Genomic DNA, 49,401 nt, shown 5'->3' on the forward strand with positions numbered 1-49,401 from the left:
TGTCCGTTTCACACCTTGTCCCATCGGGTTCTCCATTTATTGGGGGGAAAGGTGTAAACCATATTCAGGACGGGACAGAGTCGATAAAAAAGCCCGCCGGTGCGAACCGGCGGGCTTTTTGTTTTCTGGTGTTCGGGAAGATCAGACCCCGACGTGGAACGCCTGCTTGAGGTTGCGGATAAACTCTGCATCCCGGCAGAGGGTCTTGCCCGGGCTGTCGGAGATCTTGGCAACCGGGCCGCCATTGCACTCGATCAGCTTGAAGACGATGTTCATCGGGCTGACACCGGGCAGATCGCAGGTGATCTTGGTGCCGATGCCGAAGCTGGTATTGATGCGGCCACGGAAGTGACGGAACAGCTGCACCGCCTTGTCGAGGTTGAGCCCGTCGGAGAAGACCAGGGTCTTGTCGGTAGGATCGATGCCGAGACGCTGATAGTGGCTGATCGCCTTCTCGCCCCACACCACGGGATCGCCGGAGTCGTGACGCAAGCCCTGATAGCTGCTGGCTAGCTCGAAGTCGAAGTCCCGCAGGAAGGCATCCATGGTAATACAGTCGGTCAGGGCGATGCCGAGATGGTCGGTAAACTCGTCCAGCCAGCTGGTGAGGGCGGCGCGTTGGCTATGCTCCAGCGGGAAGCCGAGCTGCTGGTGCGCCTGGAACCACTCATGGGCCTGGGTGCCGACCGCGGGCAGCTTGTACTTCTGGGCCAGCATATAGTTGCTGGTGCCGCGAAATGCCGGCAGCCGCTCCTTGAGGCGACCCACTACCGCATCCTGCACCGCGTGGGAGAAGCGGCGGCGGGTGCCGAAGTCGATGAGGTTGAACTCGCTCATCTCGTCGCTGCTCAGCTCCTTCTCCAGCTTGTCGATCTTCTGATCGAGCCGCTCCAGCGCGTGGCTGACGCCGAACTGGGGGTAGCGGAAGCGGTTGCGCATCTCGCTGATGATGGCGAGCACCGGGATCTCCCACAGGATCACATCCTGCCAGGGGCCCTCGACCCGCACATTGATGCGGCCATCCTGCTCGAACACCTTGAGCAGCGAGGCGTCGAGCGGCTTGCGGCGCAGGTGGTCGAGGTAGTCAGGAGTGAAGAAGGGACGCTCGGCCAGAAAATCGAGCTCTGGCCTGGTCAGTCGCAGCGAACCGGCGAGGCGCAGTTGCTCCTCGATCTGCCCCATCATGGGCAGCAGATCCTCTTCATTGCGGCTGTGAAACTCGGCCACCACCTCGGCATCCGGATAGCGATGGAACACCGCCTGCTGCATATGCAGCTTGTAGGCGTCGGTGTCGAGCAGGCTGGTGAGGATTGGGGGCATATCAGGCTCCTCGCAGACTGGTGAGCACGATGGAGCTCCCCTGCCGCATATGTAACGTGCAGGCGTCGGTGTCGAGCAGGCTGGTAAGAATTGGTGGCATATCAGGCGTCCAGCAGGCGTTGTACATCGATCAGGGTCTGGGCCAGTTCGGCGCCAGCCTCGATCATCTGGGTGTGGGCGCTGGCAACCGTCGCGGGGGCGATGCCACGGCAGGCATCGAGATGGACGATTACCCGGAAACCGGCGCGGCGAAGTTGCAGCACGCTGGTTTTGACACAGTAGTCGGTGGCGAGGCCGCCGACCAGTACGGTATCGACCTTGCGGGCTTGCAGGAATTCGATGAGTCCGGTGCTGCGCCGTTCAGCCAGGTCGTGGAAGCAGGTGCCGTAGGGATGCAGATCCGGCTCGACCCCCTTCCAGACGAAGAAGTCATAGTCGATGGGGGCGGGCAGGCCGTCGAGCAGCTCGAAGCCCTTGCTGCCCGGTACGCAGTGAACCGGCCAGGTGAGGTCGGCGTTGGGCAGATCCAGCGGCAGCAGCATGCCTGCGGGGTCAGAAACGGCCCAGTCGGCATTGGCAGGGTGAGAGTCTTTGCTGCCGATCCGCAGCGTGGCGAGGGTGGCCTGAGCGTTTAGCGCAGCCACAATATCATCACCGCCCGCAACGGGCAGTTCGTTCGGGCAGAGGGGGGTAAAGCCCTTCTGCGCATCAATATCCAGGCTGGCGACGGTTCCCATGATTGGCTCCTGCACATACTATTCGTGTGATATTATCTACCAAACATTAATGGAAGGCGAGCAGGGCGATCGGCATGCTGAGAATGAGTCTGGATATGGTGGTGCTGCGGTTGCATGAGGAGCGGCTCGAGCTACTGCTCGAGACCCGCGATCGCCCCCCCTTTGCCCACTGCTGGCAACTGCCGGCGCTGCGCATCGACGAGACCCAGGATCGGGATCTGGATGCCGCCCAGCGCCGTCTGCTGGCGGAGTGGGGGCTCGGTCACTGCTACAGCGAGCAGGTCTGCACCCTCGGCAATCTGGAGCGGGATCCCCGCGGCTGGTCCACGACCCTGGTCTATCTCTGTCTGGTCGATCCGGAAGTGGAAGCGATCCACGGTTGCTGGCATCCGCTCGCCAACCTGCCGGGGCTGAGCCTCGCCTTCGACCATGTTCAGCTCATCGCCAAGGGGTTGGAGCGGCTGCGGATCAAGAGCCGCTACAGCACCCTGCCGCTGCAACTGCTGGGGCCCGAGTTCACCCTCTCCGAGGTGCAGCGCGCCTTCGAAATCATCCTGCAAACACCCATGAATACGGCGGCATTTCGCAAGCGGATCCATCGCGCCGACATTCTGGTTGATACCGGCCGCAAGCGCACCGGCAAACAGCGCCCCGCCATCCTCTACCGGCTGGAGAGCCCCTGCTGCGTGATGTTCGATCAGGTGATGCACGGAGCGGAAGCATGAGTGAGACCGGTGTGCACAAGGTGCTGGTGAGTGCCTGCCTGCTGGGTCAGCCGGTGCGCTACGATGGTCAATGCAAGGGGATCGTCAGCGACTGGCTGAGTGAGCTGGGTGCCGAGGGGCGGGTGCTGGCCTTCTGCCCCGAAGTGGCGGGCGGTTTGCCGACCCCGCGCCCTCCTGCAGAGCAGCAGGGTGAGCGGGTAGTGACGGCGAGCGGGCTGGATGTGACTGCCGAGTTCGACCGTGGCGCCGAGCTGGCGCTGGAAATCTGTCAGACGCAGGGCATTCGCTTCGCGCTGCTGAAAGAGGGGAGCCCCTCATGTGGCAGCGGCCGTATCTATAACGGCCGCTTTGAGGGGGTCTCTGTGGCGGGCGAGGGCAAGACCACCGCCCTGCTGCGCCGCCACGGGATTGCTGTCTTTTCCGAAAATCAGTTGGCCGAGTTAGCTTCTGCGCTCTCTTTGGATTCCTCCCCGGATTTGGCGGCAACCGGCAGCGGCACCTGACCGCTCTGCCACCCCTCCAGCACCTCGTCTTTCTCCTGCCAGCGCTGGTTTAGCCACTCCTGAAAACCGCGTTTGAACTGCTTGTCGTTGAAGTAATCCCCAATCAGCGCCTCATCCACCGGCAGCTCTTCAATCCGCACCTGAATGCGTTTTACCCGCCCCATCAGGAAGTCCTTGAACGGGGTCTCGGCGTTTTCCGGATAGCGGATGGTGACGTTGATCAGGCTGTCGAACTGCTCCCCCATGGCGGCCAACGTAAAGGCCAGCCCCGCCGCCTTGGGCGGCATCAGATGGCGGTAGCGGGAGCGTGATGCGTCCCGTTTCTGCTCGGTGAAGCGGGTTCCTTCCACGAAGTTGATGACGGTAGTGGGGATGTGGCGAAACTTCTCGCAGGCGTTGCGGGTGGTCTCGATATCCTTGCCGCGCAGGTGCGGGTTCTTCAGCAAAAACTCCCGTGAGTAGCGACGCATAAAGGGCATATCGAGCCCCCAGCAGGCGAGCCCCAGCAGCGGGATGTAGATGAGCTCGTGCTTCATGAAGAACTTGGGCACCGGCAGCCTATCCCGGAACAGGTGGCCGAGCACCACGATATCGGTCCAGCTCATATGGTTGCTGATGATGAGATACCAGCCATCCTTGCGCAGCTTGGTATTGTCCTCCACCTGCCAGCCAATACGGGTGGTGAGGCGGATCACCAGCGCATTGCAGGCCAGCCACAGTCTCATGAAGCGGTTGTTGAGCCGGCTGCAGGCACGGCCAAAGGCCGGGATCGGCAGCAACAGTTTGGCCAGCGACACCAGCAGGATCAGACTGGCACACAAGGCGGTGAAAAGGATGGTCAGGCCCGCGCTGATGATCAGCACCAGCGGGCCGGGAAGCAGGGATAGCATGAATGTTTACTGCGCCTTGGTTGCCAGTAGTTGGCTCAGGGTCTGGTCCTTTTCGTGCCAGATCCCGTTCAACCACTGTTGAAACTCTTGTTGGAACTCGGGGTCATTGAAGTAATCCCCCACCAGCTTGCGGTCGATCGGCAAATAGCGGACCTGAACCTTGATTTGCCCGACCCGGCCACACATGAAGTCCCAGTAGCTGGGGATGCCGTCCGGATAGGCGATGGTGACATCCACCAGTTGATGCAACTGGTCACCCATGGCTGCCAGGGTAAAGGCGATGCCGCCTGCTCTCGGGTGGAGCAGGTGACGATAGGGCGAACCCTGCTTCTGATGTTTGCCCTTGGTGAAGCGGGTGCCTTCGACGAAGTTCATCACACTCACTGGAATGTGGCGGAACCTGGCACAGGCTTTACGGGTTGTTTCTATATCTTTTCCCTTCAGATGGGGATGCTTTTCCAGAAATTTCCTGGAATATCGCCGCATGAAGGGGAAGTCGAGCGCCCACCATGCCAGACCGAGAAAAGGTACCCAAATCAGCTCTTTCTTGAGGAAAAACTTCAGGAAGGGGATTTTTTGGTTAAAAACCCGCTGCAGTACCAGTATGTCGACCCAGGATTGATGGTTGGCAATCACCATATACCACTCATTCCGGTGCCCTTTGTCCACTCCGACCACCTCGAAAGGGGTTTTGATGATGGTTTTCTGGATCTGATTGTTGAAACCGATCCAGCAGCTGGCACAGCCATCGAGCAGCCAGTTGCAGAGGGTGCGCCACCCCTTGAGGGGGAGCAGGAGCTTGAGCAGACCCAGCGAGAAGATGGGGACAAACCAGAAGAGGGTGTTGAAAAAATAGAGCAGGGTGGAGAGGCTGCCGCGCAGTCGCTCTGTCAGCTTGTTGGGCATGAGTCGGGTCCGTCTTGCTGTCGATAAAGGGCCATCAAGTGGTCAGATCTGTGGCCATAATATCAGCCGATTGCCCGTGAGACCATTCAGAGCCGTTACGGGGTTGGACTTACCCTTTCCCTTCTGTCAGCTGCTGCGCAATCGCGACAGCAGCCTGTCCATGGCGCGATAACCGAGCGCCTCGATAAGATGCTCCTTGCCGATGGCGGGTTGCCCGGCCAGATCGGCGATGGTGCGTGACACCCGCAGGATGCGATGCCAGGCCCGGATGCTGAGCCCCAGCTTCTGGATGGCGTTCTCCAAAAATTCGGCATCTTGTGGTGATAGTCGGCAAATATCCTCAATCTCGCGGCTATCCAGCAGGTTGTTGAGCTTGCCGTTGCGACTCAGCATGCGCTCTCTCGCCACCAGTACCCGATCGCGGATCTGCTGGCTCGACTCTCCCCGTTCCGCCTTGCCGGTCAGGCTCCCCTTGGGCAGCAGCGGCACCTCCACTGTCAGGTCGAAGCGGTCGAGAAAGGGGCCGGAGAGCTTGCCGAGGTAGCGCAGGATCTGATCCGGGCTGGAGCGGGTTTGGCCATCGCCATAGTGGCCACAGGGGCTGGGATTCATGGCGCCCACCAGCTGGAAGCGGGCGGGGAAATCCACCTGACGTGCGGCCCGGCTGATGGTGATGTGGCCCGTCTCCAGCGGCTCGCGCAGGGAGTCGAGCACCTTGCGCTCGAACTCGGGCAGCTCGTCGAGAAACAGCACTCCGTTGTGGGCCAGCGATATTTCGCCGGGTCTTGGGTGGCTGCCGCCTCCCACCAGCGCCACCGCCGAGGCACTGTGGTGCGGCGTGCGATAGGGTCTGTGGTGCCAGTGACCGGCGCGCGGGGTGAGGCCACCGATGGAGTGGATGGCGGCGGTCTGCTGCGCCTCCTGCTCGCTCAGCGGCGGCAAGATGCCGGGAAGGCGGCTCGCCAGCATACTCTTGCCAGTGCCGGGCGGGCCGATGAACAGCAGGTTGTGGCTGCCGGCGGCGGCGATCTCCAGCGCCCGCTTGGCCTGAGACTGACCGATCACATCCTGCAGATCCGGTACATCGGGCAGGCTCTCCGCGTTTTGGGGATCCGGCAGCGGCAGTTCGTACTGGCCCGCCAGCCAGGCGGTGACGGCCAGCAGCTGATGGGCGGTGCGCACCTCGGCATCCTGAATGAGGGAGGCTTCGGGGCCGTTCTCTCGCGGTACCAGCAGGGTGCGCCCCGCATCCCGGCAGGCGAGTACGGCAGGCAGTACCCCGAGTACGGGACGAATTTCGCCTGTCAGGGCCAACTCCCCTAAAAATTCGTGATCGAGCAGATATTTTGCAGGTATCTGCTTGGAAGCGGCAAGAATACCGATGGCGATGGCCAGATCAAAACGGCCCCCCTCCTTGGGCAGATCGGCGGGGGCCAGATTGACGGTGGTATACTGCTCTTGGTAGAGAACTAAAGGCGGTGCCATGACCATTGCATACTCATACATAAGATTCAGTACAGCCGCTCAACAAGAGGGTGACAGCCTAAACAGGCAGATTGCAGCCAGTCGAGACTGGTGCAAGCAGCGTGGGATCGAGCTATCAGATAAGACATACAGGGATCTCGGTGTCAGTGCATATCGAGATAAGAAGCGGGTGGATCTTGCTGCCATGCTGCAAGCGGTGGAGCTTGGCACTATCAAGGCTGGTGATTACATCATCCTTGAAAACCTCGACCGCTTGAGCCGTCAGGGCATCGACAAGACACAAGAGATCATCAAATCAATCCTTCGCCACGGTGTGAACATCGTATCTCTTCAAGATGGCTTAGAGCTGGATAGTTCCAGCGTAAATGACTTGGTATCGGTCATTAGGATCGCACTCAGTGCAGATCTAGCACACAAGGAAAGTGTCAAGAAATCCGAACGGGTGAGTGCTGCAAAGCAGGCTCAGCGGGAGCAAGCAAAGCAGGGTAAGGCAATCAACAAGCGGTTGCCTTACTGGCTTGAGAGAAATGATGACGGTTACCAGTTCAATGATGGCGTTGATGCTGTCAGTTTGATGATCCAGCTTCGGACAGATGGCCTAGGGTTCCATAAGATTGCCATGGCCCTAAATGCTTCTGAATTCAAACCACGCTGGGCTGACCATTGGTCTGATACTACGATCCGGAACATCCTCAGTAGTCCCGCCCTTTATGGTCGTTACCAGTTCAGAGATGGTGACGGAGTTGATGATTACTATCCGGCGCTGGTCTCCTATACAGAGTTTAAAGCCTTCCAGAGCACGTACACGGCCTCAGCTGGTGGACAGGAACACCATAACCATCTGTTCGGTCTGGTGCGCTGTGGGGCCTGTGGTGGGGCTATGAGCAAGAAGGTGAGTAAGCGCAAGGTTGCTGGAGAATGGAAACGTTATAAGGGATGGATTTGCACTAAAACGCTGTCCGGTGCATGTGCTCAGAAATCGCCAATGATGGATCTGGATACATTGGTCATTAAGGCTGTGAAGCGTTTAAAGGTATCCGACTCCAAGAAGATCAGCCGTGAGGCAAACCAACTGGATCAGGAGATTGATACCAAGAAGGCACGATTGGACGAGATTACACAGGCTCTGGTGTCTGGTAATGGTTCGGTCAGTGTCCTGAGTGCTGCTGCAAGCACCGTGGAGAGAGAGTTAAAGGCTCTGCTGGCTCAGCGTAAGGATTCTGTCAGGACGTCTCATAGTGAGATTCAGACACTCTATGGCCTACGTGATGACCCTAAGTTGTTCAACGTTGCATTGAGGCGGGTAGTTGACCGGATAACGGTATCACATAAGGGATCGTCTACTTGGCATGTAGCCATCCACCAGCGAAACGGGCACCTGATTTCGGTTGCTGCATTCCGCAAAAGTCAGCGGAGTCCTTGGCAATATCTCTTTGGCAATACTGCGGAGATTGCGGCGATTGGATCGAAGAGTGGATTGGAAGAATGGGAGGTTGAGTCATATTGAATGACTAAGGTTCAGAACTATTGATATGTTATTGACAAAGTTGTTTCAATAGTTCTGGAGCCTTGTCAAACCATGACCATTTATTATGGTCGCGTATATTCATCAAAATTTAAAAGTGGTTTCAAAGAGATTTCAAGTATCTACTAATCCAGTTTTCTTGACGAACTAATCTTGTTTTAAGTGCTGTATCTTCATCTATTTCAACTATTGGTTGATAACCATGGCATTTATAAGTGAATGGAGAGAAATTATAGTAATTAAAACCTTCTTTTCGGATTGTTTTATTTTGCATGTTCTCTAAGTATTCACAATAAAAAACCCCATTGCTCGTTAGCACGAATAGTTTTGGCCATGTTCTGTACACTTCGGCAGCATAAAAAAATCTAGGTTTGCTCATGGTAACACTCATCTTAGTTTGTTATTTTATAATAACCGCCACATTCGCGAAAGTATGTTCGATGTACATCATGCGAAGTCACATTAGTTTTCGCTAAGATTGATTTCATGTCTCTTTCAGCCTTTTTGTTTATTTGCATTACAGCGTAGTCAGACATGTCATGAAAGTATTTTAGATGGTCTATCCAGCCCTGCCGATCACTGTAATCGAGCGTGGATGCACCATAGGTAAATGCAATGCATCGTTGAGCCTGTGCAATGGGGACATTCTTCGCATTTTTGCGACGTTGCATTTCAGACTTTTCTGATATCTGAGAGGTGTCAAATTGACTGGCATCGAGAGCCGATACTACAGGAAAGACGGTGGGAACATTCGCGATTACATTCGAAGAAAGTAAAAATACGAGGGAGGGAAGAATTATTTTTTTTATCATGTTTAATCCAAAAAAATAAAAATGCGATAGTACTACTATTATCAAAAGTGATATAAAAGTCAATGGATATTGCAACACATGATAAGAACTAAAGTGAAACAATTATCTTATCGAAATTCAAATAGGTACATATTAAGTTCATCTTATTTTTAGGCTAATGCTAATCGCCTTGATGTACCGGTACAGGGTAGCCACTCCCACGCCTGCCGCCTTCGCTGCATCTTCCTTGCTCACGCCCTTCTCAATGAGCCCCAGTGCTTTCTCACACTTCGCCACGGTCTCCGGCGACTGCTTACGCCCAGTGAACTTGCCCGCCGCCTTAGCCTTCTCTATGCCCTCTGCTGCGCGTCTACGCCGATCCTCGTAGTCCTTCCGTGCGGTGGTTGCCAGTATCTCCAACAGCATGTTGTTCACATGGTGAAGGATGTCAGATACCAATCCGGTGTTGCTGGTTAGCACCAGATGACTTGTTGGCAGGTCGATGGACACTAGATGGATTTTCTTGTCTTCAATGGTGCGCTTGAGGGTTCGCCAGTCTTCCGCAGTGAGACGGGTCAGACGGTCGATTTGTTCGACTAACAGAACGTCCCCAGCTTCAGCCTGTTCAAGTAGACGGCTTAGCTCTGGTCGGTTGAGGGTTGCACCAGATACGTTCTCGATGAAGGTTGCCGTGATGGTATGGCCCACGCTGGTAGCAAACTGGTTGATGGCTTCCAGTGCGCGGGATGCGTCTTGCTGGTCGGTTGATGCTCTCAGGTAGGCAAGGATCTTCATTGTCTCTCACATAGGTTTTATCTTATGAGGTAAATGATAATCCTATCACATGGGTATCATCAATAGTCTAATGATAGATTGCTATCACATGACTGGTGGCTCTCGTTTGGGGATAGTCTAATGATAGGGTGTGTGTGCCCTTGGATCTGGGCAATCGCTAGGTATCGTTTAAGTTTTGGTATGCAGTAGAGATTACTTCTGGTCAATAGATGAGCAGGCTTGCTGTCTGGGAGTTGCTGGGCCTCTGTCCCAACTAGGATCGATTACGTGGTCTGCATTTGGTCTAGACCGATTCGGGATTGATTCCTAAGTGGGGGTCGAATGCCCCCCCGTTGAGTTGATTAGTGTGTTAACCGTTTGAATCTAGTCTGTAGGCGAAATGTACGTGGATAGGAATTTTTCTACGGCGGAATGCGGCTCTCAGGCCGATCCATGGTTTGCAAGTATTGAGGCCAGCGACTTTGCTGCACAGGTGCGGACATCATCTAGGCTAAGGTCATTGAACCGACTATCAACTATCCCATCAAACGATTTGTAGGCATCAATCGCCTTGGCTCGTGGGCTAATGCTCTCGGTGTACTGCCCTCGTGACTTGGCAAGCATTAAGTAATCTGCGGCATCTTCTACCGTCAGGCCGCATTTGAATGCAGTCATACAGATCTTGAATGCGCCATTGTGTCGATTACCTGCACCCAATCCGGCAATGATTGCATCAACGGCCTTGTCGCAATATGCCCGAGCTCTGTGCTCGTTGTATGAGCCACTCTGAGAGGCTATACGGCGCTGCTCCATCAATCGCTGCTCGTTCGCTGCTATCGCATCAAACTCTGCTTGCCATCGCTTCAGAGACAACGTAGACGGCTTAGGATTGAACGTGGCATCAGGATCGTAAGAGAGGTAGGTCAGGCGGTTGAAGTTACAGGTGCTGCCATCGGTATTATCTGCTGGGATCCCTACTTTTATGAATTCCTTCACCATCTTCTTATACATGAACTTATAGTGCTCGTTATTCTGAATACGATAGTCGGTCATGACACCCACTTTCAGACCTCCAGATGGACTAATAAAGGTGAATGCGATGTATTTGTGCAGTGGACTATTCATAACCAGATGGCGTAGCTCTTCAGCCGTAGATATTGTTATGCCGTCTACATCGATAACCATAATCCCGTTGTGAGCCATTGCCTTGTCTTGGGCGAACCCTCCATGCAAATCTTCATATGCTCCCATCAGCATTGCAGGGAGGTTGTCTTTGATTACGTCTGCTTCCTTCTTGCGGTCTTCTGCTTTGAGTTGACGAATGGATTCGATACGGGTATCCAAGCCAAGGCCACCAGCACGAATGCAGTTGATGATGGTTTCAAGTGAGTGGATGAGCATTGGCTCAAGGCCACGATGGGTTTTCTTCAAGGTGACTTTCATAGTGTCTTGTCTTAACTTATTGTTATTAAATTGAAATATAGAAATCGTGAAAAACTTGAGGGAGTTTTATTTGCTTAAGGTCTTTAGCAAATGGTTTTCCCTCAGAAACTTCACGTTTTTGGTAGTAGGTGGATGGTTAGATACCTAGCATGGATAGGTTATTGACCTGCTGCTTGATGGTCTTCGTCTTGGCATCAGCAATGGTTTTCTTGGTGTGCCCAGTTGCATGACAGAATGCTTCAGTGGTGTGCCCTGCCCCAGTGATTACCTTTTCCCGAACCCTGAATCGGTTGTGCTCTGCACTGCTCAACGGCACATCCCATCCAACACGAGGGTCAGGTAACGTCCAAGTACCATGGTCATCAACCACAAACCCAGTCAGGAACCGGAACAGGTTTAACCTCATTCGCTTCTGCTCATCGGTGTGCCATTCCCATTCGCGACTTGCAGGCATCAACTGTTCCCAGAAGGCACCGGCCACCTGTTCGAGCACTTCACTACTGATCCGTGTACTGGTGAGCTGCTTCTTGAACTCGGCTACTACAGCGGTGGTGGTGTCTCTCATCGTGATATCCCGAACGGTGACCATCATCCATTTCCTGCCCCGAGCATTAACCTTTGAGTAGACCTGCCAGCAATCACCACGGACACCAGTGTTTTGTATGGCTACCCACTCTCGATGCCACTCGATTGCCGATTCTAGAGGCCCCTCAAACTTCGCAGGGTCATGTGTAGCGGTCAAACTCACGATTAACGGGTGATCGGACTGCTCAATACTGTACGGCAATCCATGTTCTTCTATTGCTCTCAGGAGTGCCTTCCGAGAGATGTTCTTCAGTGCTTTGAGCTCTTCGACTTCAGTTAGCTCCAGAGCCTCGCACCTATACCCGTAGCTGTTCAGCTGGTGGATTATCTGTACACCAAATCGTCCACGGGGACTGCGCTCAGCTAGCAGGCTGTAGAGGTTTGCCTTGCCCCGATACTCGGGATCTTGCCATTTGCACTTGTCAGCTAAGACGCTCTCAGAATGCGAGATCGTTCTTCTACCGCTCTCGTGGACGTGGATCAGTTGGTCGCCTTCAATCACTAGTTGATCGGTGCCTTCACCTGCAATCAACCAGTGAGTTGCCTGTTTGCGTGCTCGTCCTTGTTGCTGGAAGACCAGCCCCGCATCACACTGAGTGGAAATAACATGGAAGTCGTCATTGAAGTTGATACCTTCGGCAAGACAGTTAGTAGCAATAACTACCTGATACCCACCAGCAACAACAGATGAGTGCTCAATCATCTTTTCGTAGGCAATCATCGCGGGGCTACCATCCTTAGAAATCGTCTCGCTGGTCATCACGATGGCCGTAATACCCTTGTCCTCTAGATGGCGGCAAATTGCATTCGACTTTTCAGTAGAGTTGACGAATACCAAAGCGGGTTTATCTTCGCTAGAAATTGCACCAACAATGGTTGCAACAATGTATCTGGTGTTCTGGGCAATCACACTATTAGTCTCAATCTGAACGACGTTCAGATTTCGTTTAAACGAGCCTTCGATAGTAGTAATAGTGGTCGGTCTTACGGGCAGAAGGTCAACATTACACGTTGCTGAGTACAAGTAGACGGGAATGTTATTGGATGCTTCTTTGATAGTTTCAATCAATGCTTCAACGGGTGCCCGAAATCCACCTGAGTAGAGAATCTGACATTCGTCTACGTGCATCTCTCTAATACGTTTCAGGTCGAGTTTGTCCAGCTTCTCTATCTGCTCAAAAGTTAGATTATATCTACCATCACGTCGTGCAGACGCTCGCTCTTGCTGTAGGATTGCCTTGACGGGGAACACCACGGCACCGTTGTTATTGTTGGCGCTTGTGGTCATGTGGTAGGTCTTGCCGACGCCAGTTGCAGCCTGAATGAGGTGTATGCCAGTCTCTTTGGGGAGGTGGTCTGCTACGTCACTTAATCGCTGACCTTCTGCCAGTTTTATTATTTTCTCTAATGCCATTAATCATTGCTCTATTCTCCATAATAAAGTTGCTCACAAGTTGATAGGATTTACTTAGCTACTTTGATTAGCTGCCCAAGTCGTTCATTGATTGCACCATTCGATGGGGTTCGGATGGCGTGTTTAACTCTGAAGTGATTTAACTTTTGCTTTGTTGTACTCAGTGCAATCGCGGCAAGAGTAGTTCCGTATTTCTCGATAAGGGATTTGGTGTGAAGTTCTTCTCTATTCATATGATACCTTAATAGTTGATAATACTGGTGGTATAAATCACAGGCAAAAAGAAGGCTGCTAAAAAATAGCAGCCAGCTTTTCGAGCAATCTGTATGACACCAGATAAGACAATCTTACCATAGATAACGGGGTTATAAACTTGACTTATTAAAAAAGTTGTGGGCATCGTCCACTGTAAACCGTCAGTTTGTTACTATAATACTTATAGAGGAAGAGTGACGTTTTTACTATAGAGAGTCCCTATCCCTTCGGGATATGTGGATTATTTTTTTGTATAAAAAATTTTAAATAAAAAATAATAATATATTTTATTTATTTTTTGATTTGCATAAATCACATGCTTTCCCACTAAAGTAAGTTAACTGTGATGTGTTTGCTCGGGAACTCGAAATTGCCGTTGAGCAGGGCGCTGCGGACCCGATCCCGCGACTCCTTCACCGAGGTTTCCGGCAGGCCGACCATGTTGAAGGCGGGCAGGCCGTTGGAGAGGTGCACTTCCACTGTAACTTGCGGGGCCGCGATCCCGAGGCTGGCACGGCTATAAACCACAGCTAATGACATAAATCCCGTCCTTGAGTTGATATATGTTCTGACTAACTGCTTGTTTTTGGTTTTTTATTCCAGAGTTCCGGCTGGGGAATAGCCAAAATCAGTGGGTTGTCACAGAAAAAAGGCTTGCCCAATAAAAATCACCGTGCTAGTTCTAATAGCCATTCGCGGTAGAAACCGCCCCAATTTCACAGGATTTCCGGTTGTAACTATGAACATGGTCTCCCGTTTCGTCAGCATTATTGTGGTCCTAGTGGTGATTATTATCTCACCGCTCGGGGCTCGTTTAGCTGCACGGAACAAGGGATAGACCCACCACCGGACAGAACGAAACAAGCGACCCCCGAGCCTCACAGCTCGGGGGTTTTTTTTCGACCAAAGGACAGGATTTTCCACATGAACGGCGCGCAGTTTTTGGTACAGGCTCTCAAGAAACAGGGTGTGACCCAGGTGTTTGGTTACCCTGGCGGGGCCATCATGCCGGTCTACGATGCTCTGTATGACGGTGGTCTGGCCCATCAGCTCTGCCGCCACGAGCAGGGTGCCGCCATGGCCGCGGTCGGTTATGCTCGCGCCTCCGGTCAGGTGGGGGTCTGCATCGCCACCTCCGGCCCCGGCGCTACCAATCTGGTGACCGGTCTGGCGGAGGCGCTGCTCGATTCGGTGCCGCTGGTGGCCATCAGCGGTCAGGTGCCCTGTTCCGCTATCGGTACCGATGCGTTTCAGGAGGTCGACGTGCTCGGCATGTCCCTCTCCTGCACCAAGCACTCCTTCATGGTGACCGATGCCGCCGATCTGGGGCGCGTGCTGGCAGAAGCTTTCGCCATCGCCACCGAAGGGCGCCCCGGCCCTGTGCTGATCGATCTCCCCAAGGATGTGCAACTGGCCGCGGTGCCTGCCCAGAGCCCGCTGTTTGCAGTGGAAGAGCCGGAGGTGCTCAACCCCTCGGATCTGGCCGCGGCCCGCACCCTGCTGGCTGCCGCCGAGCGTCCGGTGCTTTACGTCGGTGGCGGAGTGGGCATGGCCAATGCCGAGCAGCAGTTGCGCGACTTTGCTGCCGCAACCGGCATGCCAGCAGTCACCACCCTCAAGGGGATCGGCGCGCTCGACCCCGATAGCCCCGTTTATCTGGGCATGCTCGGCATGCACGGCACCAAGGCGGCCAACTATGCGGTGCAGCAGTGCGACTTGCTGCTGGTGGTGGGTGCCCGTTTCGATGATAGGGTGACCGGCAAGCTGGAGGAGTTTGCCCCCGAGGCCAAGGTGATCCATCTCGATGTGGATGCCGCCGAGTTTGGCAAGCGCCGCGCCGCCGAGGTGGGTATCACCACGGATCTCAAACAGGTGCTGCCGCGCCTCGCCATGACTCTCGACATCGCCCCCTGGCGTGAACACTGCGCCGCCATGGCCCGCGAATATGCGTTTCGCTACGACCACCCGGGTCAGGCCATCTATGCCCCGGCGCTGCTCAAACAGCTATCTGCCAAGTTGCCGGAGAGCAGCGTGGTCGCCTGCGACGTGGGTCAGCACCAGATGTGGGTCGCCCAACACATGCGCTTCACCAGCCCGCGCAACCACCTCTCCAGCGCCGGTCTCGGCACCATGGGCTTTGGTCTGCCCGCCGCCATCGGCGCCAGGATGTCGCGCCCGGAGGATGAAGTGGTGCTGGTAAGCGGTGACGGCTCTTTCATGATGAACGTGCAGGAACTCGGCACCATCCGCCGGGCCCAACTCAAGGTGAAGATGGTGTTGCTGGACAACCAGCGCCTCGGCATGGTGCGCCAGTGGCAGGAGCTGTTCTTCGACGGCCGCTACAGCGAGACCATCCTCTCCGATAACCCCGATTTCGTCGCCCTGGCTGCCGCTTTCGGCATTCCGGGTGAGACCATCACATGCAAGGAGCAGATAGCCGGTGCCCTCGATCGCCTGCTGGCAAGCGAGAGTGCCTACCTGCTGCATGTGGCTATTTCAGAGGAAGAAAACGTCTGGCCCCTGGTTCCGCCGGGAGTCGCCAACCACCAGATGATGGAGCAACGCCCATGAACCCGCACACCCTTGCCCAGCCAGCATTTGCACAGCACACCCTGCATATCCATGCCCAGCCCAGACCGGAAGTGATGGAGCGGGTGCTGCGGGTGGTGCGTCACCGCGGCTTCAATCTCTGCGCCCTCACTATGGAGACGAGAGCTGAGCAGGATTGCCAACAGCTGCGGATCACGGTTACTGTCGAGTCGGTGCGTCCCATCCAGCAGTTGTGGAGCCAGCTGGTGAAGCTGGTGGACGTCTCCCGGGTCGATGCACTGGAACAGCAACCCCGGATCAGAGCTTAAGGAGCCAAGCCAATGTCACAGCCTTCCCAATCCGCCACTCACCCCCAATACATCTGGTTCAACGGCAAACTGGTGCCCTGGCAGGATGCCCAGGTGCACGTGATGAGCCACGCCCTGCACTACGGCTCCTCGGTGTTCGAGGGGGTACGCGCCTACGATACCCCCAAAGGCACCTGCATTTTCCGTCTGCAGGAGCACACCCGCCGCCTGTTCGACTCCGCCAAAATCTACTGGATGGACGTTCCCTACAGCGAGGCCGACGTGAATGAAGCCTGCCGCACCGTGGTGCGCGAGAACGGCCTGAAGAGCGGCTACCTGCGCCCGCTGGCCTTTGTCGGCAACGTGGGGCTGGGGCTGCATCCGCCGCTGGATGCCAAGGCCGACCTGATGGTGGCTGCTCTGCCATGGGGCGCCTATCTCGGCGAAGAGGGGCTGAAAAACGGGGTGGATGTGTGCGTCACCTCATGGAACCGGCTCGCTCCCAACACCATTCCCACCGGCGCCAAGGCGGGCGGTAACTATTTGTCCTCCCAGCTGATCAGCCGCGAGGCCAAGCGCAACGGCTTCGCCGAGGGGTTGGCGCTGGATGTGAACGGCTACCTGAGCGAAGGGGCGGGGGAGAACCTGTTTCTGGTGAAGAACGGCGTGCTGTTTACCCCGCCCGCTACCGCCGCCATCCTGCCCGGGATCACCCGCGACACCATCATGACGCTGGCCCGCGATCTCGGTTACGAGGTGCGCGAGCAGGCGCTGCCCCGCGAGGCGCTCTATGTGGCGGACGAGATCTTTATGACCGGCACCGCTGCCGAGGTGACCCCGGTGCGCTCCGTCGATCGGATGAAGGTGGGCGCTGGCAGCCGTGGCCCGGTGACAGAGCAACTGCAGAATGCCTTCTTCGGTCTGTTCAACGGCCAGACCGAGGACAAGTGGGGTTGGCTGACGCCCGTCAACGACTGATGAGAGAGGGGAGGCGCTGTGCCTCCCCGAGTCGCTTCCGGTGAGGGCTCTGCGCGGTGCCCTCACCAGGATCGATTCCCGATCCGAGAGTCACTTTTTCATTTTCAAAGATAATGAGCCCGCTGGGCATTCAGGGAGTAGAGACATGCCGAAGTTGAGATCCGCCACCACCACCCACGGACGTAACATGGCCGGGGCCCGCGCCCTGTGGCGTGCCACCGGAATGACCGATCAGGATTTCGGCAAGCCCATCATCGCCGTGGTCAACTCCTTCACCCAGTTCGTGCCGGGCCACGTCCACCTCAAGGATCTGGGCCAGCTGGTGGCGCGCGAGATCGAGGCCGCAGGCGGCGTTGCCAAGGAGTTCAACACCATCGCCGTGGATGACGGCATCGCCATGGGCCACGGCGGCATGCTCTACTCCCTGCCCTCCCGCGAGCTGATTGCTGATTCGGTGGAGTATATGGTCAACGCCCACTGCGCCGACGCCATGGTCTGTATCTCCAACTGCGACAAGATCACCCCGGGGATGCTGATGGCCGCCCTGCGCATCAATATCCCGGTGATCTTCGTCTCCGGCGGCCCGATGGAAGCGGGCAAGACCAAGCTCTCCGACCAGATCATCAAACTGGATCTGGTGGACGCCATGATCCAGGGCGCCGATCCCAAGGTATCGGACGCCCAGAGCGAACAGGTGGAGCGCAGTGCCTGCCCCACCTGCGGCTCCTGCTCCGGCATGTTTACCGCCAACTCCATGAACTGTCTGACCGAGGCGCTCGGTCTCTCCCAGCCGGGTAATGGCTCCATGCTGGCGACCCATAGCGACCGCGAGCAGCTGTTCAAGCTGGCGGGTCAGCGCATCGTGACGCTGGCCAAGCGCTGGTATGAACAGGATGACGAGAGCGCCCTGCCGCGCAATATCGCCACCAAGGCGGCGTTCGAGAACGCCATGGCGCTCGATATCGCCATGGGCGGATCCACCAATACCGTGCTGCACCTGCTGGCAGCGGCGCAGGAGGCCGGGGTGGACTTCACCATGGCCGATATCGACCGCATGTCCCGCAAAGTGCCTCAGCTCTGCAAGGTGGCGCCCTCCACCCAGAAATATCATATGGAAGATGTGCACCGTGCCGGTGGCGTGGTCGCCATTCTGGGTCAGCTGGAAAAAGCGGGCCTGGTGCATGGGGATACCCGTACCGTGCTGGGTTGCTCCCTCGTCGAACAGCTCAATGAATATGACGTCAGCCGCCAGCCGAGTCAGGAGGTGGTGGACTTCTACCGCGCCGGGCCGGCCGGGATCCGCACCACCAAGGCGTTCAGTCAGGATTGCCGCTGGCCGGAGCTGGATCTGGACAGAGCCGAAGGGTGCATCCGCTCGCTGGATAATGCCTATAGCCAGGAGGGCGGCCTCGCCGTGCTTTCCGGCAACCTCGCGGTCAACGGCGCCATTGTCAAGACCGCCGGGGTTGATGAGGAGAACCTCACCTTCCGTGGCCCGGCACGGGTGTTCGAGAGTCAGGAGAGCGCGGTGAACGGCATCCTCGACGGTACAGTTAAAGCGGGCGAGGTAGTGGTGATCCGCTACGAAGGGCCGAAAGGCGGCCCGGGCATGCAAGAGATGCTCTACCCCACCACCTATCTGAAATCCATGGGGCTCGGCAAGGCGTGCGCCCTGATCACCGATGGTCGCTTCTCCGGCGGCACCTCGGGTCTCTCCATCGGCCACGTCTCGCCGGAGGCCGCTTCCGGCGGCACCATAGGTCTGGTGGAGGATGGCGACATCATCAGCATCAATATCCCGGCCCGCAGCATGGTGCTGGAGGTGGCCGACAGCGTGCTTGCTACCCGCCGCGTCGCCGTGGAAGCCCGTGGCTGGAAGCCGCTCGATCGTCAGCGTCAGGTCTCCTTTGCCCTGCGCGCCTATGCCATGTTCGCCACCAGCGCTGATAAAGGCGCGGTGCGCGATCGCTCGATGCTGGGGGAATAAATCATGGTTTCTGCGGCGGATTATCTACGCAAGGTGTTGCTCTCTCCCGTCTATGAGGCGGCGCGAGTCACCCCTTTGCAAACCCTGAAGAAACTCTCCGAGCGGCTCGGCAACCACGTCAGCCTGAAGCGGGAGGATCTGCAACCGGTCCACTCCTTCAAGCTGCGCGGCGCCTACCACAAGATCGCCACCCTCACCGAGGAACAGAAGGCGCGCGGCGTTATCGCCGCCTCCGCCGGCAACCACGCCCAGGGGGTCGCCCTGTCGGCCGCCAAGCTCGGCATCAAGGCGATCATCGTGATGCCCAAGACCACGCCGGACATCAAGATCGATGCGGTGCGCCGTCAGGGCGGCAACGTCATGCTGTTTGGCAACAGCTTCGATGAGGCTTATGGCGAGAGTCGCCGCCTCGCCACGCTGGAGGGCTACACCCTGATCCCGCCGTTTGACGACGTCGAGGTGATCGCCGGGCAGGGCACCATCGGCAAGGAGCTGCTGGAGCAGGATACCCACCTCACCCACGTGTTCGTGCCGGTGGGGGGCGGCGGGTTGGCCGCCGGGGTGGCGGTCTATATCAAGCAACTGCTGCCGGATGTGAAGGTGATCGGGGTGGAGGCGGAGGGCTCTGCCTGCCTCAAGGCTGCCATGGCGGCCGGTGAACCGGTCAATCTGGAGCGGGTCTCGCTGTTTGCGGACGGGGTGGCGGTCAAGCGCATCGGCGAGGAGACCTTCCGCCTGTGCAACCAGTATCTGGACGAGGTGGTGACCGTCTCCAACGACCAGATCTGCGCCGCACTGAAAGACATCTTCGACGACTGCCGCGCCATTGCCGAGCCGTCGGGCGCCCTGTCGTTGGCAGGCCTCAAGGCTTACAGCGAGCGGGAGCAGGTGAAAGGGGGGCGGATGGCGGCCATTCTGTCCGGCGCCAACGTCAACTTCCACAGCCTGCGCTACGTGTCGGAGCGCTGCGAGATCGGCGAGAAGCGCGAGGGCATGCTGGCGGTGACCATCCCCGAGCGCAAGGGGGCCTTCCTCGACTTCTGCCGTCAGCTCGGGCCGCGCATGGTGACCGAGTTTAACTACCGCTACGCCGATGCCGAGCAGGCTTCGCTGTTCGTCTCGGTGCGCCTCACCGGCGGTGACGAGGAGCTGGGCCAGATCATCGATCAGCTCGGCGGCAACGGCTATCCGGTGGTCAACATGACCGAGAGCGAGCTGGCCAAGAATCATGTGCGCTATATGATTGGCGGCCGCCCGGCCCGGCCCCTTGGTGAACGTCTCTACAGCTTCAAGTTCCCGGAGCAGCCTGGCGCCCTGATGCGTTTCCTCGAGACCCTCGGCTGTCGCTGGAACATCAGCCTGTTCCACTACCGCAACCACGGTGCCGACTACGGTCGGGTGCTCTGCGCCTTCGAGCTGCCGGACGAGGACGTGGCCGCCTTCCACGACTACCTGCGCGAGATTGGCTACGGCTGGAAAGAGGTGAGCGACGACCCCGCCTACCGGTTATTCCTGGCTAGTTGATGGCGAGATCGCTATGAAGAAGGAGGGAGGCGTTGGCCTCCCTCTGTTTTTAAGCTGCAATTGGGAACTTCTGTCTGAGCCATTGAAATCCATGGGCCAGCGCCATCAGTAGCAGAGTGCCGGGCAGCACCGTTTGCCACAGGAATGCTGGCTCTTGTCCTGTCATCAGGATCTGCAAGGGATTGGCGCCTGCCGGAGGGTGAAGAATATTCAGTCCCTGCATCAGTGCGATAGCCAGCCCGGTTGCCAGAGCCATCTGCATTTCAGCAGGGAGGGGAAGCATGCCGATGACCAGTCCGACGCAGGCCGTCAGCAGGTGACCACCCAGCACGTTTTTGGGGCGCGCCAGCGGACTATCTGGCAGGGAAAACAACAACACACAGCTGGCCCCGAAAGGTGCCATGACTAGCGCGACATGCCAGCTCAGATTGAGCCATCCCAATATGCCGATGGTGAGTGCGGCGCTCACACCTGCCCATAACGGGCCATACCATTTTGTCATCATGCTTTCCTCTTGGTTTGCCAGAACTGATTAGGCACATTAGGTAGACAGATCGGTGTACTTCAAGAGGCAAATCATGAGTGAGAAGCGTCAACAACTGGTGGCGACGGCCTACCGTCTGTTCAACCGTCATGGCTTTCATGCCACCGGCATAGATCGCATCTGGGCCGAGGCGGGGAGTACCAAGCGCACCCTCTATCGCCACTTCCCGACCAAGGATGCCTTGATTGAGGAGGTGCTGCTCGTTCGTGACCGGGAGTTCTTCGCCTTGCTTGACCAGCGGCTGGCCGGTGTGAGCGGACGTGAAGCTCGCCTGCAGGCGCTGTTTGACGGTTTTGCAGAGTGGTTTGGCCGCTCTGATTTCTATGGCTGCAACTTTATCAACGCCAGCGCCGAGTTTGCCGACCCACGCCATCCGGTGCGCAAGCTGGTGATGGCCCACAAGCAGGCGTTATTGGGCTGGGTGATAAACCAGCTCAACTGTTCTCTGGCACAGGCCACCGAGCTTTGCCTGTTGCTGGAGGGGGCGATCGTGATGGCTCACAGCTATCAGCAGCCACTGGCGCTGGAGCAGGCCAGAATGCTGGCAAAGACCATTTTGGCCGACGATGGCGCGATAATGCAGGCCGCTTCACACTCCTGAGATGCTGGTCATTTGAGGCTGCGTTCGGATGGGATACCCTGATCGGCGGAGAGGCCGCCTGACGGCTTCACACAGGGAGAGTGCGCACTCAGGCGCCCATAACGACTTATTGCAGAGGCGAAAATATGAATAAATCCATGCTTGCCGTATTGGTCAGTGGTTTGCTGGCGGCCGGAGCCGTGCAGGCCGCTGCTCAGGATAATACCTGGTATGTCGGTGGCAAGGCCGGTTGGTCCAATTACTATGGCGTTGACCACAACCAGTATGCCGAGTCGATTGCCCAGACGTTGGGTAATACCAGCGAGAACACGGATGATCTGGGTCTGGGTCTGTTCGCCGGTTACCAGCTCAACCCCAACCTGGGGTTCGAGCTGGGTTATGACTGGCTTGGCAAATACGACACCACCTCGGGCACCGGCGCCAATACCCTCAATACCGAAGCCAAGAGCCAGATGATTCAGGCCACCATGAAGATCAGCTTCCCGGCAACGAATGTGCTCGATCTTTATGGCCGGCTCGGCGGTGCCTATGCCTGGACGGATAGCGAGATCAGCTTCGCCAATAGCAGCGAGACCGGTAAAAAGCATGGCGCCGCATTTGTCGGGGCGCTGGGTGCCGAGTACGCCATCGATCGTGACTGGGCCGCCCGTCTGGAGTACCAGTACACTACGCCGCTGGGAGATGCCTCTCTCGATCGCTCAGGCATCGAGCTGGATAACGGCCTGATTTCGTTCGGCATGCTCTATCGTTTCGGTCAGCAAGGGGGTGAGGTTGCTGTGCCGGCGCCAGCTCCGGCAGCCGAGCCTGCCCCGGCTGTGGTGGTGGAGCCCAAGACCTTCAGCCTGAGTTCCGATGTGCTGTTCGAGTTCAACAAGGCGACCCTGAAACCAGCCGCCAGCCAGGCGCTCGATGCCCTGTTCAGCCAGATTGTGGCGGCCAATCCGAAGGATGGCGTCGCGACCGTGGTCGGTTATACCGACCGCATCGGCTCCGACAACTACAACCTGGCCCTCTCCGAGAAGCGGGCCCAGAGCGTGGCCAGCTATCTGGTAGCCAAAGGCTTGTATGCTGACAAGGTACGGGTCGAAGGGCGTGGCAAGGCCAATCCGGTCACTGGCAACAACTGCGCCAGCCGTTCCAAACAGGAGCTGATTGCCTGTCTGGCACCGGATCGTCGGGTTGAAATCCATCTGGAAGGGGTTTCCCAGCCGGCGCAGTGATGCTGCGGCTAGAGATGGGATTCGAGAAGAACGGGAGGCCAGGCCTCCCGTTTTCTATGGTCAGCGTGATCGGATGGTGGTGCAGACCTGATTTGCCAACATCATGAGTTATCGAATCTTTTCCTAATAGGAATAGTTATTATATTTCCAGGAAATTACAGGGTAAAAAAATAGAATTAAACTTTGCGCCTGAAGATCCTTTTGGTTAGAATCTCTGCGTGTTATCAATAGACAGGTAAATATTATGGACTGCGACAGTTGTAGCCGATTGCAAATCGCGATGCGGGTTTACCAGAGCTGAGGCCGAATATTTTATCTTCTCTCTCACTCTGATTGCTCGAATCACAAGCATAGAGTGCAGCATCTATATGAGTCAGCATCGACTCTCACAACCTCTTTATCCCGCCTTCATCAGGGATTCCGGTTGTAAATCTGGATCGTTCCGCTCATCTGCGAGCCATGCGCGCCTCGCGACCCCTGCAATTGAACGCTTCATCATGCATCCCGGTACTGCCCGTCAGGGCCGTCACAGCGTCGGAACCATGCATCCGTGCCGTGGTCGGGAAGGGATCAAGCGTAAAATAACAAGATGGATAATCTCATATTGAAAACTATTTCGTTTTCGATATGGCAGGTTGCACATTAAAATAAATGATGTGATTGATTAATATATTTCGGCGGTGGCAAGGGTCGCGCTGTAATATTTCTATAGGCGTGGTTTTCTCCGATGTTCTTACCCGCCAGATATCACTGATACTATTTCCTGCCCGCATCCAGTTATTTCAAACTGTCGTAATCCTGATTTTCTTTATGGGTGATGCCGCTCTAGTTGCGGGATCACCGGATTGGTCCGCTGATAATGCAGACTCGCGGCCATGCCTGCCAACGACAGTGTGTATCGCTGTCCATGGTTCGTCCGGCCCTCTCTCCACCCCACTCGGAGGATATCGTATGACCGAAGAGCCCAAACCTCGACCCTCGGGGTTCACGTCTCCCCACTCCTGATCCCCCCTGCGGGGACGGGATGCGGTGTTCTGACCCCTGATCTGACCCAACCATGCAGGTTAGCTCGACGGCAGACATTTGTCTGACGAGCCGCCCCGTGCGCGCCAGTTGAGCGTGCCGGCAACGAGTCGGGTTCACAGCTTTCGATATCAGTACTGACGCCTGGCCTGGCCCGCGACAGGGCCCTTCTGCAAGCGAAAATCAGGATTTAAAGTTATGAAGCAACAACATACTGCCAGCCGGCACAAGCAACAGGGGTTCGTCGCCCCGGGCCGTGCCAATGAGAAGCTCTCCTCCCGGGTGCTCGACGAGGCCGACAAGTCCCTCGAATACACCCTCACTGCCGTGCGCGGCAATATCGACGGCCTGACCGCGACCGAGGCGGCCAATCGTCTGGTCCAGTTTGGCCCCAACGAGGTGACCCACGACAAACCGCCTCATCCATTGATCCAGCTGCTGCACGCGTTCAAGAACCCCTTCGTGATGGTGCTGATCGTGCTCGGGCTGGTCAGTTACGTGATGGACGTACTGATGGCTGAGCCCGGCGACGAGGACTGGGTCAAGGTGATCATCCTCGGTGTCATGGTGGGCTTGAGCGGTCTGCTGCGCTTCTGGCAGGAGTACCGTTCCGCCAAGGCGGCCGAGGCGCTCAAGTCGCTGGTGCGCAATACCGCCACCGTACAGCGTCGTCCCTCGCCGGGCGCCACCCCCCAGCGCAAGGAAGTGGCAATGACCGAGCTGGTGGCCGGAGACATAGTGCACTTGCAGGCGGGGGACATGATCCCCGCTGACATCAAGCTGATCGAATCCCGCGATCTCTTTATCAGCCAGGCGGTGCTGACCGGTGAAGCGTTGCCGGTGGAGAAGTACGACACCCTGGGCGCAGTGGCCGAGAAGTCGGCAGACGGCAACAGCACAGGGGACGTGGGGTTGCTCGACCAGCCCAACATCTGCTTCATGGGCACCAATGTGGTGAGCGGTACAGCCAAGGCTGTGGTGGTGGCCACCGGCAGCGACACCTACTTCGGTTCGCTGGCCCGCAACGTGGTGAGCCACAAGCGCATCGAGACCAGTTTCGATCGCGGCGTCAATAGCGTTACCAGGCTGCTGATCCGCTTCATGCTGGTGATGGTGCCCATCGTCTTTATGCTGAGTGGCATCAGCAGTGGTGACTGGATGTCGGCGCTCACCTTCGCGCTGGCGGTGGCGGTAGGGCTCACCCCCGAGATGCTGCCGATGATCGTCTCCGCCAACCTGGCGCGAGGGGCGGTGGCCATGGCCAAGCGCAAGGTGGTGGTCAAACGGCTCAACTCGGTGCAGAACTTCGGTGCCATGGACGTGCTCTGCACCGACAAGACAGGTACCCTGACCCAGGATAAGATCATCCTCGAGCACCACTACGACGTGCGTGGCAACCGGGACGACCGGATCCTGCAGCTGGCCTGGCTCAACAGTTATCATCAGAGCGGCATGAAGAACCTGATGGACATCGCGGTGATCGAGCATGCCGATGTGCTGGGAGCTGGCTGCAAGCCGGCTGGTTACAGCAAGGTGGATGAGTTGCCATTCGACTTCGTGCGCCGCCGGCTATCGGTGATCGTACAGGATGAGCGTGGCCAGCAGCTGATGGTCTCCAAGGGGGCGGTGGAAGAGATGCTGGCCGTCTCCAGCCAGATCGCCGATGGCCAGGAGGTGCGGGATCTGACCGACGCCGATCGCCTTGCCCTGCTGCGCCAGAGCGAGGAGTTCAATGCCGAGGGCTATCGGGTATTGATCGTGGCGACCCGCGAGATCTCGGCAGGCGAGTGCAAGCAGAGCTATCGTACCAGTGATGAGGTCAATCTGGTGGTGCGCGGCTTCCTCACCTTCTTCGATCCGCCCAAGGATTCGGCCGCACCGGCCATCCGTGCGCTGAACGACTATGGTGTGGCGGTCAAGGTGCTGACCGGTGACAATCCCATCATCACCAGCAAGGTGTGTCGTGACGTAGGGCTGGAGCCCGGCTTACCGCTGCTCGGCAAGGATATCGAAGGAATGGATGACGTGGCGCTGTGCGAGGTGGTCAAGCAGACTACCATCTTCGCCAAGCTCACCCCGCTGCAGAAGTCGCGGGTGGTGAAGGCGCTGCAGGCCAACGGCAACACCGTCGGTTTCCTCGGTGATGGCATCAACGATGCGCCGGCGCTGCGGGATGCGGACGTGGGGATCTCGGTGGACAGCGGTGCCGACATCGCCAAAGAGACCGCCGACATCATCCTGCTGGAGAAGAGTCTGATGGTGCTGGAGGAGGGGGTGATCAAGGGGCGCGAGACCTTTGGCAACATCCTCAAGTACCTCAACATGACCGCCAGTTCTAACTTCGGCAACGTCTTCTCGGTGCTGGTGGCTTCCGCCTGGCTGCCATGGGCACCCATGCTGGCGATGCAGATGCTGATCCAGAATCTGGTGTATGACGTCTCCCAGATGCTGCTGCCGTGGGACAAGATGGATCCCGAGTTCCTCAAGCGGCCGCGCAAGTGGGAGGCAAGCAACATCAAGCGCTTCATGCTCTGGCTCGGCCCGACCTCGTCGGTGTTCGATATCAGCACCTACTGCCTGATGTGGTTCGTGTTCGGTGCCGGTGCCCTCTATGCCACCGCCAACGGCAGTATGGATCCGCTGGTTAACGGTCAGGCCATCATGAACTCCGGCTGGTTTATCGAGGGGCTGGTGTCGCAGACGCTGGTGGTACACATGTTGCGTACCCGCAAGATCCCGTTCCTGCAGAGTACCGCTACCCTGCCGGTGCTGCTCTCCACCTCGATCGCCATTTCCATCGGCTGCTACCTGCCCTTCTCGCCTGTGGCTGAGCACTTCGGTTTCATCACTCTGGATGGGCCCAAGTACTTCATGTGGTTGGTGATTACCATGCTGGCCTACATGGGGCTGACCCAGACCGTCAAGACCATCTACATCAAGCGCCACGGCCAATGGTTCTGATGAAGAGCTAGCAAAAAGGTCGGGGTGATCCCGGCGCGACGGAAAAAGAGAGCCAGCCGCGCAAGCGGACTGGCTCTCTCTATTTGGTGTGACCCGACTCCCTTGTTGGCGAGTACCGGTCTGTGGCTCAGAGCTTGAACAGCGGGCGCAGGCGGATGCCGATCAGGCTGCCGGCGAGGGCCATCAGCATCCAGACCCAGCCGTGCAGGCTGCCGGAGGCGGTACCGTCGAAGAAGCCGCCGAGGTTGCAGGCGCTGTACATGGCGCCCATCCCCATCAGCAGGCCGCCGAGGATGGAAGCCAGACTGTTGCCGATCCGCATCGGGGCGAAGTTGCCACCACCGCTGATGCAGCGCGCCAGCATGGCCCCCAGAATGCCGAGCCAGAACATGCCGACCATGGGGTTGATGAAGAGCGGCTGGGCCAGCTTGGGGTTGCCCTCGAACAGGCCGAACAGGGAGGCGCCGCGCAGCGCCATGTCATAGACGGCGCCGGTGATGGTCCAGGCCGAGCCGTGCAGAGCGACCACGGACGAGTTGAGCAGAGCTATGATGATGCCGCCGGTCAGCACGGTGAAGCGGCCATCGCGCCAGAACAGGTTACCGCCGCTGAAGAGGGGCTTGAGTTCGCCGGTACGCTTGAGTTCGCTCTTGCGAAACAGCAGGAACAGCACGGCGACCAGCGCCAGGTTGAGCAGCATGCCGCTCCAGATATTGCCGGTCAAATCCTTGGCCAGCACCACATGGCTGGAGAAGGTGGCCTCCAGCTCGGGGCGGAACTGGTTGCTGATGAGGGTGCCGATTCCGTAGCAGATCAGCACCAGCCAGAAGCGGGGTTGTCCCTCGCCGCAGCAATAAAGAGTGCCGGTGGCACAGACGCCTGCCAGCTGCATGCCGATGCCGAACAGGAAGGCACCGACGATGAAGGGAATGCCGATAGCCATCACGTTGCCCACCATGGCATCGCCAAACAGGGCGTGACTAAAGGAGAGGAAGGTGGTGAACAGCAGAATTTCGATGGTGATGGTGAGCAGGTGAACCCGCACATAGTAACTGTTGCGCTTGGTCAGCATTTCGCGCCAACCGAACACGATGCCGAAGCGGCTGAAGGAGAGGGTGAAGCCAAAGCCGAATCCGATCAGGGCCATCAGGGCCCATTTCATACCAAAGGTGTTGCCAAGCCAGAGTAACGCTCCCCCCGCGATTGCCACGATGGGGAGCGACCATTTTCGAGTCATAGCTGTAATTCCTTATAGCTGGATGGAGAATAGGGAGTGCGGATCCTATTCCCACATTGAGTCCAAGGCTACCGGTTTAACAGGTCAGGGGGCGAGAAAATGGCATATCGCTTCTGATGACTTTGTTAGCTACTGATTTGATTTTGAAGGCTTTATATTGCTCGTTGCAGCAGGACGCTTGCCGTTGCGCAGCCCATCCAGCGTGAAGATCAGCAGCGCGCTCCAGATACAGGCGAAAGTAAGAGCCTTGTCCATTGCCAGCTCCTCGCCGTAGAGAGTGACAGCGAGGATGAACATCAGGCTGGGGCCTATGTACTGGAAGAAGCCCAGGGTGGAGAGCTTGAGCCGTGTCGCGGCGGCGGTGAAGCAGAGCAGGGGGGCTGTGGTGACGGCGCCAGCAGCGATCAGCAGCAGGTTGAGGTGCCAGTCGTTCTGGGTGAGATGGCTGGTGGGGCTGTCGGCAATGCCCCACAGATAGATGGCTGCCGGTGGCAGCATGATCATGGTTTCGATCAGCAGGCCGGTAAGTGCATCGAGGGCCAGTTTTTTGCGCACCAGGCCATAGATGGCGAAGCTCGACGCCAACACCAGTGCAATCCATGGCAGAGAGCCAAAGGCGATAAGCTGGATCGTCACTCCGGCAAAGGCCAGTGCCACCGCCCACCACTGCAGTCGGCGCAGTTTCTCGCTCAGAAACACCATCCCCAGCAGCACGTTGAACAGCGGGTTGATGTAGTAGCCGAGGCTGGCATCCAGCATGTGGCCGTTGTTGATGGCCCAGATGAACAGCAGCCAGTTGCCGCCAACGGTGACCGAGGTAAACGCCAGGGTGAGCAGCACTTTTGGCTGACGCAGCACTGCCTGCACCTTGTGCAACTGGCGGCCTGCCAGGGTGAGCACCATCAGCAGTACGCAGGACCAGATCATCCTGTGGGTCAGGATCTCGGCGGCCGGGACGGCAGAGATGGTCTTGAAATAGATGGGGGCTATGCCCCAAAGGGTATAGGCGCACAGGGCGTAGATGACGCCCTGGCGCTGGATCTGTTGCGGCATGCGGATGACCTTTACTGATGCGTTGGATGCGGGAAAACATCGCAAAAAATCAGTGTAGCGATCCTTTATCGAGGAAAGAAGCGAATAAACGAAGTTTGAGAATACGGTTGGAAGCTGGTCAGCCTTTGCCGCGACGGATCTTGTCGACGTCCATCAACAGCCACAACATCAGGGCGATGGCGGAGATCCATGGGCCCCAGGTCACGTAGGCCTCGCCGTGCCCCAGCACGAAAAACAGCAGGGGCAACCCGATCACCAGAAAAAGTACGCTTCCCAGAAAAAATAGCATTTTTGTCTTTATATTTAATGGTTTGCTTATTTGATGATTATATCGATTGTGCCGCCTGATGGAAGACCAAAATGCAAAAGGGGGGATTTCTCCCCCATTGCTGATGATGATGGCTATTTATACCTTTATTCGAGCTGGATCCAGGTACTTTTCAGCTCGGTGTACTTCTCCAGCGCGTGCAGCGACTTGTCACGACCGTTACCAGACTGCTTGAAGCCACCAAACGGCATGGTCATGTCGCCGCCATCCCAGTTGTTGACGAATACGGTGCCAGCACGCAGGGCGCGGGAACCCTTCACCGCCTTGTTGAGATCCGCGGTCCAGATCGCTGCTGCCAGCCCGTAGTCGGTGTCGTTGCCCAGTGCAATGGCCTCTTCGAGCGTGTCGAAACCGGTCACTGCCAGCACAGGGCCGAAAATCTCCTCGCGGAAGATCCGCATCTCGGGTGTCACCTCGTCGAAGATGGTGGGCTCGATATAGAAGCCGCCGCTCTCAAGATTGGTGCGTTTGCCTCCCAGCAGTAGCTTGGCTCCCTCCTGCTTGCCAATCTCGACATAGCGCAGCACCTGCTCCATCTGGATGTTATCCACCATGGCGCCGATGCGGGTCGCAGGGTCGAGCGGGTTGGCCGAGATCCACTCGCGGGCATGGGCCAGCAGTCGCTCCATAAATTGCGGCTTGATGCTGTTTTGCACCAGCAGGCGAGAGGCGGCGGTACACACCTCGCCCTGGTTGTAGAAGATGGCGCCAGCGGCGCTCTTGGCCGCGGTATCCAGGTCCAGCGCATCCGCCAGTATGATGTTGGGGCTCTTGCCGCCGCACTCCATAAAGGCGCGCTTGAGGTTGGACTTGCCGGAACACTCCACCAGGTGCTTGCCGATTTTGGTGGATCCGGTGAAGGTGATGCAATCCACATCCATGTGCATGGCCAGCGCCTCGCCCACGGTATGGCCAAAGCCCGGCAGCACGTTGAACACGCCGTCAGGAATGCCTGCCTCCTTGGCCAGACCTGCGATACGCAAGGCGGTCAGGGGGGACTTTTCGGAAGGTTTGAGAATGACCGAGTTGCCGGTAGCGAGCGCCGGCCCCAGCTTCCAGCAGGCCATCACCAGCGGGAAGTTCCACGGCACGATGGCGGCAACGACCCCGAGCGGTTCCCGGGTCACCAGCGCCAGGGCGGATTCCTCGACCGGCGCGACCTGATCGTAGATCTTGTCGATCGCTTCGGCGTTCCAGGCGATGCAGTTGGCGGCGGCAGGGGCATCGTAGCCCATGGCATCGCCGATGGGTTTGCCCATGTCCAGCGACTCCAGCAGTGCCAGCTCCACCTTGTTGAGACGCATCAGTTCGGCGAAGCGCTGCATGATCAGCTTGCGCTGTTTCGGCGGCAGGCCGCTCCAGCGCTTGTCGTTGAAGGCATCACGCGCGGCCTGTACCGCCAGCTCGGCATCGGCGGCATCGCAGGCTGCTACCTTGGTCAGCAGCTTGCCGTTGGCCGGGTTGATACAGTCGAAGGTGGCACCATTGACGGCATCCCGATAGCTACCGTTGATAAAGGCTTGTGAGGGCAGGGTCAGATGGGCGGCCTTGTGTTGCCACTGGGCCAGGGTCAGGTCACTCATGTTCACTCCTTGAACCGGCAAAAGTCATTGTCCGCGTATCAATATGCTAAACATCCTGCCACTTGTAAATCCATTTTGTAACAATTCATTAAACATTGGCGGCTGGCTGGCCCCTTATCACCCTGTTAGAAACTGGCGGGGGTATTGGCCGAAATCAATACGCACTCCTGCTCGCCCACATTGCGAAAACGGTGAGGAGTGCGGCTGTCGAAGTAGTAGCCGTCCCCCGGTGTCAGCAGGTAGATCTGCTCACCCACGGTCACTTCAACCTCGCCCTTGATGACTATGCCGCACTCTTCACCCTCGTGGCTCAGCATGTCGTCGCCAGTGTCGGCGCCCGGTGGCAGCACCTCCTGCAACATGCCGATGGCACGGTTGGCACGGCTGTGGCCCACCAGCCGGTAGCTAATGGGGTGAGTGCCGAGATCCGGCATATCGGCGGCGCGAAAGATCACTTCGGAGTCCATTTCGGTCTCGTCAGTAAAGAAGCTGGCCAGTGACATGGGGATCCCTTCCAGCACCTTGCGCAGGGAGGCAACTGACGGGCTCACCTGATTCTTTTCGATCTGGGAGATGAATCCGTTGGTCACGCCCGAGCGTTTGGCCAGCTCGCGCTGGGAGAGGGCCGCCTTGGTGCGAACCGCCTTGAGACGGTGACCGATATCCATCGATAGACACTCCTTGACTGTTTACTATTATTAAATTTGTGTTAAATATCTTATACCACCCTGTAGAGTCATCTAGCTAGGGGTGGCATCAGACAGGGCGATAATGAGCCCTTTTTTATGGATTCAGGTGTTTAATTTAATAGGCAATGGCCAATAGTTGCTAAACACCTTAAGGATGAGGTGACCATGAAACCGATCAGCGACATCAATACGCCCTCCGACATGTCCGCCTTCTGGATGCCGTTCACCGCCAACCAGCAGTTCAAGGCGGCGCCGCGCATCCTGAAGTCGGCGGAGGGGATGTATTATCACTCAGAGGATGGCCGCAAGATACTGGATGGCACTGCCGGACTCTGGTGTTGCAACGCGGGCCATGGTCGGCGCGAGATTGCCGAGGCGGTCTCCCAGCAGATTTCCCACCTCGATTTCGCCCCCACTTTCCAGATGGGCCACCCGTTGCCGTTCGAGCTGGCCAACCGGCTGGTGGAGATCGCTCCCCAGGGCTTTGGCCATGTCTTCTATACCAACTCCGGCTCAGAGTCGGTCGATACCGCACTCAAAATCGCGTTGGCCTGGCAGCGGGCTCGCGGTCAGGGCACCCGCACCCGGCTGATTGGTCGCGAGCGGGGTTATCACGGGGTTGGCTTTGGCGGCATCTCGGTGGGGGGCATTCCTGGCAATCGCAAGTGGTTTGGATCCCTGCTGACCGGGGTGGATCATCTACCCCATACCCTCAATATCGCCAAGAATGCCTTCACCAAAGGACTGCCCGAGGAGGATGTGGCGCTGGCCGACGAGCTGGAGAAGATCGTTTTTCTACACGATGCCAGCAATATCGCGGCGGTGATCGTCGAGCCCATCGCTGGCAGTACCGGCGTGCTGATGCCGCCGAAAGGCTATCTCAAGCGGCTGCGGGAGATCTGTACCAAACACGGCATCCTGCTGATTTTTGACGAGGTGATCACCGGTTTCGGTCGTCTTGGCTCCCCCTTTGCCGCACAGGAGTTCGATGTCATCCCCGACATGATCACCTGCGCCAAGGGGCTCACCAACGGCGCTATCCCCATGGGAGCTGTACTGGTGCAGAAGCACATTTATGACGACATGATGGCGGCAGGCAAGGGGGCCATCGAGCTGTTCCACGGCTACACCTATTCTGGTCATCCGGTGGCTGCTGCTGCGGGGCTCGCGACCCTCGAGATCTATCGCAACGAGAACCTGCTCAGCCGTGCCACCGATCTGGCGGGCTACTGGGAGGAGGCGGCCCATTCGCTGAAGGGCTGCAAGCATGTGAAGGATGTGCGCAACTACGGGCTGGTGGCGGGTATCGAGCTGGAATCGATGCCGGATGCGCCGGGCAAGCGCGCCTATGAGGTGTTTGTCCGCTGCTTCGAGAAGGGGGCTCTGATCCGGGTGACCGGCGACATCATCGCCCTGTCGCCACCCCTTATCATCGAGCGCAGCCAGATCGACGATCTCTTCACCCTGCTGCAGGATGCCCTGCAGGCACAACCCTAACCCATATTTGATGGCCCCGCACTGCGGGGCCTTGCGTTGATTTGCTCAGCGCATTTACCACATCAGTTACCACGGAGGATACATGACATACAGGGTCAGCAACTTCATCAACGGCCAGCCGCTGGAGAGTCGCAGCGAGCGGCAAGGGGCCATCTTCAATCCCGCCTGCGGTAAGCAGCAGGGGAGCGTGGGGCTTTCCAGCGCCACCGAGTGTCAGGAGGCGATCGCCATCGCCGAGCGCGCCTTTGCCGACTGGTCGCAAACCCCGCCGCTGGTGCGGGCCCGGGTCTTTTTCCGCTTCAAGGAGTTGATGGAGCAGCACAGAGATGAGCTTGCCCAGCTCATCAGCCGCGAACACGGCAAGGTCTTCTCCGATGCGCAGGGTGAGCTGACCCGCGGGCTGGAGGTAGTGGAGTTTGCCTGCGGCATTCCCCATCTGCTCAAGGGGGAGCACTCCCTCAACGTCGGCCGTGGGGTAGACAGCTACTCCATGATGCAGCCGGTCGGGGTCTGCGCCGGCATCACCCCGTTCAACTTCCCGGCCATGGTGCCGCTCTGGATGTTCCCGGTCGCCATCGCCTGCGGCAACACCTTCATTCTCAAACCCTCCGAGAAGGATCCCTCTCTCTCGCTGCGGATGGCCGAGCTGCTCAAGGAGGCCGGTCTGCCGGACGGCGTGCTCAACGTGGTGAACGGTGACAAGGAGGTGGTGGATGTGCTGCTGACCGACCCGCGAGTAGGTGCCGTGTCGTTTGTCGGTTCCACCCCCATCGCCCAGTACATCTATGCCACCGCCTCGGCCCACGGCAAACGGGTGCAGGCGTTGGGCGGCGCCAAGAATCACATGGTGGTGATGCCGGATGCGGATCTCGATCAGGCGGTCTCTGCCCTGATGGGGGCCGCTTATGGGGCCGCGGGCGAGCGCTGCATGGCCATTTCGGTAGCCGTGGTAGTGGGTGACGAGACCGCCGATGCCTTGGTAGCCAAACTGAAACCGCTCGTTGAGAAGCTGCGGGTGGGCCCGGGGCTGGGCCAGAGCCCGGAAAACGAGATGGGGCCGCTTATCAGCAAGGAGCATCTGGCCAAGGTGCGCGGTTATGTGGATCAGGGGGTGGCCGAAGGGGCCGCGCTGCGAGTCGATGGTCGCACGCTGAGCCACGACGAGGGTTACTTTATCGGTGGCTGCCTGTTTGACGAGGTGACCCCCGAGATGCGCATCTATCGCGAGGAGATCTTCGGCCCCGTGCTCTCCATCGTGCGGGTGCCGGACTACGAGACGGCGCTGCGACTCATCAATGAACATGAGTACGGCAATGGCACCGCCATCTTTACCTGCGACGGCGACACCGCGCGGGACTTCACGGCGCGGGTACAGGTCGGTATGGTAGGGGTGAACGTTCCCATTCCGGTGCCGATGGCGTTTCACAGCTTTGGCGGCTGGAAGCGCTCCATCTTCGGGCCGCTCAACATGCACGGGCCGGATGGGGTTCGCTTTTATACCCGGATGAAGACGGTGACGGCGCGCTGGCCCCAGAGCCTGCGCAGTGGTGCCGAATTCTCCATGCCAACCATGAAGTGATGAGCCCAGGGCTCACCACCATGATTTAATTCTCTTGCCCCCGCAGATCGCTGGTCTGCGGGGGCACTTCTGTAAAGGAGCAACAGATGCGATTGGGAATTCTCGATTGTGACCGGCTGGATCCCGATCTGGCGGATCGTTTTGGCCCCGTCTACTCCGAGATGTTTATCAGGGGGTTTCAGCCGCTGGCACCCGAGCTGGAGTTTCGGGTCTGGTCAGCCATCGATGGGGAGCTGCCGGAGGATCTGCACGAGTGCGATGCCTGGCTCATCACCGGCTCGCGCCACGATGCCTATAGCGATATCCCTTGGATCAAGGCGTTGCGTGGCTGGATCCGTCGGGCCCATGATGCCGACGTCAAGCTGGCCGGGATTTGTTTTGGTCATCAGGTGATCGCCCAGGCGCTGGGGGGCGAGGTGGTGAAGTCTACCAAGGGGTGGGGGCTGGGAGTGTCGGTGCACCCCATGTTGGCTGATGAGCCCTGGATGGCGCCGTCTCGTGATCAGATCCGTATTCTGGCCAGTCATCAGGATCAGGTGGCCCTGCTGCCCCCCGGAGCGACCCGGCTGGCGGGCAACGATTTTTGCCCCAACTTCATGTTCCTGCAGGGGAACAACATAGTTGCCATTCAGGGACATCCGGAATTTTCGGTGGAGTACAACCGGGCGCTGATCGAGCGGCGCCGAGGCCTGTTACCCGACGAGCGTTACCAGAGCAGCCTCTCCTCGCTGGAGGGAGAGGTGGATTCGACCACCATGATGCAGTGGTTGCTGCAGTTTTTGGGGATCCTGCCGCTGCGGGCCGGCGCAGCCTGAGCCCGGTTTGTCAGCGACCCCCTTCGGGTGCTAGATTTTGTAGCAAAATGAAGGATCAAGCGCTGCGATGTCGGGATCGGATGATACACTGGCCGCCCTTTGTGGCGGCCTGTTTGTCTGGCGTGATCGCCGCACCAGCTTGAGAGGGTGAAGCCTTGAAACTACAGCAATTGAAGTACTTGATCGCGATCCGGGACCACAACCTCAACGTCTCGGTGGCGTCCGATGCGCTCTATACCAGCCAGCCCGGGGTCAGCAAGCAGATCGGCCTGCTGGAGAGCGAGCTGGGAGTGCGGATCTTCGAGCGCCGTGGCAAGCATCTGCACCGCATCACCCCGGTGGGCGAGGAGATCATCAAGTGTGCCGAGGCGATGCTCAACATCGAGAGCAAGATAAAGGCGATCTCCCGTGAGTATCTGGATCCGACCGTGGGCACCCTCAACATTCACACTACCCACACTATCGCCCGCTATCTGCTGCCCAAGTCGGTTACCTACTTCACCAAGAAGTACCCCAAAATCTCGTTCCACCTCCATCCGGTGATGTCGGCGAGCAAGGAGCAGATCAGCAAGGGTTACTCCGATTTTTCCATCGTTGCCCACGAAATTGGCTTCGACAAGGAGCTGATCGCGCTGCCCGCCTACCTCTGGACCCTCTCGCTGGTGGTGCCGCAGGATCACCCGCTGGCCAAGGTGAAGAAGCCGACCCTGGAGCAGCTCTGCCACTACCCCATCCTCAGTTACGAGAGCGGTGCCACCGGTCGGCAGGTGCAGGATGAGGTGTTTCAGGCGGCGGGGCTGACCCCGAGCTACTACATGACGGTAATGGATGCCGGAGTGATCAAGCGCTATGTGGAGCTGGGCTTTGGCATCGGCATCATCTCCTCGCTGGTGGCCAACGACACCGACAGCCCCGGGCTGGTCTCCATCAATCTGGAGCACCTGTTCAAGCCCTGTCCGGCCCAAATCTGCTTCAGCAAGAGCATTCTGCTGCAAAACTACATGTATGACTTCATCAGCTCTTTCTCGCCTCACCTCACCAAGGAGGTGATCCAGAGCGTGATGCAACAACCGACCCAGGCGCGCATCGACGAGCTGCTGGCCGGGGTGGAACTGCCCATCTATTGATCCCGATCGGATTACCGATCGCTTACGGTTGTCTCTTCAGTCAGGCTGGGCTCTACTCGGGGTTCAGCCTGTCTCTTTTGGGCTATCTCCATCGTCCGAGGTCTCTATGTCACGTATTCTGCTGCTTGCCAATCTCAACTGTGATCATGTGCTCTCCCTCTCCGAACCGCTGGTGGCGGGGGCCCGGCTGCAATACGTGGATCAGGGACGCAGGCTGGGAGGTGGTGCCGCCAATACCGGCATCGGGCTGGTGTGGGCGGGTCACGAGGTGACCATTGCCTCACGCATCGGGCTGGACGAGACCGGCGACTGGCTGCTGGAGCAGGCGGCCGGTTACGGGCTGGATTGCAGCCATGTGGAGCGCTTTGGCGGCGAGACCGGCGAGTTGCTGATCCTGGTGGACTCCACCGGCGAGCGCACCATACTTCGCCGTCCCCGTCGTCCCGATCTGCCCGGTGATCTGCCACAGGAGGGGATCGACTGCCTCTACGTGAACTATCCCGGCACCGCCATCATCAGTTATATGCGCCAGATGCTCGGCAAGAGCTTTGTGTTGGCCCAGTATCCCAAGGGCGGCCAAGCGCGCCGTCCCTGCCATGTGCTGGTGGCCTCCCGCTCCGATCTCGGCGAGGTAAGTGACCCCTGGCAACATGCCCGCCAGTTGGCGGGTGAGCAGCTTGAATGGCTTGTGTTGACCGAAGGGAAGGCGGGGGCGGTGGCCATCCATGGCGACGAGCAGATTAGGGTCGCCGCGCGGCCAGTCTCGGTGGTCGATACCACGGGAGCAGGGGATGCTTTCGCTGGCGGATTGATCCATGGCCTGGCGCGCGGCATGGCGATCAAGGATGCGCTACAGTGCGCGGTGGACTGGGGGGCGTTTGCCGTCGCCTCCGAGAGCTCCATCCCATCGGTCGCGCTGAAAAACTGGCTGAAACAACCCCACTGAACCACCTCCTTGACTGTCGATTGAGGGGCGGTTCGCAGGCCATATGGCTGCTGGTCGAAGGGGCTTGGTAAGGGGAACTATTCGGGAGATTTACCTGCCATAAAGCGGGCAAACGCCGGACTAACCCGGCAAGTTTGCGATCAATCAAAGAAAGTGTCGATTTATGTGCATCTTCATCGACACCCGGTTGTGCTGCTCTTAACCTGTCACTCCGCAACTCAGATTAAGAGACAGGCCCCCCTCTGGCGAGCCAATGGGCAAACAGAGGCAAACCGGTTGTCTCCTGCCTCTTAGCTCAATGTTGTCGTCCTGATTCCTGGCTTGTAGTAAGAGGCAAGTGCGACCATGCAACTGACACGATTTACCGACTACGCCCTGCGTACCCTGACCTTCCTGGCGGTTCAGCCGGGGGATCGTCTGTCGACCATTACCGAAGTGGCCGATACCTTCGGCATCTCTCGCAACCACGTGGTCAAAATCGTGCACCAGCTTGGCATCAAGGGGTACATCGAGACGGTACGCGGCAAGCACGGTGGTATTCGCCTCGGTCGCTCGGCGGTCTCCATCAATTTACGGGATGTGGTGATGGACATGGAGCATGTGCTCTGTCCGGTCGACTGCAAGCGCGAAAACTGCCGTCTCTCCGGTGGCTGCCGCATTCAGGGCATTCTGCGCCGCGCCATGAACGCCTTCCTCGAAGTGCTGGGTGAGTACACTCTGGCTGATGCGGTGCGCGATCCTAACCGTCTCTGCCACCTGCTGGGTATCGAGCAAGAGACTATTGTGACCATGGCCTGACGGGGCGCGGAATATTGAACAAGATGTGAAAGGGGCCTGATGGCCCCTTTTGCTTTTGTACGCAGGTGGTTTTTAGCGACTGCCTGGCTGGCGGATCAGAGTGATGGCGCCGTGCAGGCAGGCGAGGCCGCAGGCACCGCAGCCATTGCAGGCATCCATATTGACGTTGATGCCGTCGGCGGTGGCCTTGATCGCCTGTTGCGGGCAGGCATCTTCACAGAGCAGGCAGTAGAAGCCCTGCCGTGCCTGACAGCTCTCTTCAATCTGCACCCGGGTCTGCACCTGACGGCCCAGTTGAAGGTCGAGGGCACCGGTGGGACAGGCTCTGGCGCAGCTGCCGCAGTAGCTGCACTGGCCGCAGGCGAGATCGAGCACCGGCGTGCCAGCGATGGGGCTCCCTTCGTACTCCTCCTGGGTGGCCGGTTTGAGCAGACCGCGCGGGCAGGCCTTGAAACATTCGCCACAGCGGGTGCAGAGGGAGAGGTACTGGGACTCCTCGATGGCCCACGGCGGGCGCGCTTCATGGCAAACCACGGCGGGCTTGCGGGAAGCTTGCCAACCTTGTGTTAGCCAACGGAGGAAATAGTGAGTCATGCTCGCCCCTGATACCTATTAGGGGTTAATTTTATCGAAGTTTCGGGAAGCAGGCCAGAGAATAGCGGCCGTCAGGATCGCAAGCGCAGTTGCCCTTGTGTAAGCTAGGCGGGTCTTTTTACGTGGTTGAATGAAAACATATGTGGCTATTTCTCTGGCGTGCGTCCCTGCTCTATGTCTTTCCCCTGCTGATGTGGGCCTACTGCCGCATCAAGGATATCGAGTTCGCCGAGCTCGATACCGGCGTCAACACCCACAAGTGGGTGGTGCTGGCCGCCTACCTCATCTACGTGGTGCTCTGGATCCTGGTTAACCGCTATCTCGAACTCTTCCTGCGTCAGCGGAGCCGCAAATGATTGACCCCGGACTCTGGGGGATTTTGCTGCCCGCCACCGTGCTGGCCCTCGGGCTTGGCTGGCTGATCGGGCGGCGGGCTGCCACGGCGCAAGCTCAGGAGCTGCTGCTGGCGCAGGAGCGTTATCAGGCGCTGCAGGATCGCTTCGACGAGTTGCAGGATGAGCGGATGCAGGGGCAGCAGAAGCTGGATCAGCAGCAGACCCTGCTGATCAAGCTCACCGCCCGCCTCAAGGATGCGGAAGCGACCCTGCGCAGCGAACGATTGGCCGCCGCCGAAAAACTGCAACTGCAGCAGGAGGCGGAGCAGCGCCTCAGTCAGCAGTTCGAGAACCTCGCCAACCGGATCTTCGAGCAAAACTCCGGCAACTTCCGCGAATTGAACCAGAACAGCCTCGATCTGCTGCTCACCCCGCTGAAAGAGCAGCTCGAGGGCTTTCGTCGTCAGGTAGGCGAGACTCATGCTCAGGAGACGGCCCAGCGCCACAGCCTCAAGTTCGAGCTGGAGCGCCTCGCCGAGCTCAATGCCCGCATGACCGAGGAGGCGGCGGCGCTGACCCGCGCCCTCAAGGGTGACAGCAAGCAGCAGGGCAACTGGGGGGAAGTGGTACTGGCACGGATCCTCAGCGAGTGCGGTCTGCGCGAGGGCCACGAGTACCACACCCAGGTCAATATCGAGGTGGAGAAGGGCAAACGCTACCAGCCCGATGTCATCGTCCACCTGCCGCAGGAAAAAGACATCATCATCGACGCCAAGGTCTCGCTGACCGCCTACGAGCGCTGGTACAACGCCGATGACGAGCTGGAGAAGGCGGTGGCGCTCAAGGAGCACGTCGCCTCGGTGCGCAACCATATCCGCGAGCTGGGCCGCAAGGATTACCAGCAGCTGCCCGGGGTGCGTACCCTCGACTATGTGCTGATGTTCGTAGCGGTGGAGCCCGCCTTCCTCACGGCGATGGAGGCTGATCCCTCGCTGGTGCGTTACGGTCTCGACAACAATATCCTGCTGGTGAGCCCCACCAACCTGATGGTGGCGCTGCGCACCATCGAGAACCTGTGGCGCTACGAGCGGCAGAACCAGAATGCCCGCCAGATTGCCGAACGGGCCGGTCGCCTCTACGAAAAGCTGCGGCTGTTTGTCGAGGAGATGCAGCAGATGGGCGGCAGCCTGCACAAGGCGCAGGAGAGCTACGACAAGGCAATGGGACGGCTGGTCAACGGCCGTGGCAACCTGATTGCGCAGGTCGAGCGTTTCCGCGAGCTGGGGGTTGAGGTGACCAAGAGCCTGCCCGAGCCGTTGGTTGAGCGGGCGCTGGAGCGTGACAAGGAGCGGGAGTAGTTTCTACCTGCGCCGACATCAACAAAAGACCCAAACACTGTTTGGGTCTTTTGCTATCTGCCAGCTGGCCCAGTGCTTACTCATCATCAGAAATCCGCAAAGCAAACGGCCCACCGAAGTGGGCCGTTTCTATTTGCAGTGCCGGTGTGGATCAGCGGCTGGCGGCGCGGGCGCTCAGCTCGGCTTTCTCGCTATCGCTCAGGAAGGCCAGGGTCAGGCCGTTCTGCTGGGCGCTGCGGATTTCGCTCGCGGTCATGCCAGCGGCCGGAGCGGCCACCTCATATTCGTGCGGCAAGTCGATCCCTTCCACCGCCGGGTCATCGGTGTTGAGGCAGGCCAGCACACCGGCGGCCAGGAACTGGCGGATCGGGTGCTCGGTCAGGCTCGCCACCGTAGTGGTCTGGATGTTGGAGGTGAGGCAGGATTCGATGCCGATGCGGTGCTCGGCCAGATAGGCCATCAGGGCCGGATCCTGAATCGCTTTGACGCCGTGGCCGATACGCTCGGCGCCCAGCTCGCGAATGGCCTGCCACATGCTCTCGGGGCCAGCGGCTTCACCGGCGTGTACGGTGACGCGCATGCCTGCATCGCGCACCTTGCGGAAGTGGTCGACAAAGAGTTCGCCCGGGAAGCCCAGCTCGTCACCGGCCAGATCGATGGCGACCAGCTTGTCGCGGTGGGCCAGACAGGCTGCCAGCTCCTGATTGCACTGATCGGTGCCGAAGGTGCGGCTCATGATGCCGATTAGGTTGGTCTTGATGCCGAAGTCACGGCTGCCCGCGGCCACGCCGTCGATGATGGCTTCCACCACACCCTGCGGGTGCAGCTTGTGGGCCATGGCCATATAGGCCGGGCTGAAGCGCAGCTCGGCATAGTCGATACCGGCGCGCAGCAGATCTTCCACGTTCTCGTAGGCGACCCGGCGGCAGGCGTCATAGTCAGCCAGCACGGCCACACCCCAGTCCAGTTTCTTCAGGAAGGCAACCAGACTCGGCTCGTTTTCGACGATCTGTACGTGGGGGCGCAGCGCTTCCAGCTCAAAGGCGGGCAGCTGGATATTGTGTTGGCGACCCAGCTCGAGGATGGTTTGCGGGCGGATGTTGCCGTCCAGATGGCGGTGCAGGTCGGTCAGGGGGAGAGATCTGTCAATCATGGGGGCGCCCTCGTCGAGTCAGGTTTGAAAGCCTGCCATTCTAGGCGGGGCTTTCAAAAAAGATACCCCGTTTATGGTTAAACGGGGTTCTGGCGGACTGTGATTTGTCAGGGCGTGATGGGAATCGTTTTTCCCCGGGACTCAGGAGAGATCGAGTTCCTTCAGCTTGCGGGTCAGAGTGTTGCGGCCCCAACCGAGCAGGCGGGCGGCCTCCTGCTTGTGGCCGTGGGTGTGTTCCAGCGCCGTCTCCAGCATGATCCGTTCGAACTGGGGCATGGCATCGGCCAGGATGTCTGTCTCTCCCAGCGCCAGCTTGCTGGCCACCCACTCCTGCAACTGTTGCTGCCAGCAACCGGGCAACGCCGGTTGACCCGGTTCGGCGTTGTGGGTGATGGGGGTGAGCAGCTCGGCAGGCAGGTCGCCGACCAGCACTTCTTGCCCCGAGGCCATCACGGTGAGCCAGCGACAGACGTTCTCCAGCTGGCGCACGTTGCCCGGCCAGGGCAGGCGACTGATATAGGCCTGGGTATCGGGGTGCAGGCTCTTGGCCTCGACGTTCAGCTCTTTGGCTGCGCGCAGCAGGAAGTGACGGGCCAGCTGGGGGATATCCTCACGGCGCTCCTTGAGAGCGGGGATGTGGATGCGGATGACGTTGAGGCGGTGGAACAGATCCTCGCGAAACTCGCCATCGGCGACCCGTTTCTCCAGATTCTGGTGGGTGGCGGCGATGATCCGTACATCCACCTGCACCGGCTGGTGGCCGCCGACTCGATAGAACTGGCCATCGGCCAAGACCCGCAGCAGCCGGGTCTGCACATCCAGCGGCATGTCGCCGATCTCGTCGAGAAACAGGGTGCCGCCGTCGGCCTGCTCAAAGCGGCCGTGGCGGATGTTGTTGGCGCCGGTGAAGGCCCCCTTCTCATGACCGAACAGTTCCGATTCGATGAGATCTTTGGGGATGGCAGCCATGTTGAGGGCGATGAAGCTTTTGTGGGCGCGCGGGCTGTGCTTGTGCAGCGCATGGGCGACCAGCTCCTTGCCGGTACCGCTCTGGCCGTTGATCAGCACCGAGATGCTGGAACGCGACAGACGGCCGATGGCGCGGAATACTTCCTGCATCGCCGGCGCTTCACCGATGATCTCCGGCGTAGCGGTGGCCTCTTGCTGACGAGACTTGCGCTTGGTGCGCTGCTCCTTGAGGTGGTTCTCGGCGCGACGTACCAGCGTCACCGCTTCGTCGATATCGAACGGCTTGGGCAGATACTCGAAGGCGCCGCGCTGGTAAGCGTTGACCGCGCTGTCGAGATCCGAGTGGGCGGTCATGATGATGATGGGCAGATCGGCCTGACGGCGGTGGATCTGCTCCAGCAGGCTCAGGCCGTCGATACCGGGCATCCGGATATCGGAGAGGATGACATCGGGCGAGCGCAGCTCAAGGGCGTGCAGTAGCGCTTCACCATCGGCAAAGCTCTCGCAGTTGAAGCCTTCGCTTCCGAGGGTGCGTTCCAGCACCCAGCGGATAGAACTGTCGTCATCGACGATCCACACTTTGGCGGTCATGGGGTTCCCTTACTTGCGAAGCGGTAGAAAAATGGTGAATTCGGTGTGACCCGGCCAGCTGATGCAGTCAATCCGCCCCTTGTGCTGGTCGATCAGGTTCTGGGCGATGGAGAGGCCGAGCCCGGTGCCCCCCTCCTTGCCGGTGATCATCGGGTAGAACAGGGTGTCGCGAATGGCATCGGGAATGCCGGGGCCGTTGTCGATGATCTTGATCTCCGCTGCCAGTCGGTAACGCTGGCCGTGGATGGTGATCTGGAACGCGGTGCGGGTCTTGATGCGGATAAGCCCGGTCTGATCGCCCAGTGCTTCGGCGGCATTGCGCACTATGTTGAGAAACGCCTGCTGCAGCTGATCCGGCTCCATCTCGAATTCGGGGATGCTGGGGTCGTAATCCCGCTCGATGCGAACAGAGGGAGGGAGTTCGAGCTCCACCAGTCGGCGTACCTGCTCCAGCACCGAATGGACATTGTGCATCTGGTGACGGCCGGGGCGCTGGGGACCGAGCAGCCGATCGACCAGTACCCGCAGCCTGTCAGCCTGTTCGATGATGATGCCGGTATATTCGCGCAGCGCCGGATCCGGCAGCTCTTTTTGCAGCAGCTGCGCCGCGCCGCGCAGGCCGCCGAGGGGATTCTTGATTTCGTGGGCCAGCCCGCGCACCAGCTCCTTGGCCGCCAGCTGCTGGGCATGTTGCTGCTGCTCCTGGCTGATCTTCTTCTGCTGGTCGATCTTGCGCAGCTCCACCACCAGCAGACGTTGTTCGTGGTCGGCCATCGGGGTCGCGCTCAGTTCCACCAGTCGCGGTTCTCCCTCTACCACCAGAGTCACTTCGCTATCGGTAAAGCCTTGCCCTGACACGAGGCACTGCTTGAGCCGTTGCAAATCGAGGGAGATATGTTCCAGCAGATGGGGCAGTTCGATGCCGATCAGCCTGCGTTCACTGAGGGAGAGCAGCTGTTCAGCCGCCGGGTTGACGAACTGGATGCAGAGCCGCTCATCCATCAGGATCACGGCGGTCAGCAAATTATCCAAGAGTGTTTTGGCGTTGTCCGAGCGGGTTGGCACAGGTTTCTCCCTAAAACGGTGCTACACACCTGTTATGCACCGATATGGTGCATAGAGTTTACCCGCATCGGTGCGCTATATCACCCCTAGTCGGCTTTGGGGGTGGGTTTGGGAGCCGGCGTCACGCTCGCTCTATGCAGGTAAAAGGTGACTGGTGTAGATTTAGCAAGGATCGTACCGTCTTTGGCGAGCAGTTCTAGCTGAGCTTCGTGGGCACCGCGATCGACATTTTCGACCCGGATAGAGAGGCTGTTGCTGACGATGGGGGCTGCCTTGCCATCCAGGGTCAGGCGCACATCATACTGGGTTGGCGGTTTGGGGCTGATTTGACCCTGAAAGACGATATTGCCTGTGTTGTCGCGCAGGGTGCTGCCCTGTTCAGGGGAGAGCAGCTCGATCACCAGTTTGGCCGCCTCCTGCTCCTTCTTGGCATCGGCGCCAGTCAGGCTGTTGAAGTTGTCTACCTGTACAGAGCTGGGGGCGCTACCCAGCAGGGGAGCAGCCCGCAGATCCACCTCCTTTACGTTTTTGCCGGGAGGAGGGGCATCCGTGTAGTGGGTAATGCCATTGCCATCGACCCAGGAGTAGACCTTGGCCGCATGAGTACTGAATGAGGTCAGTAACAGGAGGGTAATTGCTCCTATGCCATGTATCTTGTTCATCCATCTCTCCTTGACGGTATCTTGCTTAATCCTATCAGAGAAAAAACCCGCCATCTGGCGGGTTTTGTCACGATTCGGCAAGCTGCCCCAATCTAAATGGGCTGTCTGCTGCGACTTAGACGGAGTAGTACAGTTCGAACTCCAGCGGGTGCGGAGTCATGCGCACACGGTCAACATCCTGCTGTTTCAGTTCCAGATAGGAGTTGATGAAGTCATCGCTGAACACGCCGCCACGGGTCAGGAACTCGCGGTCAGCATCAAGAGCAGCCAGTGCTTCGTCCAGAGAGCCGGCAACGGTCGGTACTTCTGCAGCCTCTTCCGGCGGCAGGTCGTACAAGTTCTTGTCCATGGCATCGCCCGGATGGATCTTGTTGATGATACCGTCCAGACCGGCCATCAGCTGGGCAGCGAAGGCCAGGTACGGGTTGGCAGCCGGATCCGGGAAGCGCACTTCGATACGACGAGCTTTCGGGCTCGGTACCACCGGGATACGGATGGAGGCAGAACGGTTGCGGGCAGAGTAAGCCAGCATGACAGGGGCTTCATAACCCGGAACCAGACGCTTGTAGGAGTTGGTGGTCGGGTTGGCGAAGGCGTTGATGGCCTTGGCGTGCTTGATGATACCGCCAATGTAGTGCAGCGCCATCTCGGACAGACCGCCATACAGGTCGCCAGCGAACAGGTTGACGCCGTTCTTGGCCAGGGACTGGTGGCAGTGCATGCCGGAGCCGTTGTCACCGAACATGGGTTTCGGCATGAAGGTGACGGTCTTGTTGTAGGCGTGAGCCACGTTGTGGATCACGTACTTCAGTACCTGTACTTCGTCAGCTTTCAGCGTAAGAGTGTTGAAGCGGGTAGCGATCTCGTTCTGACCGGCAGTGGCCACTTCGTGGTGGTGAGCTTCAACGACCTGGCCCATCTCTTCCAGCACCAGACACATGGCGGCGCGGATATCCTGGGAAGAGTCGACCGGTGCAACCGGGAAGTAACCGCCTTTCACGAACGGACGGTGACCCTTGTTGCCATGCTCATAGGCAGTGCCGGAGTTCCATGCGGCTTCTTCAGATTCGATTTTCACGAAGCTGTGGCCCATGGTGTTGGAGAAAGTAATGTTGTCGAACATGAAGAATTCCGGCTCCGGCCCGAACAGCACGGTGTCAGCGATGCCGCTGGACTTCAGGAAATCTTCTGCACGTTTGGCGATGGAGCGCGGATCGCGGTCGTAACCCTGCATGGTGGCAGGCTCCAGCACGTCACAAACGATGTTCAGGGTGGTCTCTTCGGTGAACGGGTCCAGCTTGGCGGAGGCTGCGTCCGGCATCAGTACCATGTCGGATTCGTTGATGCCCTTCCAGCCGCCGATGGAGGAACCATCGAACATCTTGCCGTCTTCGAAGAAATCTTCATCAACCTGGTGAGCAGGGATGGATACATGCTGCTCTTTACCCTTGGTGTCGGTAAAGCGCAGATCAACAAACTTGACTTCGTGTTCCTGGATCAGGGCCAAAACGTTCTGGGCTGACATGCTAAGTAACCTCCGGTGTTAAAACTCTCTGGGTGAATGCGTCGTCGTATTCACATAAGCCAGTATCGTGCCAAGTTTGTGACAGCTTGATTTCAGGGCAATCTCGCTGAAGAGGCTCCCCAAAATCAGGCGATCTCGACTCGCGTTGCATCAATTTAGTGCGATGGTGGATCGTTTTGGTGCACTGTAATGGTGCGCGAAATACGGTCACCGCCCATCTAAGCAGGGTTTGTCAGAGAGGTCTATGATCCAGATCTGTTGTTATGCGCGAATGTACTGCAATTCTGCTAGGCAGATCACAAAGGCAAGAGTACAATTAGCGCCCAATTTTACCCGGTGATTGAGGCGAGAATGTTAGAGAATTTACGCAATATTGCGATTATTGCGCACGTTGACCACGGCAAAACGACTCTGGTTGATAAGCTGCTGCAGCAGTCCGGCACCCTGGACCGCTCCACGGAAGGCCAGGAACGGATCATGGACTCCAATGATCTGGAACGGGAACGTGGCATCACCATTCTCGCCAAGAACACTGCGATCCGCTGGAATGACTACCGCATCAACATCGTTGATACCCCGGGTCACGCCGACTTCGGTGGTGAAGTAGAGCGCGTACTGTCCATGGTTGACTCCGTGCTGCTGCTGGTTGACGCCGTAGACGGCCCGATGCCGCAAACCCGTTTCGTGACCCAGAAGGCGTTCGCTCAGGGTCTGAAGCCGATCGTGGTCATCAACAAGGTTGACCGTCCGGGTGCTCGTCCTGACTGGGTAATGGATCAGGTATTCGACCTGTTCGACAACCTGGGCGCGACTGACGAACAGCTGGATTTCAAAGTTGTTTACGCCTCTGCACTGAACGGTTGGGCCACCATGGATCAGGACGTCGAGTCCGAAAACATGGAGCCGCTGTTCCAGGCTATCGTTGACAACGTTGAAGCGCCGAAGGCTGATGCCGAAGGTGGTTTCCAGATGCAGATCTCCCAGCTGGACTACAACTCCTACGTGGGCGTTATCGGTATCGGCCGTATCACCCGTGGTCGCGTCAAGACCAACCAGCAAGTCACCATCGTTGGTGCTGACGGCAAGACCCGTAACGGTAAAGTCGGTCAGGTGCTGGGTTACCTGGGTCTGTCCCGTACTGAAGTTGCCGACGCGCAAGCGGGTGACATCATCGCTATCACCGGTCTGGGCGAGCTGAAAATCTCCGACACCATCTGTGACAACGGTGCCGTTGAAGCCCTGCCGCCGCTCTCCGTTGACGAGCCGACCGTGAACATGACCTTCCAGGTCAACACCTCACCGTTCGCCGGTAAAGAGGGCAAGTTCGTGACCTCCCGCAACATTCTGGAGCGTCTGAACCAGGAGCTGGTCCACAACGTGGCCCTGCGCGTGGAAGAGACTGATGATCCGGACAAGTTCCGTGTATCCGGTCGTGGTGAACTGCACCTCTCCATCCTGATCGAAAACATGCGTCGCGAAGGTTACGAGCTGGCGGTATCCCGTCCGGAAGTAATCCTGCGTACCGTTGACGGCGAACTGCAAGAACCGTTCGAAACCGTAACTGTGGACGTTGAAGAAGCGCACCAGGGTTCCGTGATGGAGCAACTGGGTCTGCGTAAGGGTGAAATGACCAACATGACTCCGGATGGCAAGGGTCGTGTCCGTCTGGACTTCATGATCCCGAGCCGTGGCCTGATCGGTTTCCAGACCGAGTTCATGACCATGACCTCAGGTACCGGTCTGCTGTACCACACCTTCGACCACTACGGTCCGCACAAGGGTGGCAGCATCGGCGAGCGTCAGAATGGCGTGCTGATCTCCAACGCAACCGGTAAGGCACTGACTTACGCCCTGTTCGGTCTGCAAGACCGCGGTCGTCTGTTCATCGGTCACGCGACCGAGGTGTACGAAGGCCAGGTAATCGGTATTCACTCCCGTTCCAATGACCTGACTGTTAACTGCCTGAAAGGCAAACAGCTGACCAACATGCGTGCCTCCGGTACCGATGAAGCTCAGGTGCTGACTCCGCCGATCCGCATGACTCTGGAACAGGCTCTCGAGTTCATCGATAACGATGAACTGGTAGAAGTGACTCCGAAGAACATCCGTATCCGCAAGAAATTGCTGACCGAGTTGGATCGTAAGCGCTCTGGCCGTGGTTAATGCCATGTGCTGAGTCTCGGCAGCCCTCGCGGCCGCTGACGGTTCACTGATAAACGGACCCAAACCTCTGGTTTGGGTCCGTTTTTTTATGCTTGTGATCCGCTCTGGCCATGCTGATGAGGTCGTTCAGGCCACCGGTAATGGGGCTGATGAGCGTTGAGGGAAAGTCGTGGGGATGGACGAGATAAAAAAGCCGCAGCGGGTGAACGCTGCGGCTTTTTGCTGGCTTGTGTCCCGTCCTGAATATGGTTTACACCTTTCCCCCCAATAAATGGAGAACCCGATGGGACAAGGTGTGAAACGGAC

General features: G+C 58.3%; 41 protein-coding genes and 2 pseudogenes. 20 read left to right on the forward strand and 23 right to left on the reverse strand.

Features of this window, described 5'->3' with window-relative positions:
- Positions 1–141 precede the first annotated feature (141 nt).
- Positions 142–1,320, reverse strand: coding sequence for a nicotinate phosphoribosyltransferase (pncB, locus tag G5253_RS15830; RefSeq protein WP_266135675.1), 1,179 nt, complete (start codon positions 1,318–1,320; stop codon positions 142–144).
- 101 nt (positions 1,321–1,421) lie between these two features.
- Positions 1,422–2,057, reverse strand: a complete 636-nt coding sequence (locus G5253_RS15835) for a nicotinamidase (protein ID WP_005357452.1) — start codon at positions 2,055–2,057, stop codon at positions 1,422–1,424.
- A gap of 74 nt (positions 2,058–2,131) precedes the next feature.
- Here G5253_RS15835 and G5253_RS15840 point away from each other — a divergent pair, with 74 nt between their 5' ends.
- Together G5253_RS15840 and G5253_RS15845 are read left to right on the forward strand one after the other, a co-directional pair.
- A complete protein-coding gene (locus tag G5253_RS15840) occupies positions 2,132–2,782 on the forward strand; it encodes an NUDIX hydrolase (protein ID WP_201953894.1) in 651 nt (216 codons plus the stop codon).
- Positions 2,779–3,285, forward strand: a complete 507-nt coding sequence (locus G5253_RS15845) for a DUF523 domain-containing protein (protein WP_201953897.1) — start codon at positions 2,779–2,781, stop codon at positions 3,283–3,285. Before G5253_RS15840 ends, G5253_RS15845 begins: the two co-directional genes overlap by 4 nt.
- Here the strand turns inward: G5253_RS15845 and G5253_RS15850 are convergent.
- The 3 genes and pseudogenes from G5253_RS15850 to G5253_RS15860 all read right to left on the reverse strand — a co-directional run.
- Positions 3,210–4,175: an acyltransferase gene (locus G5253_RS15850; protein WP_266135673.1), complete on the reverse strand. Its 966-nt coding sequence runs from the start codon at positions 4,173–4,175 to the stop codon at positions 3,210–3,212. The genes G5253_RS15845 and G5253_RS15850 overlap by 76 nt on opposite strands.
- A 6-nt stretch (positions 4,176–4,181) precedes the next feature.
- Positions 4,182–5,081, reverse strand: a complete 900-nt coding sequence (locus tag G5253_RS15855; protein WP_266135672.1) for an acyltransferase — start codon at positions 5,079–5,081, stop codon at positions 4,182–4,184.
- A gap of 126 nt (positions 5,082–5,207) precedes the next feature.
- A pseudogene (locus G5253_RS15860) lies at positions 5,208–6,530 on the reverse strand (YifB family Mg chelatase-like AAA ATPase); the annotation flags it as partial.
- 34 nt (positions 6,531–6,564) lie between these two features.
- Here G5253_RS15860 and G5253_RS15865 point away from each other — a divergent pair.
- Positions 6,565–8,073: a recombinase family protein gene (locus tag G5253_RS15865; RefSeq protein WP_270817960.1), complete on the forward strand. Its 1,509-nt coding sequence runs from the start codon at positions 6,565–6,567 to the stop codon at positions 8,071–8,073.
- A gap of 121 nt (positions 8,074–8,194) precedes the next feature.
- On the opposite strand, the gene G5253_RS15870 is transcribed toward G5253_RS15865, so the two are convergent.
- The 6 genes and pseudogenes from G5253_RS15870 to G5253_RS15895 all read right to left on the reverse strand — a co-directional run.
- The gene (locus G5253_RS15870; protein WP_270817959.1) at positions 8,195–8,470 is read right to left on the reverse strand and encodes a hypothetical protein; all 276 of its coding nucleotides are present in this window, start codon (positions 8,468–8,470) and stop codon (positions 8,195–8,197) included.
- A 13-nt stretch (positions 8,471–8,483) separates the two neighbouring features.
- Positions 8,484–8,903: a hypothetical protein gene (locus G5253_RS15875; protein ID WP_270817958.1), complete on the reverse strand. Its 420-nt coding sequence runs from the start codon at positions 8,901–8,903 to the stop codon at positions 8,484–8,486.
- A gap of 138 nt (positions 8,904–9,041) precedes the next feature.
- Entirely contained in the window at positions 9,042–9,677 is a 636-nt protein-coding gene (locus G5253_RS15880) for a recombinase family protein (protein WP_421203714.1), read from the reverse strand.
- Positions 9,678–10,097: 420 nt separating this feature from the next.
- Positions 10,098–11,099, reverse strand: coding sequence for a BT4734/BF3469 family protein (locus G5253_RS15885; protein WP_421203716.1), 1,002 nt, complete (start codon positions 11,097–11,099; stop codon positions 10,098–10,100).
- A 136-nt stretch (positions 11,100–11,235) separates the two neighbouring features.
- Entirely contained in the window at positions 11,236–13,098 is a 1,863-nt protein-coding gene (locus G5253_RS15890; RefSeq protein WP_421203718.1) for a hypothetical protein, read from the reverse strand.
- Between the two features lie 588 nt (positions 13,099–13,686).
- A pseudogene (locus G5253_RS15895) lies at positions 13,687–13,893 on the reverse strand (magnesium chelatase domain-containing protein); the annotation flags it as partial.
- Between the two features lie 384 nt (positions 13,894–14,277).
- Here G5253_RS15895 and ilvG point away from each other — a divergent pair.
- The 5 genes from ilvG to ilvA all read left to right on the forward strand — a co-directional run bounded on the left by ilvG (position 14,278) and on the right by ilvA (position 20,679).
- A complete protein-coding gene (ilvG, locus tag G5253_RS15900) occupies positions 14,278–15,924 on the forward strand; it encodes an acetolactate synthase 2 catalytic subunit (RefSeq protein ID WP_266135670.1) in 1,647 nt (548 codons plus the stop codon).
- Positions 15,921–16,211 carry an acetolactate synthase 2 small subunit gene (ilvM, locus tag G5253_RS15905; RefSeq protein WP_042079763.1) on the forward strand — a complete coding sequence of 97 codons (291 nt, stop codon included), beginning with the start codon at positions 15,921–15,923 and terminating at the stop codon, positions 16,209–16,211. Before ilvG ends, ilvM begins: the two co-directional genes overlap by 4 nt.
- A gap of 12 nt (positions 16,212–16,223) precedes the next feature.
- The gene (locus tag G5253_RS15910; RefSeq protein ID WP_128834710.1) at positions 16,224–17,168 is read left to right on the forward strand and encodes a branched-chain amino acid transaminase; all 945 of its coding nucleotides are present in this window, start codon (positions 16,224–16,226) and stop codon (positions 17,166–17,168) included.
- A 145-nt stretch (positions 17,169–17,313) separates the two neighbouring features.
- The gene (gene ilvD / locus G5253_RS15915; protein ID WP_266135669.1) at positions 17,314–19,155 is read left to right on the forward strand and encodes a dihydroxy-acid dehydratase; all 1,842 of its coding nucleotides are present in this window, start codon (positions 17,314–17,316) and stop codon (positions 19,153–19,155) included.
- Positions 19,156–19,158: 3 nt separating this feature from the next.
- Positions 19,159–20,679 carry a threonine ammonia-lyase, biosynthetic gene (gene ilvA / locus G5253_RS15920; protein WP_106844317.1) on the forward strand — a complete coding sequence of 507 codons (1,521 nt, stop codon included), beginning with the start codon at positions 19,159–19,161 and terminating at the stop codon, positions 20,677–20,679.
- Positions 20,680–20,728: 49 nt separating this feature from the next.
- Here ilvA and G5253_RS15925 read toward each other — a convergent pair whose 3' ends face one another.
- A complete protein-coding gene (locus tag G5253_RS15925) occupies positions 20,729–21,181 on the reverse strand; it encodes an HPP family protein (RefSeq protein ID WP_266135676.1) in 453 nt (150 codons plus the stop codon).
- A gap of 76 nt (positions 21,182–21,257) precedes the next feature.
- On the opposite strand from G5253_RS15925, the gene G5253_RS15930 reads away from it, so the two are divergent.
- From G5253_RS15930 to mgtA, 3 genes are all read left to right on the forward strand, one after another.
- Entirely contained in the window at positions 21,258–21,824 is a 567-nt protein-coding gene (locus G5253_RS15930; protein ID WP_266135668.1) for a TetR/AcrR family transcriptional regulator, read from the forward strand.
- 125 nt (positions 21,825–21,949) lie between these two features.
- The gene (gene ompA / locus G5253_RS15935) at positions 21,950–23,044 is read left to right on the forward strand and encodes a porin OmpA (protein ID WP_216952325.1); all 1,095 of its coding nucleotides are present in this window, start codon (positions 21,950–21,952) and stop codon (positions 23,042–23,044) included.
- A 1,221-nt stretch (positions 23,045–24,265) separates the two neighbouring features.
- The gene (gene mgtA / locus G5253_RS15940; RefSeq protein ID WP_421203722.1) at positions 24,266–27,028 is read left to right on the forward strand and encodes a magnesium-translocating P-type ATPase; all 2,763 of its coding nucleotides are present in this window, start codon (positions 24,266–24,268) and stop codon (positions 27,026–27,028) included.
- A gap of 127 nt (positions 27,029–27,155) precedes the next feature.
- On the opposite strand, the gene G5253_RS15945 is transcribed toward mgtA, so the two are convergent.
- The 5 genes from G5253_RS15945 to G5253_RS15965 all read right to left on the reverse strand — a co-directional run bounded on the left by G5253_RS15945 (position 27,156) and on the right by G5253_RS15965 (position 31,897).
- Entirely contained in the window at positions 27,156–28,265 is a 1,110-nt protein-coding gene (locus tag G5253_RS15945; RefSeq protein ID WP_266135667.1) for a YeeE/YedE thiosulfate transporter family protein, read from the reverse strand.
- Positions 28,266–28,394: 129 nt separating this feature from the next.
- Positions 28,395–29,318: an EamA family transporter RarD gene (gene rarD, locus G5253_RS15950; RefSeq protein WP_266135666.1), complete on the reverse strand. Its 924-nt coding sequence runs from the start codon at positions 29,316–29,318 to the stop codon at positions 28,395–28,397.
- Positions 29,319–29,436: 118 nt separating this feature from the next.
- Complete coding sequence (locus G5253_RS15955; protein WP_265324673.1) at positions 29,437–29,565, reverse strand: hypothetical protein; 129 nt, start codon at positions 29,563–29,565, stop codon at positions 29,437–29,439.
- A 167-nt stretch (positions 29,566–29,732) separates the two neighbouring features.
- Positions 29,733–31,229 carry an aldehyde dehydrogenase gene (locus G5253_RS15960; protein ID WP_266135665.1) on the reverse strand — a complete coding sequence of 499 codons (1,497 nt, stop codon included), beginning with the start codon at positions 31,227–31,229 and terminating at the stop codon, positions 29,733–29,735.
- A gap of 125 nt (positions 31,230–31,354) precedes the next feature.
- A complete protein-coding gene (locus G5253_RS15965; RefSeq protein WP_042012327.1) occupies positions 31,355–31,897 on the reverse strand; it encodes a cupin domain-containing protein in 543 nt (180 codons plus the stop codon).
- Positions 31,898–32,083: 186 nt separating this feature from the next.
- On the opposite strand from G5253_RS15965, the gene G5253_RS15970 reads away from it, so the two are divergent.
- From G5253_RS15970 to G5253_RS15995, 6 genes are all read left to right on the forward strand, one after another.
- Complete coding sequence (locus tag G5253_RS15970; RefSeq protein WP_266135664.1) at positions 32,084–33,415, forward strand: aspartate aminotransferase family protein; 1,332 nt, start codon at positions 32,084–32,086, stop codon at positions 33,413–33,415.
- A gap of 82 nt (positions 33,416–33,497) precedes the next feature.
- The gene (locus G5253_RS15975; protein WP_266135663.1) at positions 33,498–34,994 is read left to right on the forward strand and encodes a CoA-acylating methylmalonate-semialdehyde dehydrogenase; all 1,497 of its coding nucleotides are present in this window, start codon (positions 33,498–33,500) and stop codon (positions 34,992–34,994) included.
- An 86-nt stretch (positions 34,995–35,080) separates the two neighbouring features.
- Positions 35,081–35,809 (forward strand): glutamine amidotransferase-related protein, encoded by a 729-nt coding sequence (locus G5253_RS15980; RefSeq protein WP_216952309.1) that lies wholly within the window; start codon positions 35,081–35,083, stop codon positions 35,807–35,809.
- 155 nt (positions 35,810–35,964) lie between these two features.
- Positions 35,965–36,936 (forward strand): LysR substrate-binding domain-containing protein, encoded by a 972-nt coding sequence (locus G5253_RS15985; protein WP_033114758.1) that lies wholly within the window; start codon positions 35,965–35,967, stop codon positions 36,934–36,936.
- Between the two features lie 106 nt (positions 36,937–37,042).
- On the forward strand, positions 37,043–37,882 hold the full coding sequence (locus G5253_RS15990; RefSeq protein ID WP_216979891.1) for a PfkB family carbohydrate kinase: 840 nt from the start codon (positions 37,043–37,045) through the stop codon (positions 37,880–37,882).
- Between the two features lie 345 nt (positions 37,883–38,227).
- Positions 38,228–38,680: an Rrf2 family transcriptional regulator gene (locus tag G5253_RS15995; RefSeq protein ID WP_005339654.1), complete on the forward strand. Its 453-nt coding sequence runs from the start codon at positions 38,228–38,230 to the stop codon at positions 38,678–38,680.
- Between the two features lie 72 nt (positions 38,681–38,752).
- On the opposite strand, the gene G5253_RS16000 is transcribed toward G5253_RS15995, so the two are convergent.
- Positions 38,753–39,274 carry a ferredoxin-type protein NapF gene (locus G5253_RS16000; RefSeq protein WP_005339657.1) on the reverse strand — a complete coding sequence of 174 codons (522 nt, stop codon included), beginning with the start codon at positions 39,272–39,274 and terminating at the stop codon, positions 38,753–38,755.
- A gap of 140 nt (positions 39,275–39,414) precedes the next feature.
- Between G5253_RS16000 and G5253_RS16005 the strand changes: the two genes are divergently transcribed.
- Entirely contained in the window at positions 39,415–39,630 is a 216-nt protein-coding gene (locus G5253_RS16005; protein WP_005339659.1) for a hypothetical protein, read from the forward strand.
- Positions 39,627–40,967, forward strand: coding sequence for a DNA recombination protein RmuC (rmuC, locus tag G5253_RS16010; protein ID WP_266135662.1), 1,341 nt, complete (start codon positions 39,627–39,629; stop codon positions 40,965–40,967). The genes G5253_RS16005 and rmuC overlap by 4 nt, the downstream gene beginning before the upstream one ends.
- 151 nt (positions 40,968–41,118) lie before the next feature.
- On the opposite strand, the gene add is transcribed toward rmuC, so the two are convergent.
- From add to glnA, 5 genes are all read right to left on the reverse strand, one after another.
- Entirely contained in the window at positions 41,119–42,120 is a 1,002-nt protein-coding gene (gene add / locus G5253_RS16015) for an adenosine deaminase (RefSeq protein WP_266135661.1), read from the reverse strand.
- A gap of 141 nt (positions 42,121–42,261) precedes the next feature.
- Positions 42,262–43,680: a nitrogen regulation protein NR(I) gene (glnG, locus tag G5253_RS16020; RefSeq protein WP_266135660.1), complete on the reverse strand. Its 1,419-nt coding sequence runs from the start codon at positions 43,678–43,680 to the stop codon at positions 42,262–42,264.
- A gap of 9 nt (positions 43,681–43,689) precedes the next feature.
- On the reverse strand, positions 43,690–44,745 hold the full coding sequence (gene glnL, locus G5253_RS16025; RefSeq protein ID WP_005356202.1) for a nitrogen regulation protein NR(II): 1,056 nt from the start codon (positions 44,743–44,745) through the stop codon (positions 43,690–43,692).
- A gap of 86 nt (positions 44,746–44,831) precedes the next feature.
- Entirely contained in the window at positions 44,832–45,407 is a 576-nt protein-coding gene (locus G5253_RS16030; protein WP_266135659.1) for a DUF4124 domain-containing protein, read from the reverse strand.
- A 115-nt stretch (positions 45,408–45,522) separates the two neighbouring features.
- Positions 45,523–46,932, reverse strand: a complete 1,410-nt coding sequence (glnA, locus tag G5253_RS16035) for a glutamate--ammonia ligase (RefSeq protein WP_005339672.1) — start codon at positions 46,930–46,932, stop codon at positions 45,523–45,525.
- Positions 46,933–47,283: 351 nt separating this feature from the next.
- On the opposite strand from glnA, the gene typA reads away from it, so the two are divergent.
- The gene (gene typA / locus G5253_RS16040) at positions 47,284–49,095 is read left to right on the forward strand and encodes a translational GTPase TypA (RefSeq protein ID WP_106844305.1); all 1,812 of its coding nucleotides are present in this window, start codon (positions 47,284–47,286) and stop codon (positions 49,093–49,095) included.
- Positions 49,096–49,401 lie beyond the last annotated feature (306 nt).

This window comes from Aeromonas sp. 602658, assembly GCF_049173005.1.
GTDB lineage: Bacteria > Pseudomonadota > Gammaproteobacteria > Enterobacterales > Aeromonadaceae > Aeromonas > Aeromonas veronii_A.

What these genes read in the sequence shown, in the direction of transcription:
- G5253_RS15865 (WP_270817960.1), top strand. Translation starts at nt 6,565, where the DNA reads ATGACCATTGCATACTCATACATAAGATTCAGTACAGCCGCTCAACAA.
- G5253_RS15980 (WP_216952309.1), top strand. Translation starts at nt 35,081, where the DNA reads ATGCGATTGGGAATTCTCGATTGTGACCGGCTGGATCCCGATCTGGCG.
- rmuC (WP_266135662.1), top strand. Translation starts at nt 39,627, where the DNA reads ATGATTGACCCCGGACTCTGGGGGATTTTGCTGCCCGCCACCGTGCTG.
- ompA (WP_216952325.1), top strand. Translation starts at nt 21,950, where the DNA reads ATGAATAAATCCATGCTTGCCGTATTGGTCAGTGGTTTGCTGGCGGCC.
- G5253_RS15880 (WP_421203714.1), bottom strand. Translation starts at nt 9,677, where the DNA reads ATGAAGATCCTTGCCTACCTGAGAGCATCAACCGACCAGCAAGACGCA.
- G5253_RS15835 (WP_005357452.1), bottom strand. Translation starts at nt 2,057, where the DNA reads ATGGGAACCGTCGCCAGCCTGGATATTGATGCGCAGAAGGGCTTTACC.
- G5253_RS15945 (WP_266135667.1), bottom strand. Translation starts at nt 28,265, where the DNA reads ATGACTCGAAAATGGTCGCTCCCCATCGTGGCAATCGCGGGGGGAGCG.
- glnA (WP_005339672.1), bottom strand. Translation starts at nt 46,932, where the DNA reads ATGTCAGCCCAGAACGTTTTGGCCCTGATCCAGGAACACGAAGTCAAG.
- ilvM (WP_042079763.1), top strand. Translation starts at nt 15,921, where the DNA reads ATGAACCCGCACACCCTTGCCCAGCCAGCATTTGCACAGCACACCCTG.
- G5253_RS15990 (WP_216979891.1), top strand. Translation starts at nt 37,043, where the DNA reads ATGTCACGTATTCTGCTGCTTGCCAATCTCAACTGTGATCATGTGCTC.
- G5253_RS16000 (WP_005339657.1), bottom strand. Translation starts at nt 39,274, where the DNA reads ATGACTCACTATTTCCTCCGTTGGCTAACACAAGGTTGGCAAGCTTCC.
- G5253_RS15930 (WP_266135668.1), top strand. Translation starts at nt 21,258, where the DNA reads ATGAGTGAGAAGCGTCAACAACTGGTGGCGACGGCCTACCGTCTGTTC.
- G5253_RS15960 (WP_266135665.1), bottom strand. Translation starts at nt 31,229, where the DNA reads ATGAGTGACCTGACCCTGGCCCAGTGGCAACACAAGGCCGCCCATCTG.
- G5253_RS15995 (WP_005339654.1), top strand. Translation starts at nt 38,228, where the DNA reads ATGCAACTGACACGATTTACCGACTACGCCCTGCGTACCCTGACCTTC.
- G5253_RS15890 (WP_421203718.1), bottom strand. Translation starts at nt 13,098, where the DNA reads ATGGCATTAGAGAAAATAATAAAACTGGCAGAAGGTCAGCGATTAAGT.
- G5253_RS15970 (WP_266135664.1), top strand. Translation starts at nt 32,084, where the DNA reads ATGAAACCGATCAGCGACATCAATACGCCCTCCGACATGTCCGCCTTC.
- ilvA (WP_106844317.1), top strand. Translation starts at nt 19,159, where the DNA reads ATGGTTTCTGCGGCGGATTATCTACGCAAGGTGTTGCTCTCTCCCGTC.
- ilvD (WP_266135669.1), top strand. Translation starts at nt 17,314, where the DNA reads ATGCCGAAGTTGAGATCCGCCACCACCACCCACGGACGTAACATGGCC.
- G5253_RS15965 (WP_042012327.1), bottom strand. Translation starts at nt 31,897, where the DNA reads ATGGATATCGGTCACCGTCTCAAGGCGGTTCGCACCAAGGCGGCCCTC.
- G5253_RS15910 (WP_128834710.1), top strand. Translation starts at nt 16,224, where the DNA reads ATGTCACAGCCTTCCCAATCCGCCACTCACCCCCAATACATCTGGTTC.
- G5253_RS15870 (WP_270817959.1), bottom strand. Translation starts at nt 8,470, where the DNA reads ATGAGCAAACCTAGATTTTTTTATGCTGCCGAAGTGTACAGAACATGG.
- ilvG (WP_266135670.1), top strand. Translation starts at nt 14,278, where the DNA reads ATGAACGGCGCGCAGTTTTTGGTACAGGCTCTCAAGAAACAGGGTGTG.
- G5253_RS15850 (WP_266135673.1), bottom strand. Translation starts at nt 4,175, where the DNA reads ATGCTATCCCTGCTTCCCGGCCCGCTGGTGCTGATCATCAGCGCGGGC.
- G5253_RS16030 (WP_266135659.1), bottom strand. Translation starts at nt 45,407, where the DNA reads ATGAACAAGATACATGGCATAGGAGCAATTACCCTCCTGTTACTGACC.
- add (WP_266135661.1), bottom strand. Translation starts at nt 42,120, where the DNA reads ATGATTGACAGATCTCTCCCCCTGACCGACCTGCACCGCCATCTGGAC.
- G5253_RS16005 (WP_005339659.1), top strand. Translation starts at nt 39,415, where the DNA reads ATGTGGCTATTTCTCTGGCGTGCGTCCCTGCTCTATGTCTTTCCCCTG.
- typA (WP_106844305.1), top strand. Translation starts at nt 47,284, where the DNA reads ATGTTAGAGAATTTACGCAATATTGCGATTATTGCGCACGTTGACCAC.
- mgtA (WP_421203722.1), top strand. Translation starts at nt 24,266, where the DNA reads ATGAAGCAACAACATACTGCCAGCCGGCACAAGCAACAGGGGTTCGTC.
- rarD (WP_266135666.1), bottom strand. Translation starts at nt 29,318, where the DNA reads ATGCCGCAACAGATCCAGCGCCAGGGCGTCATCTACGCCCTGTGCGCC.
- G5253_RS15845 (WP_201953897.1), top strand. Translation starts at nt 2,779, where the DNA reads ATGAGTGAGACCGGTGTGCACAAGGTGCTGGTGAGTGCCTGCCTGCTG.
- pncB (WP_266135675.1), bottom strand. Translation starts at nt 1,320, where the DNA reads ATGCCCCCAATCCTCACCAGCCTGCTCGACACCGACGCCTACAAGCTG.
- glnG (WP_266135660.1), bottom strand. Translation starts at nt 43,680, where the DNA reads ATGACCGCCAAAGTGTGGATCGTCGATGACGACAGTTCTATCCGCTGG.
- G5253_RS15840 (WP_201953894.1), top strand. Translation starts at nt 2,132, where the DNA reads ATGCTGAGAATGAGTCTGGATATGGTGGTGCTGCGGTTGCATGAGGAG.
- G5253_RS15875 (WP_270817958.1), bottom strand. Translation starts at nt 8,903, where the DNA reads ATGATAAAAAAAATAATTCTTCCCTCCCTCGTATTTTTACTTTCTTCG.
- G5253_RS15855 (WP_266135672.1), bottom strand. Translation starts at nt 5,081, where the DNA reads ATGCCCAACAAGCTGACAGAGCGACTGCGCGGCAGCCTCTCCACCCTG.
- G5253_RS15975 (WP_266135663.1), top strand. Translation starts at nt 33,498, where the DNA reads ATGACATACAGGGTCAGCAACTTCATCAACGGCCAGCCGCTGGAGAGT.
- G5253_RS15925 (WP_266135676.1), bottom strand. Translation starts at nt 21,181, where the DNA reads ATGACAAAATGGTATGGCCCGTTATGGGCAGGTGTGAGCGCCGCACTC.
- G5253_RS15885 (WP_421203716.1), bottom strand. Translation starts at nt 11,099, where the DNA reads ATGAAAGTCACCTTGAAGAAAACCCATCGTGGCCTTGAGCCAATGCTC.